The sequence below is a fragment of the Paenibacillus litoralis genome (assembly GCF_046244365.1).
Classification (GTDB): Bacteria; Bacillota; Bacilli; order Paenibacillales; family NBRC-103111; genus Paenibacillus_V.
Window position 1 is genome coordinate 4,803,868 of record NZ_CP176395.1, and the last position, 57,510, is coordinate 4,861,377.

The window sequence follows — 57,510 nt, forward strand, 5'->3', positions numbered from 1 at the left end:
AATAATCTCGGTATGCGAACGCTACGGACTAACAAGCATTACGAATAGTCCCTTGGCCATGGGTCTGCTAAGCGGCAAATTCAATCCGGAATCCAAATTAGCAGAAACGGATGTGAGAGGAAGCCGCCATGAATGGGTCACCTATTTCAAAAATGGAAAGCCCGTATCTTCCTATCTGGAAAAGCTGGAGGCGGTCAAGGAAATTTTGACCAGCAATGAACGAACCTTGGTCCAAGGCGCACTGGCATGGATATGGGGAAGAAGCGATGTTACGATTCCGATTCCCGGCTTCAAAACGAGAAAACAGGTGGAGGAATTAACGCTAGCGATTGCCTCCGGGCCTTTAACGCCGGCACAAATGGAGGAAATTGAGAAGATATTACGTTCCTTTTGAACACACGCATCAGAAATGGTGTTCAGCGAAAACGCACCCGGAATAAGAGCATGCCCAATCGGCAGCTTTCGTAAGATAAGCATGAAACTGACTTGCTGCAAGTAAGGGCGGCAGCCTAGAAGGACAAAATTAAGTACTAGACTGCCGCTGTTTTCTTGAACGTTCGTGTCCCGCTAGCGGAACACAAAAAAAATCCGCGCAGCGCGCGGATCAATGTTTGCTTAAAACGGCGTCTTTATTTGTATTGCCGGTCATACGCCTTTTGCATGGTGCTGACATACTTGTTAAATCCTAAATTTTCGATGTTTTTCTTGTAGCTGTCCCAATCTTTGTCGATATCTTTTTTACCCGTAACAAACTCCATGATGCTTTTTTCGACGAAATTGACAAGTTGTGTTTTAGGTTCCGCAATGGCTTCCGCTTCATCCGTTTTATAGAAGATCGGCGGCGGAATGATGCTTGCTCCGACTGGCTTGTAGTGATTAACTGCGGCATCCCACAGGATCTGCTCCTGGTTGAACGATCCGTCGTTCGTCACCGCTAGCGTACCTTTGTCGTCCGCGGAGGCATAAAGAATGCCGGTCGTCGCCCAGAATTTATCCGTCGGTGTGCCCCACTGGTAGGTTTGTTTCCATAAAGCCTGCTGTCCGTTTAGTCCTTTCACTCCCTGTTCCGGTTTGACCCACGTATCTCCCTCCGGACCGTAGAAGAAGTTTCTCCAGTCCAGATCATGGGAATAGTCGCTTGCCAATGCGTCGCCAAGCCGGAAGGCCACTTCCGGATCAGCGGCATATTTGGTAATGACGAACGAAGGGGATCCGAATGGTTCGTACCATGGGGTGATTGATTTGCCGTTTGCTCCCTTCAGCGGCGGCACCACGACAAAGTCATCCCGCGCCCCCTTGGCGCCGATATCGATGACGGAGCTGAGCGCCCCGTCGGCAAAAGCGCCTACCCGGTTGCCATCCGGTCCGCCGATCAATACCTTCGCTTGACTCGCCTTCAAGGAAAACGCTTCTTTATCTATTAGGCCTTCATCATATAATTTCTTCAGATACTTCAAACCGTCGCGCCATCCGTCCTGCATATAGGAAGCTTTGATTTGATTGTTGTCCATATACAGCCATCCGTAGCCTTTACCGGTGCTAGGCACAAACGGATTCATCAAAAATCCCGTCAGTTCTCCGTTCCAGCCGTCAATCGTCGCAATTAAAGGGATTTCGTCTTGCTTTCCGTTACCGTTCAAATCCTTGGCTTGCTTAAACGCAGTAAACACTTTGTAAAGTTCGTCAGGTGTTGTAGGCATCTTCTGGCCGGCTGCATCCAGCCATTTCTTATTGATCCAAAATCGCTGGGAATACATACAGTGCATGCATTCGGCCACATAGGGGAGCGCGTAGATTTTGCCGTCCGGAGCAGTAATTTGCTTGAGCAGACTAGGGTATTTGGCGATCAGCTTTTTGTAATTGACGCCGTCCTTTTGGATGTAATCATTTAAAGGCAGAAACAGTCCCTGCTGGCCGTAAGTGGCGATTTGGTCGGTTGACAGACCGGACTTCATAAACACATCCGGCAGCTTCGATCCGCTGGCCAGCATAAGATTAAGCTTTTGCTTAGCCTCTTCCGCGCCTTCCGGTCCGAGAACGAATTTCACTTGAATGTTCGTTTTCTTTTCCAGCCATTTCGTAGCCACATTGTTATCCCACTCTGTGATCCAGGAGATCTTTGGCGTATACATACTGATTTCTTGCGTCTTCGTTACAATCGGAAACTCCCCGGGCGCTGTCATGTTGGAAGACTTAGCCGTCGGATTCGCCGACGCTGCTTTCGGCTCGGTCGACTTGCCGGCAGGATCCCCTTTCCCGCTGTCGTTCCCGCTTGTGCAAGCTGCGAGCAGCAGACAGAACACTACGGAGACGATGACCGCCAAGCGGGTACTTCTCCTTTTCCGCATTGCAAACCCTCCCTGGAATAAAGCGTATATGATGAACGGCTTTAGCCGGCTCATCCTTTTATTGCGCCGATCATGACGCCTTTAACGAAGTACCGCTGGATGAACGGATAGATCACAAGCAGCGGTACGGAGGATACGATGATCAAAGAATATTTCAACAGTTCGCTAAGTCCGATCTTGGCGGAAAGCGTGTCAATATCGACGTTTTGCATCATCGACATATTAATGCTGTTAGCCACAAGGATATCCCGTAAAACCAGCGTCAAAGGCCATAAGGATTCCCGGTTGATATACATTAGCGCATCGAAATAAGAGTTCCAGATCGATACCGAGTAAAACAGCGCCAGAACGGCTATGATCGGTTTGGACAAAGGCAGAAGTACGGATATCAGATAGCGCATATCGCTGCATCCGTCGATCTGGGCCGCCTCTAGCAGCTCCGACGGGGTGCTCTGAAAGTAGGTCCTTGCAATAATGACATTAAATATCGACATCGCTTGCGGCAGGATGAGCGCCCAGCGTGTATCGAGAATCCCCAAATTTTTCACGAGTATATATGTCGGTATAATCCCGCCGCCGAAGAACATAGTGAAAGCAAAGATCATCATGATCAGGTTTCTCGGTTTAAAATCGCGCCTTGCCAGCGGATAGGCCGCCGCAATCGTCAGAAAGACACTGACAATCGTACCGGCAACGGTATAGAACAACGTGTTCGCGTAGCCTGTCATAATGCTGTCGTTCGAAAAAACCGCCTTGTAACCGGCAAGGGATACGTCGACTGGGAATAACCAAACTTTGCCGCTCACAACGGCATTCGGCGAACTGAACGATGCGCTCACTACATAAACAAGCGGATAAATAATAACGAGCAGAATCAGTAACAAAAACAAATCGTTAGCCAGATAGAACAATCGATCCTGTCTGGATATTCGCCGGTTATAGACGCTCATAGGCTCCTCCTTAGCACGAAAATCAGGCAAATGATTACCATAGGCTGGTATTTCCGAACCGTTTCGCGAGTCCGTTGACGAAGCACAAGATCAAGAAATTGATGATCGAGTTGAAAAAGCCGATAGCTGTCGAGTAAGAATAGTTAGGGAAACTGCTCAGAAAACTGAGCTTATACAGATAGGTAGATATGACTTCGGAGGTTGCAAGGTTGGTTGGGTTCTGCATAAGATATACTTTTTCAAAACCAACGCTCATGATGTAACCCGTATTAAGAATTAACAAGATGACTGCGACCGGGATAAGTACGGGAAGATCGACGTAGAGTACACGCTTGAACCTGCTGGCGCCATCCATTATCGCCGCTTCATGCTGTTCCCAATCCACGTTCGAAAGAACAGATATATACAGAATCGTGTTCCACCCCATATTCTGCCACACCTCGGACCACACGTAGAGATGACGAAACCATTGTTCGGATCCCATGAACAAGATCGGATTGCCGCCTAAAGAGCTAATTAATTGGTTTACGGTTCCGAATTTGGGAGACAGAAATTGATAAAGCATGCCGACGAGTACGACTACCGATATGAAATGGGGAGCGTAAGTGATCATTTGTACGGTCTTTTTGAAGGTGGAGCGCAGGGTAATGTTGAAGGCGAGCGCCAAAATGATCGGAATCGGAAAACCGATCGCTAGCCCATAGATCGTCAAATACAGCGTATTCCGTATAACAGTCCCGAACGAAGGTGAAGTAAAGAAGTGTTCGAAATGTTTGAAGCCGACCCATGGACTGCCGACAATTCCTTTCGTGGCGATGAAATCCTTAAAGGCGATTTGCAATCCGTAAATGGGAATGTAATGGAACACCACGATATAGGCAAGCGGTAATAATATGAGCAAGTACAGTTGATAACGGGAAGTTAGTTCCTTCTTCATTCGTTTAAAAACCGATACGTCTCTGTGAATCCGCGCATTCGTCTCCAAGTTCCTCTCCATGCAAACCTCCCTTTCGAGGTATGAAATGAGCCGCTGCTTTTGCTAAAATTCTTGTGTACCTCCGATTAGTAAGCGCTTACACACATCTGCTTCGTCAAGCGGATTCAAATGCCTCCTCCCCCGATTTTTAACGAGTTTTAGAAAACGGATCCTTACAGGATGTATGATCATATTTAATTTCATTGTTTATTATTTAGTTTACTTAGATTCTATAGGTGATATGTCAATGCTCCGTAATAATATTTGCATCATGTTCGATCGAATGTTACGTGCAATGATAAAAAGCCGGCTCCCTGTGACTTTCACAGTAGGGACCGGCTGCTGCATCCGATAGCTTTAGCTGCATACTCCGCATGCCTCAGAGCCAATGATTTTGCGCCAATTCATTATGATCAAACATGCCTATATCAACAAAATTCCTGTAAGAACGGTATATATGTTCTCTCATTACCTTCTCGGCCTCGTCGGGATCGCCGTTCTTCAGCACCTCGATTAATTCCAAATGTTCGGCTACTTCCTGGTCTTTGCTGTATTTTCTTTGCAGAATCCGATTAACCAGTTGGATCCTAAATGAAATGAATTCGTACATCGACAATAGAATCGAGTGCTTGGAAAGCTTATAAATATAGTGATGAATGTAGCTGGAATCCTGGGATAACAACTCGACGGAATCATCGGTTATTTTGGCTTTCATTTCTCCATAAAACTGTTCCAAGTGTTTGATGTCTTTGATCGATACATTTTGTACAGCCAGCCGAATGGCCATTCCCTCCAACACGGCACGATACGAATAAATTTCAAAAACGTCCTTCGCACTCAACGTTCGGACCAACGCCCCCCTGTTGGGCACCACGTCTACCACCTGCTCGCCGACCAATTGATGGATCGCTTCGCGAATCGGTGTTTGGCTGATTCCGAGCTCCCTGACCAGCTGGCTTTCTACGATGCGATCGCCGGGATTTAATTCGCCGTTGATAATTTTGTTCTTAATGAGCGATACAATATCCGCACGTAAGCTTTGATTATCCGCTGAATTACGCCTTAGCTCCATTCTCGCATGCTCCTTTATGGATATAATGGTTAATTATAACATTTGATTTAATATACATGTTTTATATACCATTTTAGAACCTTCAATTGAATCCCTGCATGCAGGCTTTTCGCGCGACAAATTTTAACAAAAACAACCATCAGGGAATATCGCCTGATGGTTATAAAAGAACAGAACGGCACCGCATGTTTAGGATTAATAAGTGCTTCTGCTTGTCGTTACCGGGCACCAACGCGCCTTTCTCAAATAGGGCAGCAAGACGTCCAAGGCTTCGTCCGTTCTGATTCTAGCCAGCGCTTCGGAAGCTGTTGCGGGCACATAACGATAAGGATCGGCCAGCGCTTTCTCAAGCGCCGGGACCGCATCTGCCGCTTCCTTCCCGACTCTTGCCAGAGCCAGTGCAGCGGTAAATCGGGTAAAGTTGTCCGGATCATGCAATAGAGCTTGGCACAAAGCCGGAACAACCAGGGAAGCCGGATGCCGGATTAAGCCCAAAGCTTCTACCGTATGCTGCCGTACGAAAGCCGTTTGGTCTTGCAACTGCTCGATTAGAGCCGGCACCGCTTCTCCGGCGGCTTCGCCGAGTTCGCCTAACGCGAAAGCCATATAGCCGCGGGTCTGATCATGCGCGGTTTCGGCTTTCAACGCTTCAACTAATGAGGGTACAGCCTCTTCTCCAATCACAATCAAGCCGTGAGAAGCATTGCAAGCAACCGAATGCACCGGGGAGTGCACCGCTTCCATCAGGGCAGGAATCGCACCGGCTCCGATCGCAGCCAATTCATAAGCGGCGTTCAAAGATACGATCTCGTTTTCTCCCTTCAGCGCTTCAGCCAACTGGCGGATACGCTCACTCTCTTGCTCCGCAGTTTGCGACAGCACATCTTTCTCCGTCTTTCCTTCTTTCGAACTTCCTGACAACCAGTTCCATTCATGCTCCCACATCAAACGATGCTCGTTCACTTGTTGTAGCGGGTCGACGGAAAGAAAATGGCTGCTCTTGTTGTTCCAAGTCGGGGATTGGGGGGCCTCCATCCGAAAGAACTGAAATTTCAACATATACCGATCGATGTCCGATTGATTTTGGGTTGCCGTATGCCAGAGATCGTAAGCAATCAGTGCCATGCTCCCGGCTTTGCCAGTCACTTTCTTCGTAATGGCTCTATCCTCTCCGGGTTTGGAATAATAATTATGGGTTCCCGGCATGAGAGCCGAAGGTCCCATATCTTCGGTAACATCTTGTGTGTAATAGAAGATAATGACGGACCACGGATGATGATTCCGTATTTTTTCATTTAGCCAATAATTGTCTTTATGCCATCCGACCTGCCCGCCGCCCGACTTGGTCAGATGGCCGTGCCGATGCGCGCTCATGATGTATTCCGGTCCCAGAATGCTGGTCAAAGCCCCGGATACGACAGGGTGTTCGAAGAAGCGTCCGATTTCCGGAATCCGCGGCAGCAGATTATTTCCGGGATTTCCTTCATCTTTGTATACTTCGTTCAATTTTTGCATAACGGTCCGATGGAATTCAGCAGGAAAATCGGTATTTAAATTCAGATATCCGTTCGTAATGAATGCTGCCATTTGTTCATCCGTCAGTAAGATCTTTTCCGCTGTCATGTGATGGATGCCTCCCCAAAATCATGATTCGGTTCCTCGTTCTTTTTACTCCGACGATCCACATGTTGCACGCCATTTCAGACGATACGATTATCATGGCATCAGCTAATTTGCGGCTGCATGGAACCGCTGTCAATACCGGTCTTGATTCATTTCTTTGCGATCAGCACTCCTTTCTTCGGATGCAGGATGAGATGATGGTTTCCATCATTTTGGATTATATATATTTTTGTAGTATTAAATATAATATCGAAGACGGACCAATATGTTTTTTCGGGAAAAATTATCCGCATTTCGCTCAGCAAGTAATATCCGACTCTGACATCGACCGATAGCAAGAATCTTATAGCTTGAAAAAAGCCGCTTATTAAACGAAATTAAAAGGCTGCCGATCGTCTCGGCAGCCTTTTCTCCATATGCTCTCAGCTGGCAGGTATATAAATATCAATTTGCCCGTCTTCGCTTTCTAATGTATGAATATCATTCCAATATTCAATATCAATGGGACGAACGCCATACGTGTTGTTAATAAAATCATAAGTAGTACCAATATGTGATTCCTCCCCTTTGTGGACAATTTTAACATAACGTCCGGAAGATACGGTATGCGTGATCATGCCATTAGGAATTTCACCGTACGAGGTCACTTCGAAGGCGATCACATGTTGATACGGCACATGGGGAGTCCATTGGCCCTCCTGAGGATAGATTTGGATTAAATACATCCCTGTCCCTTTCCTGTTTGGTATTTCATCCCTCTGTTTCTCCAAGTCCTCGCGTAAGGTTCCTACAATCTTCGATTCCAAAACATGGTTGAGACTTTCAGTTATTGAAAAACCAACCAACTTGATCGCTTCTCTTTCCAAAATATCGACTTGATAACTTGTCATTTTTTATATCCCTCCCCGTTATATGGGAAACATGCCCATATACAGATTAGCGAATATACGTTCGCTTGTAAAGATTTGTTTTCGTTATATCCGCTCAACACCATTGGCCTATGTTGCAACGAAGGCTGCCGATCGTGAGCTGAAACGGTTTGGGATGGAAACCGGATTTTACCGGTCGACAGGAGACAGCGCTTTAAGACCAAGTTTATTTAAGTAGATCAGCCGCCATTCAATCTCATCTATCACTTGACTAGAAATCTTCATTTCGTGCTCGTCGAGCGAAGCAGGTAACGTTTGAATAAACCGTAATAATTCTGTTATCGGCAATCTCGATACCTCTACGATCGACTGACCTTGAATCGTTATAGCTAAACGCTCAGGGTTCAGTTTGCTGCCGTTACAGTTCGGGCATATGACTTGTCCGGAGAAAAAATCGATCGCCCTTAGGTTTCCTTTGCTGCTTGTACCCGCATCACGCATATACCGCAAATCGGAAACACATCCGCGGTAAAAACTTTTCAATTGCTTATTTTTGTGAACGTATGAAACCGGTTCCTTATCGTATCCGAAAAGCAAAATATCAATAAACCGTTTATCTTGCTCGGCAAGCGGTCTTTCAAAATCAATTCCGATCATCTTGGCCAATTCCTTGATCATCGATACAGGACCGCAATCCGTGCCCGCCCATAAAAGCACGGCTCCATGTTTAAGCGACAGCTCGGGTGCGATCATGCGACGGGGATCGATATCGATCACAGCCCCGGTCCCGTTACATACAGAGCAAGCCCCATTTAGACTGTTCTCGATAAAATCCTTAGATGTCCAAGACCTGTTGTCCCTACTTTCTCCAATCCTTGCATAAAGCAATCGAAGATATTCCGATACTTCCGTAATTGTACCTACAAGGGCACCTGTTCTTTTGGCCTTAACCTTTTTTGGTGGGATTTGTATACGTTCCAAATTGTTAGCCCCTCTCCATGCAACATTTTCAAAAGAATCACAATAAATAAATCCATTTAAATGGTATATTTGTCCAATTAACTTCATTGTAATTGTCCTTATACGTACAGTCTATCTTTTATTTCCTCAGTCTACTAGTTGGCGAGATCATCATACACCGGCATTTCTTTCGGGCGCATATAAATAAAAAAAACCGCGATTTACGCGGCGGTTGACGAGCCTCCATCTATTTGGCAAGCTGCTCCTAAACGGATTCTCGACGGTTTTGCTTTATTCAAAATTTATCTTGCAATGCATCGATAAATTCCGGCGCATCAATTTCAATTATTAATGCTTGATATGCTTATTAATAAAGTGTAGAAGGGTTTGTCCAAGAGACGTAAGGATGACTCCTTTACTATCGCACTTTTTGCAGGGTATTCCTTCCGCCTCCCCGCTCCCCTTGCATTCAGGGCAGGTTATCTCCAAATCATCCATTGCTATCATACTGTGAATCAACTCCTTTATTTTATCTTACCATTTCTTTGTAAATAGGCAGGGGCGTTTATAGCTTCGCAACCGCCTGGCTCACCAGCGAAGACAGTTGTTCGGCATCGAACGATTGCCCTTGCCGCAGTTTCAGGGTCTTTCTTTCCGGAGGACCGTCGAATCCATCCGGAAGCGAGAGCTCGCTAGTATGAAAGATCGTAAAGCTTACCGCGTCTTTCGACGTTGATAGGACGGCAGCGTATTTTCCGTTTTTCAAAAAATGGGGTTTCTTGTATTGAATGCGCTCAAGCACATCCGGTATGGTCCGCTGAACAACTTCACGAAGTTTAACGGACAATTCTCTCTGCCATGGTTCTTTTAACGCATCGATAAACTCGGCTACTTCTTGACTCATATTAGATTCTTCCCCCTCTGTTGGTTATCGTTTGTAACATGTTGAGTTGGTCCTGCAAATCGGCCTCCATTGCCTGTAATCTAGGATCTCGTAAAGAACCCGAATAATCTTCGAGCCTTCGCAATTCAATTTCGCACTCGCCGCGGCCCGCCGAAACCGGCATCCGGAGCGCCCAATTCAGAGCCTCGACCTCCGTCTCCACTTCGATCAAAGTATATTCCGCTATGAGCTCTTGATCTGCCGGAAAAGGTCCGGGCCGCAACTCAGGTTCTCCGCCATGCGCTGGATACGATATTCTTATCCCGGTTGAACTGGGCTGAAGCGCCTCCGCTGCAAGAAGTGCGCCGGCCTTGGCCAATGACTTCTTGTACGCAATCCTTTCTTCGTTGTGTTCCCGGCTGTGATTTACTCCGGTTTCCGAATACCCCGTCGCCTTAACAATCAACATAAATCGCATGTTTTCCCTCCTTGTAGGTGGAAGATTTAGAGAGCCGGATAAGCTGCCTTAACACTTCCCTTACCCTTACGACGAAGGAGAAACCCATTAATCGACAAGCGGGTTAAATAATTACTCGGATGTTCTAGATTCGCAATCAGCCGCACGGTTTAACAAAAGAGTCCGTTCACGTTCATTCCTCGTCATGGAAGCGGCACGTTCAAATTCCATTCGAGCTTCATCGGTCCGTCCCAGCTTCACCAGAAGATCGCCGCGAACGCTGGGCAGCAGGTGGTATCCCTTCAAGGAAGGCTCAGCATTCAGCTCGTCGACAATCTGCAATCCGAAGGACGGTCCAAAGGCCATGGATATGGCGACCGCCCGGTTTAGTTCGACGATCGGCGAAGGCGATACTCTCGAAAGCGCTTCGTAAAGGGCGGCAATTCGGGTCCAATCCGTTTCGGTTACAGTCGGCGCCTGCGCATGGCAAGCGGAAATCGCCGCTTGCAGCGAGTATGGGCCGAGCGAGCGACCTTGCTTGCGGCTGCGCTCCAATGCCGCCAAGCCGCGGCGAATCAGCAGTTGATCCCACTGCGCCCGGTTTTGATCCATGAGAAGAACGGGTTCCCCCTTCGAGTTAACCCGAGTTTTCAACCGCGAAGATTGAATTTCCATTAAGGCGACCAGTCCGTGGACCTCAGGTTCACGGGGGCAAATCTCGGCGATTATACGTCCCAGCCTAAGCGCTTCCTGACACAAGAGCGGACGGATCCAGTGTTCTCCGGAGGTTGCCGAATATCCTTCGTTAAACATAAGGTATATCACCTCGAGTACCGCAGTCAGTCGATCTTTGAGTTCCTCCGCTGCAGGCATCTCAAAAGGAACCCGCTCTGTATGAAGGGTTTTCTTGGCCCGGACAATTCGCTGAGCAATCGTCGATTCGGCGACGAGGAATGAACGCGCGATTTCATCCGTAGTAAGTCCGCATAACAAACGAAGCGTCAATGCAACTCTGGCATCCTGCGACAACACGGGATGGCAGGTCATAAAGATCAGACGAAGGAGATCGTCGCCAATCTCCCCGTCCAAATTTTGATCCATAGCGTCTACTGTGTATAGATCCGTGCTGTGGGCGATCTCTACGTACTTCTGATCTCGCAATTTGGTCCTTCGCATAAGATCGATCGCGCGCCGTTTTGCCGTGGTCATCAGCCAGGCACCCGGATTATCCGGAATGCCGGTATCCGGCCAACGATCAAGAGCAATGACCATCGCGTCCTGGGCAAGATCCTCCGCGAGACCCACGTCCCGCACCATTCGAGTTAAACCTGCGATAATCTTGGCCGACTCCATCCGCCATATCGCATCTACGGTTCGCTGTGTTCGAATTACATTCACGCTTTATTCTGCTCCCGGGCCTGCTGGCGAATCGCTGCCTCTTTCGCGAGCGAATCCGGATTATCCATTAACTCTTCCATTTCGAACACCTGTCTAAGCTCAATTTCGCCCTGCCCGAATCCATGAGGATCCGGCATACGAAGAGCCCACTCCACGGCTTCTTCCCTGGATTTCACTTCAATCAGCGTATATCCCGCGATCATTTCTTTGGCCTCCGTAAAGGGTCCGTCGACAACTTTCGGTTTTCCACCTGGTTCCGGATACGAAATTCGAATTCCGCTTGAGCTTGGCTGCAGTCCGTCGGCAGCAAGCAAAACACCGGCTTTTACCAATTCCTCGTTATACTTCTGCATGGCCTCAATAAGCTCTTGGCTCGGCATAACCCCCGCCTCAGAATCTGTCGTAGCTTTCACTATCATCATAAATCTCATAGTGTGTACCTCCTATTTTTTATGAAGCTGTATACCGGTCCATAACCGAACAAGTTTACGCTTCTATCATCACGACGATTTAATCTTGTATGGATCGACAGCCTGTATTCATTTTAGTAAAAAAAAGGGGCAATTGCCTGTTAAGTTGACTCTTTATAAGTTGAACCAATGAATGGGGAGTTCATTGTATTCCGAAAGGGATTGCCTTGCCGCTTCAAACATCTTGTTTTGCGTTTCTTTCATTGCATGGGCCTTCGGATAGTTGAAACGCAAAGCCAAAACTCGCTGCAAGGCAATTCCCTTTCTCCATTTCATTTTGTCCCTTGTCTTTAGTTCAACATATATAGCATCACTCTTCAACCGGCTATTTTAAGTTTGATGTCCAGACCCAAGACAAGTCAAGTATAAGTTGCGTTCTTCGCGTGGTGAACCTAAACGTGATTGGTAATCCATCCTCTCTTATTTTCCGCCCGCAAAGAATGCCGTAAGCTCCGATGAGATGATTTTGGTGTCGAGTTTTTTGGTATGGCCAAGTCCTTTTTTGCTTATCAATTGCGCGTTAGGGAGTACGTTAGCAAGTGCCTGTACACCATGACGAAGCGCAACCGGGCTCTCCGTGCCTTCGAGCACCAATGTTGGCATCGTGACTGTGCTCCATGTATCGGCAGGGAGCGGCTTTCCGTCCATAAATCCGGCCAACAATGCCGCATCGTATGGGAGTGTGTGAGCAACAGCCATGAGATTAGACCATACGCCAGGCATTAAACGCATCAAGCCGACAATGAATGAAGGTGCCCCCATCCCCTGCGTCATAAAGTACTTGACGGCCTCTGCCCTTCGATTTGAGACAATGAGTTCGGTAACGTGCGTGACGAAATTCTTCGGCGGCTTGCGGTCCAAAGCTTCAACCACGAACGGAGGTTCATGCAGAGCCAATTTCGTGATGTTTGCCCCCCTAGCTGCCGCCTGAAGGGCAAGTACCGCTCCGGATGACAAACCCCATACGTACGCCGAGCCGCCGGCTTCATCGATCATCGCCTGAAGATCTTCAAACTCGCGCTCTATGGCATAAGGCTGCGTATCTTCGCTATCGCCGCGACCGCGGCGATCGTAGTTGTACACTGTGAAGTGCTGCGACAATTCATTCGCCAACTGCACCTGGCCGGGAAAATTACGATAACTGAATGCCCCTGCTACAAGGATGAGTGCCGGTCCTTGACCCTTTTTATCGTAGGCGATCTTGGTGCCGTCTTTTGATGGAATGGCGTACATGGTATTTCTCCTTTTGTTGTAATGGATTTGGTCTCTATAGAAGCGACGAATAGAAATCGAATGAATCGACATGATGCAAATATTTCTTTTCGCAGCAATCCCCTCACATGTAGAAGTATCCGAAGAGAGAAGGTGCCGGATCATTGATTTTAATCGAAAAAGAAGCTGCCGTACGTTTCCTCGGCAGCCTCGGTAATTTTGGAGTGCGGATTTCCTTACTCCAAGCGCGAGATCAAAGTGTACAAATCTTGTGACCGGTCTTCGGCCGGTTTGAACGAAACGGTTTTCAGCCGAACCTTCGCTCCGCCGATGTTGAAATCGGCACTGATCAAAATAAAGAAATGGCGCGATTCTCCGGCACCGACATGAAATAACGTCTTGGCAATTTCCTGTACCTCGCCCTTGTCGTTGTATATTTCCAAGCGCAGCTCGATGTCGCTCTTGCTGAACGGCGTGTCGGTTGCGGCAAGCGTTCCTTCAAGCCCTACATGCATCGGTCCGCCTGATTCGTAGACAGGAAAAGGGTTCGGCGAGACGCCGACCTGAACGCGATGACCGCTGTCCGTCATGTCAAGCTCCCTCTCGTCCTTGATGCGAATCCAGCCGTCACCCGCCCACGTACGCACATGGATCCAGTCGCCCGCCCGCTCGAAGCTGTCGACCTGCTGCGGAGCGACAGCCCCTATTGACGGCGCGAAGTCGAACGGATACGTATGGATCGACGTCATCCTCGTCAGCTCGAACGATTTGTTCTCCGGTACGATCTCGGCGGGCATATGCAGCTGCGGGTTTACCCAAGCGGTGTCGCCCGACAGCATTTGCACATGATACCAGGTGGTATTGAAATGAGGGAAGGTCACCTTCTCAAAAGCTTGAATGGCCTGAGGCGCGATCATCCCGCCGATCGTCAAATAGGAAAGCGTATGATTGAACATCCCGCCGGGGCCGGAATCAATCGCGTCCGTTACCCCGTCGAACAACAGCGTATAGGTGTTCAGGGTAACCGTTTCGTCGGTCTTTTGCACATTCGGCAAGTATCGGTCCGGAATAATCCACTTCTTTCCGAGCCATGTATCGATGCGGACCGCACGGTACTGCCAATTCATCTGCTCGCCCGGATTGTATACGTAGGCGACGGCGTCCGCTTGAACCTTTTGCGGCGATATGCGGTAACGCGTCTTCGAAGGCTCGGACGGGTAATCGTACAGAATCGTATCCTCGTACAGCTGCACGTCGAACGGCTCCGTCCTCTTGAGAGAGCCTTGATAATCGAAGCTCGGCGCAATCCATTTCGGACCGAGCCATGTATTTACGGAAAACCACTTGCGCCCGCCGGCTTCCTTCGTTTCAAGTACCTCCATCGTTTGCGGACCGATAGCACCCTCTTCAGCTGATTGTTTGTTCGGCGCATTATACAGCGGCAAATCCTCCACAATGGTTACGTACGACGGAAGGGGCTCTGCGCCGGCAAGGCTTGCAGCGGATAAAGGCATCAGGGCACACAAGCCGCCTATGGCCAGCAATGCGGCATGACGGAACCTTTTAAACATCGGCAATCTCCTCTCCACGAATGCATTCACTCCTCCTTTAACGCTCTACGCCTTCCAAAAGTTTCTCCCTAGCCCTTGAATTTCCTCTATTGACCCTAACACTAATGGCAGGGATTAAACTGGAATCGAAAGCAATATTCCAAAAAGGTGGGAGACAAGATTGAGAAAGGTTTTATTCGTAAAGGCAAATAATCGTCCGGCTGAACAAGCAGTGAGCGTTAAATTGTATGAAGCTTTTTTGAAAAGTTATACGGGTTCCCATCCTGAAGATCAGGTGACAGAGCTTGATTTATTTCAAGCGCACTTGCCTTACTTGGATGCCGCTATGATTAACGGTGCATTCAAATTCAGTCAAGGCATGCCTCTCACTCCGGAAGAAAAGCAGGCAACCGATACGGCAACCCGCTACCTGGATCAATTTATGGACTCAGACAAGATCGTCTTCGGTTTTCCGCTTTGGAATCTTGGCGTTCCTGCAGTCTTGCATACGTATATCGATTATTTGAATCGTGCTGGAACTACCTTTACCTATACACCTGAAGGCCCAGTAGGATTGGCATCAGGTAAAAAGGTGGCGTTATTAAATGCTCGCGGAGGTTACTATTCCGAAGGAGAGGCAGCTTTATCAGAAATGGCGGTCAATTTTGTAGTAAGGAATATGCATCTATTCGGTATTCGAGATATAACGAAGGTCATTGCCGAAGGACATAACAAGTCTCCGAATCTTAGAAAAACAATAATCGAAGATGCCATTCAACGGGCTGCCGAAACGGCGAAAACGTTTTAAAAAATGATTGCAAAAGCACCTTCGACGGATGGAGGGTACTCATAAAGTTTGAGCAATACGGACAATGTTTTGAGTAACGGACTGAACGTCATCATCGGTAGTAATTGTAAAAAAATGGTCAGCTTCGCCTTCTGCCGGTGCCGTTACGTCGCCTTTATGAGACTCCGCCTGTTGGCGAATAAGGACTTCCTCAAAAGTAGAAGCACTCCTAAATACCGTTTTGCTGCGCTGACTTTTAGCAATTCGAGCTTGAAGAATATAATCCGGGATATCAAAATTGACTAAAATACGGATAAAGCCTTTGTCATGAAAGTGGTCAAGCAGATCCAAACGACTCTGACGAGCGCGATTTGAGTTGCAAAGTATGAGATGATACGGGGTCTGATGAACCGCATAATCTACGATGGTTTGCGTAATGGCGTACTTGATCGTATTCGGTCCTTGTTTAGGTAACAAGGTTTTGTAATAGGTATTGATGAATTCAGCATGGTTATCTTGATCGATTACAATTGAATTAGATAACTGTTGTTCTAAACCTTTTGCAAATGTTGTTTTCCCGCTATGGGTTTTACCGACTGTAATGATCACTAACCTTTTCATCCGCGCACACTCCATTCGTCATTCCGGTTTTAGCCAATTCGCAGTATGTGCATAAGCAATCGGGTTTGCCAGCAGTCCGTCATGGTTCGCTCCAGGGACGATGTGAACTTGTGCTTTGGTATACGTCCCAAGCAATCCTTCATAGCGATCTGCATAAAAGACCTCGTCCTCCGCTCCGACAAGTACAAGAGTCGGCTTTGTCAGCTTTGACAGATCACGCTTGTACTTCATCGGCGAGCGGGACATCAGCAGTCGAAAGCTGAGCTTGGAAGCCATCCCTTCATGCAACTCCTCGGGACGCTTGTAGAACTCCATGGCGGGGAGCCTGTGCAAGCCTCTGATTCCTATCGAATCCAGCATGCTGAGGAGGATCACCGCCCCCATACGCAGCTTGCGATGCCCATCCGCCGGGCGCTCAGTCGGGTTCCCCGGACCTAAGTGCGGTGCTAGCAGCAAGTACGAGTCGACGCAGTCGGCATATCGGCTCCCGGCAAAGCGTATGGCCGTTCCGCCACCTGCCGAGTGACCGGCCATTACGACTTGTCTAACGTGAATGAACTCGGTTTTAATATGCCGGATCAGATCCGCAAGATCATCCTCCAGCTGGCCGATATAGTCAATGTCGCCGAGTTTGGCGGCTTTTGGTCCATAGCCTCGAAGGTCAGGAGTGAAAACGTGGGCGAGCCCAGCTGATGAAACCTTTTCCGAGTAGGAGAATAGGTATTTGCTGTCTTCGGATATTCCATGAATAAGAATAATCGCCGTCGAAGTTTTAGCAGCGCTCGGATAGTATCGATAGTAAAGTTTATCCCCGTTGCGGGTCATGTATGGATGCAGCTCGGGTACGGGATACTGAGAAGGATTGACGTAAACCAGATGGATCTCCTCCTAAATTCTTATGATGCACGGACTAGAGGGGCTAAAGGTAACCTACTTCCTACTAATTCGACATGGTGTACGCCTCGTTTACTTATCGGTGTTGAACGGGTACAGCTTGCCTTTATGCTATCTGGAATAATTTCTTAATGGATACGAATATCGCCAACGGAGTACAGTGCGGCTTGACCGCTTATTTTTACCCGTTCACCCGAGAGTTTGCAAAATAATGTACCGCCGCGTTTAGAAACTTGTCTTGCTGTCATTTCGCGTTTATTCAGACGCCCTGCCCAGTAAGGGATGAAATTGCAATGCGCCGAACCGCATACGGGATCCTCATTTACATTTATTTTTGGAAAGAAGCTACGGGAAACGAAATCATACTGTTCGCTTTTAGCAGTAACCAATACGCCTAATCCGTCCGGCAAAGAAGACAGCTTGGTAAAATCAGGGTCAAGATGGATAACATCCGATTCCGATTCGAGTACAAACATTAAATCGCGACCCAGATAAGTTTCTTTGGGCTTCACACCAAGAGCATCGACCATTTGATCGGTTAGCGGATGTACTTCCGGCATTCTGCTGGGGAAATCCATTTCGTACAAATCCCCCTTTTTGACAACGATCAATTCTCCGCTGAGGGTTTGAAACCGGATGCTTTTCATAGCTTTCTCATAAAAAGTGGATATCACGTAAGCTGTTGCTAAAGTTGCATGTCCGCATAAGTCTATTTCGTTGCCTGGCGTAAACCATCTTAGTCGGTAAGAATCGCCTTCTTTAACGGCAAAGGCCGTTTCGGAGAGATTATTCTCTATGGCAATCTTTTGCATGATATCATCCGAAAGCCATTCATTCATGATGCAGACACCCGCAGGGTTACCTTCAAAAACCTTACTCGCAAACGCATCAACCACATAATATTTCATGGGTAACCGCCTTCCTTAATGATCGTTCCGGTTTCATTTTAGCAACGATGATTGTATGACTCAATCGGATTATTGTGTGCCATACAATAAACCGTATTTAATATAAGGAAGGCAACTCATCATCTTCTGTTTGTAACAATGTACGGATAATGGTAAGAGCTTCATGTAATTTCGAGGAATTACCCGGTGCCGTAATAGCTATTCTTACGGCGCTTTGTGGCGCCGCCGTTCCCACTGCGAAACGTTCCGATCCATACACTTGTACGCCCGCTTGGTATGCACGCCATTCAAAATCTTTCCCTGTCATCCTATCCGGGAGAATTAACCACCTAAACATGCACTCCGGTGCGCCTTTACTATCGTATTCACCAAGATACATGCTTACGATTGCATGCTGCTCTCTTGAATAAAGACGACGTTTTTCTAAAATAGTGTCCGCAACTCCGTCCGTGATGATTCTTGCAGCGAGCTCCGCCATCATAGGTGGCACCGATATATTGATATTATATATTGCAGCCGTTACTTTCTTCTTAAATGCCTCAGGCGTAACTACATAGGCAAGCCTTAAACCCGGCGATATCACTTTGGAAACACTGGAAATATAAATGACCTTATCAGGGGCAAAGGAAACGATAGGAGCCAAAGGCACTTCATGAAGCAGGCTATGGATTGCATCTTCGATAACAAGCAAGCCTTCTTTTTCGGCCACATCCGCAATCATTTTCCTTGTACCGACAGACATGGTATGCGTAGTTGGATTATGAAAGTCGGGAATGAGATACAGCCCTTTTATCTTTTCGTTTTTGCATGCATACAACAGCCCGTCCTGCGATATTTCATTATTCTCTTGCTGGATTGCCACTAACTGAATACCCAGCATTGCGGCTGCCGTCTTAATTCCGGGATATGTGACAGGGTCTGTCCCCATTTTATCACCGGGCTTAAACAATCCGGCAAGGATAGCCGTTATAGCGTTTTGTCCGCCGCTCGAATTATCCCATTCCTTTTAATAGGCTAACCGCTTTTTCAAGTATGCTCTTATCTCGCAATATCATGAATGCAGTTGAATAATGATTGCAATTTATCAATGAATCATTCATCAATTCTAATGCTTGATCAAGTGACATCCATTTCACCACCAACCCTAGCTGCAGCTCGTTTTCACTAAGCTTTGCATCGTTGGCTTTATGGTTTGATTTTGCTATGAAACAATAGGAGAGCTGCATAAAATCATTCTTTTTCTTATGTTCTTCAACATATCCCAGCACATGAGTAATTTCCGCTTCATAGCCGGTTTCCTCCATAATTTCACGTAAAAATGCTTCCTCCATGGTTTCGTTCTCTTCCACCCCTCCGCCAGGTAACTTATAGAGGTTGGATTTTGACATATACATCATGGCAACGTTCAACCTGCTATCGACTAAAACGCCTCTTGATCCGCAGCGAGAAACCGTGTCCAACAATTCCGGGTCACCGCCCAGAACATCATGATCCGTTATTCTTTTAAGCAATTGCATTGGATTGCACCCCGTCTTAAAAATAGATGAAACCTTCGTTACCGGTTAGCGACAGCACTCCGCCATAAGTTTGTTCATAGTGGAGCTAAATCATATGGCAGCTTCGCTCTTTTTGCGCGCTCAATTGTTCATAGAATTGACTTTCGCATAGTCATACGTACATTATATCTTACCATTCGATAACGCTACTTTTTTCTTGATCGAGTACCGATCTTGGATTTGTTAAGAATCATTCCGGAACGATTTGGGCATGTTAAGTATGGAGTTGCGCTTGCACGTAACTCGCTCAAATCACTAATAAATGGAGGGAAAAGGAATGGCTAAAAACAACGACCGCAATCGGAACGCGGATTCTGATCGTTTCTCGAATAACAATGCGGGCATTGATGCTGGAGAAGCTGTTGGAACCGCGGGTGGAGGTGCCGTAGGGGCTGTAGTAGGGTCCGCCTTGGGGCCTGTCGGTACGGTTGTAGGCGGCATCGTAGGCGCAGCGATAGGAAACAAGGTGGGCGAGGGTGCTGAAGATAACGACGGCGCCACGGACCGCACAGAATAACATCTGGTACAACTGGGTGCGGGTAACCCCCGCTCCCTTACTTTACAAAAGTCTACGCTGCCATCTTGGAGCAGTCGGATACTTATCGATGGCGAGCAGCCTCCGTTTATCCCCAGACAACTATTTTAACTTACCAGACTCATCGGCATATTCCCGCAGAATCCAAGCGCATGGACCTCAAATGAAAAGTGTCCGATCACACATGTTGGGCCAAGTGCTCTCTCCTCACTTGTGACAATTATAAATACAAGTCGATTCTAACAAACAAATCCGATCCATTATTATTATAGTTTCGCTTAAACAAATCTGCACGTTCACGGGAAAGACTGCCGATCGAAGAACACCGGCAGCCCTTATGACTAGATTGATTTCTACGTTGTTCTTCGTTGTCGTATCGTTCCGGTCCGGTCCCCTGTTTCGGTGAAAGCCAGGGTTACGATTACTCGCACTGTGTGTGTCCTGTTCCGTACGGTTCCTATACCCGCTACACTTGCTTCTGGACCGGCAACTCACACGCCTCGTTGCTCTCCGGGAATTCCGGCAGCGTATCATGAAGCAGCGCCCAATTCGATTGCAGTTCCTCATCGGTTAGCAAGCAATCGTCCAGCTCTGCTTCGATCCGCCCGCGGTCCATGTCGATGCCGATCATGACAAGCTCGATCATCCTGTCGCCCCATTCGGCGTTCCAACTGGAGCGAAGCAGCGGATCTTCCGTAAATGCGGCTTCCTGCTCCACCTCCGGCAGAGCGGCGACCCAGTAACCCGCCGGACCGAACTGAATGGAAGGACCCGCCTGCCCAAGCGAGCAGGCGATATCGTTGCGCGAAGCGACCCAAAGCAGCCCCTTGGCCCGTACGACCTCCTCCGGCCAGTTGTTAAAGAACGCCATCAACCGCGACGGATGCATGGGACGTCTCTTCCGGTACACGAATGAGCTAATGCCGTATTCCTCCGTCTCCGGCGTGTGCGCCTCCGTCTGCAGCTCCTTCATCCAGCCGGCCGAACGGCTTGCCTTTTCGTAATCGAACAACCCGGTATTCAATATCTGCTGCGGCTCGACACGCCCGTACGAAGTACGGATGATCTTCGCTGACGGCTGAAGCTTTCGGAGCACCGACTCCAATTCATCGAGCTGCTCTTCGGCTACAAGTTCGCTTTTATTCAGCAGCAGCACGTCGCAAAATTCAATCTGATCGATCAGCAGATCGGCAATTTCTCGAGTATCGTCGTCGCCAAGCGCTTGTTTGCGATCAAGCAGCGATTCCCCCGAAGCGAAGTCATGCCAGAACCGGAAAGCATCTACGACAGTCACCATACAGTCGAGCCGCGCCAGCCGGGAAAGATCAATCCCGTTCTCTTCATCGGCGTAGCTGAATGTCTGCGCCACCGGCACCGGCTCGCTTATCCCCGTCGACTCGATAAGTATGTAATCGAATCGCCCCTCCTCTGCCAACCGTTCTACCTCGCGCAGCAAATCCTCGCGAAGCGTGCAGCAGATGCAGCCGTTAGACATCTCGACTAGCTTTTCGTCCGTACGCGAAAGGTTCGTTCCCGCTTCGACCAGCCTAGCGTCGATATTGATTTCACTCATGTCGTTTACAATGACGGCAACCTTCATGCCGCTGCGGTTGTTCAGCACATGGTTCAAAACCGTTGTCTTGCCCGAACCCAAATACCCGCTCAGTACGGTTACCGGTATTTTTGAATCGTTCAGCATATTGTTCCGCTCCTTTAGGTTGATTCGTTCTTTATCGTAATTTTTACGATTTAACCACAATCGTTAGTTTAGACTCGTTTTTTCGCCGTGTCAACTGTTTTTAGTTATTATTACGATTTACGTTCGTTCAGGGAGATCCCCGTCAATAACCGGTTGTTCTTTGTTCCTACTGCTTGTTGAAACGTTTTCCGAAATGTATAATTTTCTTTGTTATACGGGCTTGGCCTAAGTCTTCGTTGTTTCATATACTATAACCCAAAGGAGGGACGCCATGACATTCGGTGCCCGCATAATCAAGACGGGAATTGCCGTTACCCTGTCATTGTACATAAGCGCATGGCTGAATTTTACTCCCCCCGTAATCGCCGCCGTTGCAGCGATATTTGCGATGCAGCCCTCGATATACCGGTCTTGGCGCTATTTTCTCGAACAGCTTCAGACCACTACGTTAGGTGCCGTCATTGCGATGCTGGCCGGCATGTTTCTCTCGAACGATCCGGTCGCCATTGGCGTTGTCTGCATTCTTGTGATCATGCTTTGTATCAAGCTTAAAATGGCCGAGACGATCGGACTGACTCTGGTTACGGTCGTCGCGGTGATGGAGGCAACCGGTCAATGGGATTTTGCGCTGAATCGGTTTCTGCTTAGCATGATCGGCATCGTTTCGGCTTTCGTGATCAATATCTTGTTCCTGCCGCCTAAACCTAAGGAACAGTTTAACGACCAGATTCATACAGCTTTTACTCAGCTGTCTCTGCTGCTCCGAACGGCGGTATCCGACGAGATCAAAGAAAAAGTGTTCCGCGAAGAGAAGCAAGTCCTGCAGGACCGTATCAATTCGCTCCGGGAGAAGTATAAGCTGCTGGAGGAGGAACTGAAAAAGCTGAAGCGGGCCAAATACCGGGAAACGCGGCAGCTTGTCGTCTATAAGCAGATGCTGTACACGTTGCAGAAAGGCTACGAGGTGCTGGAAGCGGTACATGAGCACTATTTTCAAGCGGATCGGACGGCCGACATGAACAAAAGCTACGACCGGCATTTGGAGAAGCTCATCAAGTTCCATGAACATGTACTTCTAAAGTTCGACGATAAGGTGAAGCCCAACAGTTGGGAATCCGCTTCGATCGAGGAAGTGAACGAAATTTTCATGAAGCATGCTGCGGATTGTTACGGCGAGGGACGGGAAGGTTCGCTGCGGCTTTTTATTGTGGCGTCGGCCATATGCGAATATGGGTACCAGATGGCTCGTTTAGACCGTTTGGTAAACCATGTGGACCCCGATGGCGATGAAAAAGCGGGGTAATACTATGTTCACTGAATGAATTGATGGAACCCACTAAAGTGGGAAAAGGACGTATAAAATTGCAAACCAATTTTAACGTCCTTTCATTTACGTATCGAAGTAAACGTCTATTTCGCATCGTGAAAAATAATGCCCAAGCTGTATCTTGTACCTGCCGTTACCGTGTTTACACCGTGTCGAAGCGTTGTTTTGTAATAGCCGCGCGTTCCCGATACGGGACGATGATTGGTCGGAAAAATCAGGCCTTCTCCTTGCTGTAGCGTGATAACATGACCTCGGCTTTGCGCCCGCGGCCTTTGCTCTACCAAAAGAAATTCCCCGCCTCTGAAATCTTCTTCTCTTTGATTAAGAGCGAATACGACCTGAAAGGGAAAGAATACTTTCCCGTACAAATCCTGATGCAGACAGTTGTATCCCCCCGCTTCATATTTCAGGATCAAAGGGGTTGGACGGTTCTGCCCTTCCTGATGGCATTGCTCTAGGAATTCCGCCAATGTTGCCGGATAAGAAACTTTTTGGCTCAAATGTTCGAACCAGCGATTCGCTGTTGCGGCAAGTTCCGGATACAAACCTTCGCGCAGCTGCTGGATCAAAGATGGCAGGGGATCGCTGAAATATTTGTACTCCCCAATCCCGAAGCGGTATCGGGCCATGTCAACGGTCGTTCGAAAGCGCCCCTCTTCCTCGTAAGCGCTTATGATTTCCTTACACTCCGTTATGCCTAACAACCCAGGTAGCTTGGCATAACCGTGCTCATCCAGCGATTGCCGGATGACATTCCAATCCAGGTCAGCTAAGCCTTCCGCCAGATTTATTGCCATGCTATCCCCTCCTCCATGCGCGCTTCGTCACGTTTAAGTAATTTCCCTTATACGTACACGAACAGTATAACCCCCTTAATCTACTTTTGTACGCACTCCCGAATGTAAGAGCAAGATAACGAAAGGATAAATATCGGTTGCTGGGTACAATTAAAAATGGGAAAGTGGAGAGTTGAAAATGTTAAGACGAGCTACCTTCGTATAAGAAGAATTGCTTGCGGAATAACGAGCCAGAAGCCGGACACCGGCATACAAAATACTCCAATCAAGCTAAGTGCCAGCAGATAGACGCCGACGAATTTCGGTACGTCCATACCCTTTACCCGTATAAGCCAGCTAATGAAACGGGCAACCATAAACAAAAGAACACCAAACAACAAAAACCAGAAAGCGGCAGCTCGATCGGCATGCAGTTGGGGTTCAACTGCATTTATAAGACCATCATTTGCGATATCCATGATCTGATTCCAGTAAATCACAATCCCGACTGCCGTATGTAACGCAGCTGTCCAAGCAAGCATCGTTCCGCTATGGAGTTTTACTTTCATCTTTAGCGTTTCTCCTCTGCCGATTTACGAGTCATTTCGTAAACGATTACTCGATTATACCCGATGCGGGCTTCTGGAACACGGCCTCTTCGGAAAAAATCATGTGCTCGCTCAAGGTGAAAGAAGGGAAATACATGGGAGGGGTTTACGTTTCCGTTAACCCTTTCTCGTAGGCATACCTGGCCAGCTGCACGCGATTTTCCAGATGAAGCTTCTGCAAAATGTTTTTTAAATGGTTTTTTACCGTATGCTCGGAGATATCGAGCTGAATCGCGAATATCCTTGTTGGGTAGCCCTTTGGCTACCCAATTTAAGATTTCCTTCTCTCGAGCCGTGAGCGGCGTCCGTTCCGGCACCGTCTTTTCCTTTTGCGCAAACTCCTGAAGAATGCGAAATGCCAATTCCCGGGACATCGGCGCCTCGTCCACGGCAATGGCACGCAAATATTCATGCCATGCGTCGGGACGCAGATTTTTAAGCAAATAGCCTTGAGCCCCCTTTTTCAAAGCCTCGAACAAGTGTGCGATATCGTCGGAAACCGTCACCATCACAATCTTGATATACGGATATTTCAGCTTGATAATGCGCGTAGCTTCCAAACCGTCTAGTTCCGGCATCTGAATATCCATTAGAATAAGATCCGGCATCCACATATCGGTCAGTTGAATGGCCTCCTTCCCATTTCGACCTTCCGCCACAATCTCAAATTGAGGATTGGTGCCGAGAATCGTACGGATCCCTTCTCGCCCGTGTTCACTATCGTCCACAATCAATATTCGAAACCTTGGATTCATCGATAGGCAGCCTCCTTTCGAATCACAAGAACCGTTCAAGCGCCCAAAATAAGCTCGGAGAAGGCTCTTTGCAGGCTGTACTCACCATACGCTTCTCGGAATGATTCCACGGACCCTTCCCGTGCGACCCGGCCTCCCTTAATAAACGCGACATGATCCGCAACCGCTTCCGCAACTTGAAGCTGGTGTGTGGAGAAAATGACGGCATGACCTTCCTGCTTCACCCGATTCACCAGCGTGACGAACGAATCCATCCAATAAGGATCGAGCCCGTTCGTAGGTTCGTCCATGACCAGCAGCGGCGGCTTGCCCATAAGCGCCTGCGCAAAGAGCAACCGCTGGCGCATTCCCTTGGAGAACGCGGACACCGATTTCCTTCTGACCTCTGTTAAACCGACGGATTCAAGCGCCTCTAGGACGGCAGCTCGCGGTACCTTGCGAAGGGAAGCCCAGAACGACAATGTCTCTTCCGCAGACAGTCCTTGTCCGAACAAGTAATCGTACCGGCATGTATCCGAGCTGTTCGGAATATCCCTTTCGATCCTCGTCCCATTTCAAGCCGTTCACACGAATTTCACCCAGTGTCGGCTGAGTAATGCCTACAATCATGCGCAAAATCGTACTTTTGCCTGCTCCGTTCCCCCCGCAAAGCGCGAGCACGTGTCCGGGCTTAAGCTCTAAATTAATTTGCTCGACAATCTTTTGCTTACGAATCGTTTTCTCAACATTGATAAGTTGGAGCACTGCTTCAGCCACGTGAACGCCCTCTCTCCCAAAATACGAATGCGGAGCTAATCGCTCCAGCTATCCACAAAAGACAAACGCCAAAGAACAGCCATGTTCCTGAAGGCTGCGTTACCCAACGAACCCATGCATAATACTCCGGTCCAAGCGCCGAGCCGCCTCCGAGTTTGATTACAACGAATAGCCGAACGAGCTCCGCAGGATTCAAGAAAGTAAGACCGATCAGGACCGGCTTGATCCAGAGATAAGGCACGATACCAAGAATTGAAATAAGCAAGGCCGGCCAACCGATAACGGCAAAAAACCAGATAGCGACTCCAATCGTTAATGCCTGCCAGCGGTTTTTGGCAATCGTGCCAATACCGAGAGCGACTGCCAGAAACAATAGAACGAGGCCAATGGAAAATACAACAAACAAAATAAATATATGCCATTCGAATCCCTTACCGAAGGCTGATCCGACAGCACCGGTCAATCCGAAGCCAAACGCGATAATCGATAGCAAGACGGCCGCTAGTCCTACATATTTACCCAGAATGAAATGCATGGTGCTGAGAGGATAGGTGGACAATAACTGCCAGCTTCCTTCTTCTTTCTCCGCCGTCAAGGAAAATGAGCCGAGAAGAAGCGTCATTAAAGGAAGCAGATATAAAGTCAGATTTAACATGGACGATGTCATACTGGAATAGCCCTGCACGGCATTTTGGCTGTTAATCAGCAGCAACGCAAGACTAAAGAGCGAAAATAGGGCAAGAAACGAATAGGCCCAAATATTCCTGAATCCTATTCGCAATTCTCGAAGCGCAACATGAACGACATTCATCTTTACGGTTTCCCTTTCATATCCATTCCTGTGCCGGTATGCGCATCGGCGCTTGAATGGGACTTTTCATCGTGGCCGGACATGTCCATAGGTTTCATCATATCGGTGTTTTGTTTCCAGGAATGGTTTTTTAAATCGGAAGCTGTCAACAGCTTCCCTTTCTTTTGCTCGTCGATGAATGCCTGCGCGGACTTTTGGTCCTTAAACGAGTAAATGCCATAGGCCATCGGAGATTTCAGCGAAGGGTCGTAGACATATGCAGCATCGTCATAATCGATCCACTCTTTGTTGTTAAAATCACGTACAAAAGATGCTCCGATGCTTACCGTCCCGTTCTTCTGCTTCCATTCATTCATGCAGCCCAAATCGTCGAATTTATACGTTTTTCCTTCCTTCGTGGTCAATTGGACGGCGAATGCATCATCCTTAACCTGCATATTGCAGATTTCGCATTTGTCGGTCTCTTCATTAATCGCTACCGGCTTGTAGGTTTTCTCTCCGCAGCCGGATATTAGCGCTATAAGCAAGGATAGGATCGTGAATATAAGCAGACTCTTCTTCATCTTCGTTTAACCCCCGTAACGGTAATGGTAGTTATAGATATTGCCAGTAAAAGAAAGCTGATCGCAGTGACGCCGACAACGGAATTTGACGAAGGAGAAAGCTCATCTTCTTCCTTGTCGGGGCTCATCAGAGGAGCGTTATCTGTCGTCCACTCCTCTTTGCCGGCTGACATCATGCTTTCAAGAAACACCATGCCCGGCGATTGAAAAAACAATTGATAGGCTGGCGTATCCGACGTCAGACTTTGAAAAAACGGATTGATCGCATATGCGATATCGCTCATCCCGTCTTTGTCCGTATCGATGCCGCGGAAGGAATCCCAGAAATTCCCGTAAAGCTCGTTGTCTACGCTATCTGCCGATTCCGCATCGATGACATTCCCGATAAATCGATTTGCCGTAAAACGGTTTCCTTCCGACTCCAGGAGCTGGATACCTACAAAGTTTTGAAAAACGTCGTTATTCCACAACTCATTCTTGTTAGATTGTTCGATGTATAAACCAACCCGATTCCCTTCTACTTTGTTGTCATAAATACGTGAAGTTTGGACATCGAACAGCAGCAATCCTTGAGAGTTTACGCTTTCGCTCTGCTTCATAAAGGAGTTGCCCGAGACCTCCGCGTCTTTCACCCCCATTACCATGGCCCCTGTAATGTTAAACATACCGGTATTTCCGCGTACGATCGTTTCTTCCGTATACATGCAATGGACGCCGTATCTTGAATTTTTGATGCGATTTCGTTCAACCGCCGATTTGTGGCTGCTCTCCAAATAAATGCCGTCGTTCATTCCCGTTATATCATTTTGCAGGATCGTGTTTTCGTGGGAATGATAGAGATCGATGCCGTTCCGCTTCTCGGATAATTTGACCGGCGGAAGATCCGGGCGCTCCAACCATTCGATCCGGCAATCTATAATTTCGTTTCGATCCGCGTCTCGAAGCAGAATACCGAATGAACGGGTATAAATGATCAGTTTTTCGAGCACGACCTCGTTGGCGGAAACAAATACGGCCGAAGATTCTTCCTCCGCATTTTGAGTAATGGTTAATCCTTCTAGCTTTACGCCATCCGCCGTAATACTGACCGCAGGATTCTTGCTCGTATTGACGATCCGGGTTTCTTGCTCTGCCAGAAGATGTAAGGGTTTATTTATAATAAGCGTCCCTTCATAAATTCCGGCCGGAAGTCTGACGGTTTGTCCAGCTTTCGTTTGATCGATCAGATCCTGCAGTTTATCAATAGGCGACATAGCTAGCGCTTGTGCATGGGAAGTTGCAGCCGTCATATACAAAACGAGCGTAAAAATTACGAACATACCCGTTATTATGGAAAGCTTCAGTTGCTTCATGTCACTTCAAACTGCTTTTTCTTCGTGATGTGCAGCTCCCCTCGATATACATGGACGTATACGGTGTAGGTCCCTTGTTTATCGAATGTTTTTTCTACTGTAAATCCACCTTTACCGTCAGGCTCGGCACTTATAAGATCAGGCAAGCTGTTGCTGGTTTTCCGAATGTCCAACTGCACCTTCGCCCCCTCTTGCTTAATCAAACCGGTTACTTGCACGGTGATTTTCGCTTGCTGCTTGGCCAAGATAGGTGTTGGCTCCGTAACCATCTCAACCATGACCTTGGACGGATCCTGACCTTGTGATTCCGCTCCGTTGGAACAGGCCGATAGCGTCAACAACAACAAGCTGCATAAAAGAAATGGAATGCATTTACTTTTCATCGTCCTCCTCCTTCCGCTTTGAATACCTCCCTTATTCTATCCTTTTCCATTTGCGGTGATATGACTCGAAGGGGCTACTCCTGTTAACAATATGTGAACCCTTGTTTAAGTTGAAAGGCGGCATTCAGCCGGAACCGGAGAAAGCTGCGGGTAACTGCTGTAAGACAGCAAAAACTCCTGTACAGGCCGTCTATCTACGGCTTGCCCAGGAGTTATTAGGTTTACGCAGCCCCATATGGTCGCGCCGGACCGGCGGAACGCTCAAGCTGTGATCGAAAGTCCGAATTCGGCCATTTATTTATTCCACGTTATACTTGTTTCGCTCCTCGGGAACTTTCAATGGAACGATCAGCTCATGCTCGACTTTTCCGTCTTTGGCGCTGTGAATGAATAGGATTAACATCATATTGGGCTGCGATGCTTTCTCATAACTGAAAAAAGATGCTCTCCCTTGGGGAAAGCATCCTGAATTCCATTTACCAAATGTTTGGGTTGATTAAGCTCGAGCCTTACTTTCCTTGCGGCTTCAGATAAGTGAGCACCATGTCCGTCATATGTTCCAAAACGGAAGCCGGTTCGACTCCCTGGTCCAGGTGCAGCACCTTTCCTCTTACAATCATACGCTGCAAGGTAGCGTTAACGACATTACTTAACGTAAAGGTCAAAATGTGAATATCGATATCGCTGCGAATCGATCTGTCCGATATCCCTTCATCAAGCAGCGCGTAAAAGGGATGGGTACCGCTTCTTAGGAAGGATATATAACGCTCTTCAAGTTCTGCATTCGCATAATTTTCCCGATAAAAAGCATCGAACATGGCAATAAACCGAACATAGTTGGCATGTTGTTCCGAAGCGCTTATCATATGCACCAGCAGGTGCCGGACTTTTTCAAAAGCATTGTTTCCTTTAGGGGAAAGGAGATTGACATCCTGCCAAAAAGCGCGCAGAATATTGATTTGCACTTCAAAAATAATGTCATCAAGGGAACGGAAATATTTATATAAAGTCACTTTACTTATGCCGCAAAACTCAACGATATCTTTGAGCGTTACCGCGGACAAGCCCCGTTCGACAAACAACTGCTGCGCGCCTTGAATAATATCTTCACGCCGCTTATTCCTATGCTGCTCCAACTGCTCCTTCCATTTGGGGTCCACGAAGATCCTCCCTCCTTATACGTAATGCGTATTTCGTCATTTTAGCATGGTATGGAATCATGAACCAAGTCGGCTTACTTGAATGAAAGATTAATGTTTTGTAAAGGTCTCTAGCATGCGGTGAAATTACCGCTATTCCCGATTCGCATTGCGACAGTCTGGAGGAAATAAAAAAACCGCGTTTTACGCGGGTTTCATCCGTTAATGACGAATATTCGGTTACATCATTGGACTGTTTGCTCATAAGCCAAAGCTTCTTCCGTTATACGTCGAATATCGATGGACGACACAATCCTTTCGTTTACCATATCGGGCAAGATGTGATCCAGGAAATAGTCAACGCAATATAATTTGATGTTTTTGATCTTGATTAACGCATTTCGATACATGACAATGAATTCTTTCTCCGTGTTTCCCCTTTGAAGCTCAGCAAACGCCTCATACACTTGATCCATCTTATCGGCAACTTCCAAGATCAGCCCTTCAATGGTATCATCTTTACCTTCGCGCAGTTGATTATGAAAAATAGTTTTGTATTCCTGGGGAATATGCTCCTCGATAAAGTTATACACCATCCCCTCTTCTACCTTTTGTATTAACAATCGGAGCTCCGGCGAAGCATGCTTCACCGGCGTTTTAATATCCCCGATGAAAATTTCGCCATAATCGTGACTGCTCGTGATCTCGTACAGTTTTTTCCAATCTATGCGCGCGCCATTTTTTTCTTCAATGTCTGCCAGCGTCTTTGCGTATTGAACGACTTTCCAGGAATGCTCCGCAACGCTATGTTCTTCAAACTTGAACTTTCCTGGGCATCGAATGATTCTTTCCAACTCATTTAAAGACCTGAAATAAGCATGGATTCCCATAAATCAATCCCCCAAACTCTTTTTTGAGCGGCAACTGCGGCTATCAATCTATAATAGAGAACCCTCGTCATTCGACTTACTGGCAGTATACCAATGGCATGTAAAATCTAAGTCGTTTTTGATCCGCTATATTGTTAAATATGTAATATTGTATGTCTAACAAGCTGAAAAGCATCCTTAATTGTCCAGTGTAGGATATCCTGATTTCAGGAAAATATGCACCTGAACGGGCTCGAGTTCTTTCACTGACGCTGCTTGCATGACACCTCTTCTTTTATGGTCCGAATTAGAAATGGGCGTATGCGCCATGCGCCGCATTGTGCAAACGAGATAATCCATTATTCCTTCACGGTATCAAAATCAAAAACCAATTTTTCGCCTCGGCTGTCCATTTCTCCCTGAACGCAAAAAAATAGGGCTGCAGCAGCCCTATTCTTCGATTGAGCATTCTTTATTGGAGGACTAGTTCCAGTCAGGATTAGCCTTCTTCATTTACAGCTGATCATCCATGATACGCCGTATTTATCTTCCAGTTGTCCGAACATGCCGCCCCAGAATACCGGCTCGAGCGGTTGCATCACTTTGCCGCCCGCCGCAAGGTTATCGAATGCTTTCCGCCCTTCGTCTCCGGATTCGAACTCCAGATTCAGGCTGAAGCTGTTGCCGCGCGTAAGAAGACCTATGGAATCGGCCATGAAAAAGGTTATTCCTCCGGCCATCAGGCACATGTGCATGACCTTGTCCTTGATCGCATCATTCGGTTCCGGAGCCTGTCCATACGTCATAACGGACTGAATTTTCCCTCCCAGCGCTTCGACATAGAACTCCGCTTGAGCTCTGGAATCTTCCGAGAATAAGAAAGGTTTAAGCGTAGCCATCTTCCATCATCCTTTCAAACAGGTATTGGTGTTCTTCATACCCATTATCGCATTTCAGAATAGGTGGAATTTCTTATGGATTGCTGTGATTAAGGGCTTACTTTTTTTGGGCCAGGTCCGCCAGCTTCGTTTGTTGGAGATGCCGCTCCATTTTCTCTTCCGCTTCCTTCATTACGGCTTGAATCGTACATTCGTCGCCGTGGACAAAATCACATTCGAATAAGGAGGCGGAACCCTCAATGGCGTGGATAATATCCAAAAACGTAATCTCGTCTTTTTTGCGGGAGAGGCGATAGCCTCCATTCGCGCCGGAAACCGATTCGATCATCCCTGCTTTTACGAGCCTCGTTAATATTTTGGAAAGATAAGTGGGTGAAACGCCCTGCGATTCCGCCAATTGTTGAACGCCTACCGGCTTAACCGGAGAAGCGTCGACGAGCAGGAGCATGGTATGCAGAGCATAATTCGTCGCTTTTGTAAATTTCATGATAGCACCCCGATCACAGACTTGTTGTGTCTATAATATCTTCACGTTCGCTAACATGTCAAGTTTCGGTTACAAGCGGGAAGACAGTGTTATCAAGCTGAAGCCTGCGGCGAGGGGTGCAAAATGTTTGGCGCGGTCACCGTAACGTACCTTTACAAATCGGTTCACCGTTTGCTTGCCATCGTGCGGTTCACCGTTTAGGAAATTTTAATTTTATAACGATCGATAAGAAAGCAAGCGTCGCAAACAGAATTCCGCACCAGACCAGTTGATGCATGCCCAAGCGAGATATAAACCAGCCTCCGATAGAAGCCCCAATAGTAATCCCTAGATTGGAAAAAGAAACAAACAAACTGTTGCCGAATTCGGGAGCTTCTTTCGCCTCGGTCATTAACCATGTTTGACTGACTATGAGTCCTCCGGCATGCACAACCCCCCATAGGATTACAAGAACAACCATCGGAATAAAAGAAGCACCCAGATAGGAAGCGAATAAGTAAACGGCTGCATAGAGCAGAGGAAACAAGAGGACGGTCTTGGTCATGCTTTTATGCAAAAAGCTTCCGAAAAGAAAATTTCCAACAATCATCATAATGCCAAAAGCCATCAACATGATACTGATCCATGACCCGTTCATTTGTGTCACTTGTCCAAGATATTCAGTGAAGTAGCTATACACAGAGAACATGGCTGCAAAGATAAAAATGACCGTCGCGATCGTTAACCACAACTGAGGTTTGCGCAGGATGCCCAGCTGCTTGCCATAAGACATCTTCTCCTTAACAGGCATGGAAGGAAGCCAAGCCAGTATCCCTGCAAAGGCAATCATGCTGACGGCCGCTCCAAACAGGAACGCGGCTTCAAGCGAAATTTTTTCCGCGAGATAAGAAGTCAACGGCACGCCAAAAGCAAACCCGACCGTGATCCCGGCGAAAACTTTGGTGACCGCTTTGCCGCTTTTTTCAGGAGGAACAAGTTTGGCTGCAGTCACAAGGGCGACCGAGAAGAAGACGGGATGAAGAATGGCAGGTAAAATGCGGAAAACCAGCATCACTTCGAACTTGGTTGTATAGGCATACACCAGATTTGAAATCGCAAAAATAAGCACAGCGGATACTAAAATGACTTTACGATTAATGCCGGAGGCGAGCAATGTCAGGAATGGACCTGAAACGGCAACGACGAAAGAAAATATACTGACAAGCCATCCGGCTTGTGAAGTTGAAATATTGAATTTTTGAGTTACTTGGGGAAGCACGCCGATTATCCCCATTTCCGTGGTAATAATGCCGAATACGCCTAAAGCAAGGATAATAATAAGCAAACGATTACGCTTTTCCATTTGAAATGCAGGCCTCCACACATATTCATATATACAGATTTATAGATATATTTTTACAAAAAAAAGATCTCCTCTCCGTCTAAAGTTCGGTTTGAATGTACTCGGAAAATGCCAATAGGGTCGCTTCGTTCCGACGATAGTACGTCCACTTCCCTATGCGCTCGGATTCCAATAAACCAGCTTTCTGCATCGTTAACAAATAGCTCGAAATAACGGACTGCGCCAGCCCCGCTTTGGCTTGAATATCTCCTACGCATACACCGATTCCAAAATGAAGGCCTTGCTGCAAATAAGGTTTCTCATCAAAGAATTGCTCAGGATTTTTTAACCAAAGCATAATTTGACAGCGGGTCTCGTTGGATAAAGCTTTATAAATCAAGATAGGTTCCATACCCCTCATTATATCTACATTTATAGATTTGTAAATACAAAGATATTCAATCTTCCATTAATCATATTTGGACATCATTTCCGCGAACAACCGTTTCATATGACCGATCAGTTCCGGAGGATGCTTCACCGTCGCCTCATTGCCCAATCCGACGAAAAATCTGGCATAAAAAGCGAGGTCGCTCTGAGGAATCGGACCTTCCAGCCACCCGGTGCCGTCCTCGCGGGAATGCAAATAGGACTGCAGCCATAATACAGCCTCGCACATTTGGACGCCTCTTGGGCTTAGTTCCGCATAAAGCCCGGCCGTGTCCTTATCCGTTTGGATAAACGACTCTTTATTTCCAAGATGGACATGCCGCAGATCCATAGGTTCCGTACCGCCCGCATCGTATGCCGCCGAATGAATGCGATCGCAACGAAAGATGCGAATCCCTTTACGAAGAAAGCAATAAGCCGGACAAAACCATAAGCCGTTATTGGCATAAATGCCGATCGGTTGTATGGTTCGGCTCGCCTCATTTCCCCGCGACTCGTAGTCGATGAGCAGCACCTTTTGATGAACGGCTGCTTCTAGTAGGATCGATAAATAAGGGGATTCCTGCTGCCTTGTCGGCGTCACGAAGTCCACCCGATTTTTCATCTGATCAATGCGATCGCGAACGTCCCCGGACATATGCAAATAAAATTTGTCCAATGCGGAAGCCGATTCCGCTTCAAAGGGCAGAGAGGAGTAATGACGAAGGGCATACACCGCAAAAAACATGGCGACAGCCTCTTCTTCGGAAAATGCGATGGGCGGCAAAATTCTTTCCTTCAGCACCTGATAACCGCCGTGAGGACCAACCTCCGAATAGAGCGGAACCCCAAGCTCGCTTAATTCCTGCAGGTCCCTAAGCATCGTTCTGACGGATACGCCGAACTCCTGGGCAAGCTCTTTCACCGTAAATTTCCGTTTTCGGTTGACCGTCATCATCAATTCCAACAAACGTTTCGATTTCGACATCATCTGGCTCTCCTATTTTTATTTCATGACAAGTATTGTCACTATTATCCGCTACAATGAGGTTCAAGATCAAATAAAAGAAGAAAATGGTGAAGCAAATGAACAAAATGATCATGTTATTTTTTCTTGTCATGTTCGTGATCGGCACAGATACGTTTCTGATTTCTCCGCTGATTCCGACACTGCAAAGCTTGTTCGATGTGCCTACCGAAACGGCAGGTTGGATGATGGGCGCCTACACCTTGGGTTCGGCGGTATTTGCGCTGATCGCCGGCCCTTTATCCGACGGATGGGATCGAAAAAAAGTGCTGCTGACCGGCCTTACTTGCTTTGCAGTGTCAACCGGCTTATGCGGCTTCGCCGTCAACTTTTGGACCATGTGCTTGTTCCGTTTTTTGGCGGGAGTCAGCGCGGCGTTTACGGCACCCCAAGTATGGGCAGCCATTCCTACCCTGTTTCCTCCGGCCAAAATCAGCAAAGTGCTGGGCGTCGCCTATGCAGGACTCGCGGTTTCGCAAGCGCTGGGCGTGCCGATCGGAAGCCTTTTGGCAGCAGATAACTGGTCTCTCCCCTTCTGGACCATCGGCCTGTTCTCCCTGCTGCTAGCGGTTGCAGTCTATTTCTTCGTGCCCGGCATGAGGCCGCATCAACAGCAAGGAGCTAAGCCGTCTATCGTTAGAAGATACGTTCCCCTGCTGACTAGCGGCAGAGCGAGAGGCATCTTTCTCGCTTACTTTTTTGTCCATCTAGGGAGCAGTGCGGCCTTCGCTTTCCTAGGAAAATGGATGACGGACCGCTTTGCCCTTACTATCGAGGAGGCCGGGTATGTAATCATTTTTTTGGGGCTCGGCAATTTGGTCGGCAGCTTGTGCAGTCCTTATGTGATTCAAGCATTAAATCCGTTTCGGACTTTGGCGGCCGGGATGCTCCTCGTTATTGCGGCTTACATTGCATTGCCTCATGTATCATCGGTTTCTATAGTCAAAGGTACTACCTTTATCATTTTCGCTATCCTCGGCATTCTGTTTCCGCTTATGGTAGGGCTGCTGAACGGTTTAAATCCGACCATCCGCGGCACCATTTCAAGTCTGGCCACATCAACCATGAATGCGGCGACAACATTCGGAGCATGGACGGCCGGCATGCTTTATGCGGCGTTTAACGGATATTCGGCCGTAGGTATTTTTACGGGGGTCTGCCTGGCATGCTCGCTGTTCGTATTTATCTCGAGTGGGGTTGTGTCGACGCAAGCGAAAAAGGCAGAAGCAAAAAGCGATCCTGTCGCTTAATGGAGACCTGATACATTGCGAATCTCGGTCTCCCAATCAAATCGGAACAAGGGCCTTCAATAGGCCCTTCTCCTTGTGTGCGATGAACAACCGCAGCTTCTTTATTTTCATTCGCTTACTATTCGCGCTGCCATGATTGCTCTGAATAAGGTTATTGCATGCTTTGATCATCCGTCCCCGGCGATCCTTTTCTAACCATATACAGCCATTTTTTCTTGCCGAATATTTTAGCGGTTATATAGCTGTTAAATTCCTTGTCTACAATAAATCCTTGTCGTTTATAAAGCTCGAAAGCTCTTGAATTATCCTTTGCAACATATAAAGTCAAGATATGATTACCCGGCAACGTTTTGGCAAGCTTATCTCCATATTCAAGCAACAGGCTTCCGACACCCATTCCTCTAGCATCGGCGGATACGGCTATATGTTCAATATAGCATTCATTTCCAGTTACATGTTTCTTAAGCATTTCCATTCCAAATAGTAGCTTTAGTGTTACGGATAAGCCATACTTTTTGACTAGTCGATATAGACGGTTCGTCCTCTTGATTCGTTTTTGATTTTTCCATTTTAGCAGCATTATGCCGATGCATCTTTGATTGAACTCGTCAACCATATAGCCCTCAAACGGCTCGTTTTGAACAAGATCCGAATCGATAAGAAAGTCGATCAGTTTTTCTCTGGGTAAAGGGGCTAATGCACTGAACTTATCTTCGAATGAGCCGGCAAGTATAGTTGCTACCTCTCTTAAGTCTTGACAGTGAAACGGCCTCAAAACAATTTGCCCTTCACTCACTTTATAACCTCCTCCCCTCCTGTATGCCTCAGCAAAATTTTCTCATGAGGAGCTCGACCGGACCTCTGTTCATCCATTTTCTCCACAACCACGAAAAAAGGATGGCGATTAGAAAATAGCCGATACCATAAACGACGGCAAAAGAGAGTTTACCATTTTCCAAATAGCCCACCGCAGCAAGAAAACCCAATCCGATGAAGACATGTCCGATATAATGGGATAACGACAGCTGTCCGGTATTGATGATTGCCTGAGTCAGTAAGGAATCGCTAAATTTGTCAACAACAAAAAGACTGATCGCTATAATGGCCAAAGCCGAGCAAGTTGCGGAGAGCACATAAAGCATGGTCGGCGGCATCGGCTTCGTTGTAAAAAAATAGTTAGCGGCTTCGTCGTCCAATACGGAAGAGGACCATTTGATCAAGCCATAGGAGATCGCCTCGAGAACAACCGTCCCCGATATCGAATAGTACAGTACCTTCGTTCGATTTTCCCGACTCAGCCAACGTTTTCTGCCCATCCACATGCCGATCAGGAAAAAGCACACCCATGGAAAGATCGGATGGAATCCGTTTAAGAACAGATTACGGCCAAATCCATCGATCGTCCAAAAGCCCGAATACTCGTGAAAGCTCGGGTCCCACCCCTTGCTATAGTCGAACACGATTAACAACAACTGCGATGCTGCTAGGATAACGGAGAACAGCCCAAGTATTTTGTTGTCGGATACGGTGATCAAAGCAGAGGCTACAAGCATGAACACCGCGTAATAATGCAAAATATCGGCACTCCAGCCCGTTAAAAGCAAAACCATGCCTGCTGCAAACAGGAAAGCCGCTCTCCGGTACAAGCTGTTCCGAGTTTGACGAATGAGCTCCCTGTTCCTCGAGCTTCCTGCTTTCGCAGTCATCAACGACACTCCGACGCCCGCCAGCACGACGAATAAAGCGGAGGCTCTCCCCTCAAACAAACCCGCAATTGCTTTTAACCATGCTGCTCCGCCGTTCTCAGCTTGCATCGCAAGCTTATAGTTTACGATGATCATGCCAAAGATCGCACAAGCTCTCGCAAAATCGAGGGCAGTTATACGCTGCGTCGATTGACTCATTTTGCGGAATCCCCTTTCAGTAGGGATTTGACCGTTTTAGTCCATATATCCTCATAGTCGTATTCAAACCCGTAGCTCATAAAATTATCCATGCTATCCATAATCATAGTAAGCATTTGCGCTTTGATAAGCGTATCCTTTTCCTCAATTGCCCCAATCGAGGCTCCGTAACGCAGCAGTTCATCAAATCCGGCTGTAAATCCGCTTAAGATTTCAAGCAATTTCTGGGAATACTTGGGGTTCCGATAGCCGAGCGCTTGATACTGATTCATGATGCGGGAATAAGCGTCGTCTTCTTTCTGCTTTCCAATCATGCTCAAGCCATCCGAAATAAGCTTCCCTTCGAAATGATCTTTCGTGTAATCCTTGGGATCGAAAAAATTGGAAAACGCTATGCTTTTGCAGATCTCGTCGAACAGCACATCAATAATCGCTTCTTTCGACAAAAAGTGGTAATATAACGCAGGCTTTGATATCCCCACCTCTTTCGCTATCATCACCATGCTCGTTTTCTCAAAGCCGTGTTCCGCAAATAATCGGTACCCCGTTTCCAAAATAACGCTATACGTCGAAGCCGTATTCATCATTTCTAGCCCCCTAAATTTACTTACCGGTCGGTAAGTAAATAGTAAATGATTTTGCTCTTTTTTGCAATGCGTTCAACATCGACATAATAAAAACGCCCCTAGAATTTCATTGGATATAAGTTTCTCTCCAATTTATATTCTAGGGGCGCCTCATACATTTTCTATGCGATTGTTAATGGGAAGCCGAATATTCCTCCAGCTCGGCTGCCGGGTCTAATTTTTCTTTGCTCATAGCCAGTGCTGCAAGCAGAGCGATGACAGACGGGATAATCGCCCAAGCAAAGGTATGAACGATAGACGAGGAGAGCGCCTCTGTAATCTTATCAAGAACTTGAGCGGGAATTTTATCCCGCGTTTCTGGCGTCAAAATTTTACGCGGATCGCTTAAATCGACGCCTTCCGGCCCTTGACCGCCGCTGCCGAATACGGAAGCCAATTTATTCATAAACGTATGACTCTGAATAATCCCGAACACCGTAATTCCAAGCGCCATCCCAAGCGACCGCATAAAGTTAAGCGTCGAGCTTGCTGAGCCCCGTTGTCTGGCCGTGAAGCCATGAATCGCTGCATTGCTCAGAACGGAGAACGATGCGCCAATGCCGAGACCGACAAGTATCATGAAGATCGTGACCATGAAGCGCGATGAATCGGTCGTTAACGTGGTAAGCAGAGCAATGCCGACAACAAGCAGCGCTAATGTCGGAATCATGATCGAGCGATATTTGAACTTTGCGAGCAAAGAACCGCCGCCCGCCGCGGTAACGACGGATCCGACCATCATCGGAAGCAGAACAAGTCCCGAATTCGTTGCCGAGCCGCCAAGAACGCCTTGGATGAAGATCGGGATGTAGATAGAGGCAGTAATAAAAGCAGCGCCGCTAAATAAAGCCATTACATTGCTTGTTGCGTAGAGACGGTTCTTAAACATACCGAAGGTAATAATCGGTTCTTCCGCACGGCGCTCGATGAAAACAAAACAAATGACTAGCACCGCAAAAGCTGCGAACAATCCGAGAATCGTGCTGGAATCCCAAGCGTATTGCTTGCCGCCGAGCTCAAGCGCGAACATCAGGCAAACGATTGAAGCGACTAACGTAAATGCGCCAAGATAATCGATTTTTTGCTTGGAATGCTCGACCGACTCTTTGTAAAAGAAAGCAATCATAATGAATGAAATGAACCCTAGCGGTAAGTTGATGTAGAAAATCCATGACCAATTGATATAGTCCGTAATATAAGCCCCGAGAAGCGGTCCAAAAATACTGGAGAGACCGAATACGGCGCCGAACAAACCGCCCATCTTGCCGCGCTTGTCCGCAGGAACCACATCGAACATGATCGTGAATGCGATTGGCATCAAAGCGCCGCCGCCGATCCCTTGAATAGCGCGATAAATGCTCAGCTCGATGATCGAGTCTGCCGTACCGCATAAAGCGGAGCCTCCCATGAACACGATAATACCGAAGATAAAGAACCGCTTGCGGCCATACATATCCGATAATTTACCGAAAATCGGCATACCCGCCATCTCCGCCACCAAATAAGCGGAGGTCACCCACATTAATTTGTCAAAGCCGCCGAGCTCCCCTACAATTGTACCGATTGCTGTCGCTACGATGGTGTTATCCATCGACGCCATAAGTATAGCCAGCAGCAGACCGGCAACGATAACGCCCATATTTTTTCCCTTTGCCATTGCCATTGCCTCTTGTTCCCTCCGTATGGTTTAATCCTACATGATCCGCCAAGATCTCAGTGTTTAGCGGCCATAGCACTTCGGCCAGCATTCGCTTCAAAAACATACCCGTGTAAGAAGTCCGCACTCCGGCTACCTGCTCGGGTGTGCCTTCGGCTAGACGTTTACCGCCTGCATGAAGGCCTGAGTGCCCTACCCCCTTTGCAATTTCGTCATGATTTCGATAAAATAAATTTGATTAATCACACGTTAATCTAGTATCTTTTACATTAAGTATCTCGATAAACGAGATATATTACATCTTAAAAGGAGCGGTATCTTTTGTCAAGCGATCGGCAAGATCAACCAACGGAACTACAGGAAACATTCACCTTGCGTATGCGAGGGCTGGGAGCCCGAACCGTACTCTATCAGCAAAATGTAGCCGCCTCACTAGGGTTATACAATAATGATTTTTTATCCATAGATATCCTTCACGAAAAAGGTCCAATCACCGCCGGCGAGCTGTCCAAACTAACCGGGCTTGCAACAGGTAGCGTTACTGCATTGATTGACCGGCTTGAAAAGAACGGTTTTGTTCGCAGGCAAAATGATCCTAACGACCGCCGCAAAGTAATTATTGTCCCTTTGTATGAAAATAAAGAAGAGGTCAGCAATACGTACCTTCCGCTTCACGCCGCCATGATTAAGCTGGCTTCCTCCTATAAAGTCGAGGAGCTTGAGCTCATTACACAGTTTTTGGACAAAGCAAGTTCGGTCCTGGAAGAGCAGATTCATCACCTCAACTCCGCATCGCGAAGCAAATCTTCTTCCTGAACCTCATGCCGCCAATCAAAAAGGACGATATTCAAAAAAGACTGCCGGGATAGATCCGGGCAGTCAGAGGCAGTGCATATCTCCTATTTATCTGGGCGTTAACCTGCGGTAGTGATCCAAGGAAACCCGGCCGAGCAGCTCGCTGCCTGTGCGAAAACGATGCAGCTCCTCTACGATGAAATCGCAGAGCTCCCGTTTCATCAAGCCGTGGAAACCGCCGATGTGCGGCAGGCACAGAACGTTCGGCAAAGTCAGCAGTTCATGATCCGCAGGCAGCGGCTCCTGGTCGTACACGTCAAGAGCGGCATAGATGCGGCCTTTGCGGAGTTCCTCCAAGAGCGCCGCTTCCTTCACGATCGGGCCGCGGGCCGTATTGACGAAGAGCGCGCCATCCCGCAGCCGCCGCAGCTGCTCCTCCCCGATCATCCCCTGCGTACGGGGCGTCCAAGTATTATGCAGCGAGACAATATCGCTGCGCTCGAACAGCTCATTCAATCCGCAGAGCTCGATGCCTAACGCATCCGCTTCCTTCTGCGAGCAATAACCGGAGTACAGCAGGATTTGGGCGTGAAACGGCTGCAGCATCCGAATCACCTGCTTGGAAATTTCGCCGAAGCCGACAAGACCGATCACTCTGCGCGTCACGCCGAGAACCGCTTCGCGGTTATTGCCGCTCCAGCGTCCCTGCTTAAGTCTGGCACTATAGCCCGCGAAGTCCCACGCTCCTGCGAACATCAGGCCGAAAGCGCACTCTGCGGTCGAATGCGACAGCACTTTATTGGCCGAGGTGACGGCAATAGACGAGGTGAACACGTCCTCGCTGACAATGGAAGCTACGCTGCCGGCTCCGTGACCGATAAATTTCAGCTTTTCGGCACGCGCGAGTACCTCCGGAGTGAAAAAGGGAGAGCTCCAGGATGTGATACAAGCATCGTACCCCCCTATTCGATCGGTCAATTGCTCGCTGGTAAACCTTTCGTTCAAGGGGATAAAATCAACCTCCGAGAAACTCGTCAACTTGCTCAGCACCGGCTCCTGCCAAAACATGTCTCGCAGGCCGGCGTCGGCGATCGTCACTAACGTTTTCATAGGCTATCCTCATTTCTTAACAGATTCAAAGATCAAATGCATAAAGTCCGCATAGGCCGGAAAAACGACCGCAGGCTCCATGCCGGGAACCTGCAGCTCCTTCCGCCACTTGGTTTCCCACTCCAACGAATAATAACCCGTATAACCCGCTTGTTCCAGCATGCCGACAATCGAAGCGATGGGAATCTCCCCTTCGCCAACCTTCGTATATATCCAATTCTGCTCCATCTTGTCTTCGGCGGGAACGCCGTCCTTTATATGGACATGGACACATTGCGAGCCTAGCAGCGCTATTGTATCGGCAGGCGATTCCCCCTCTTCCAGAGGATGGATCAGATCATAGATGACCGCGCAGTTCGGACGATCTACGTCATCCAGCAGCTTGCGCAGCGAACGGCCCGTGGAAAAATCATTATGCGTTTCGATCCAAACCTGCACGCCGGCTGCAGCCGCAACGTCGCATGCTTGCCGGATGTGGTCTATTAGCTCGACATAGGGGATAGCCGGAACCTGTTCGTCTCGGCGGTTTCTGAAATAGCCGAGGAATACCCGCACGCCGCTAGCCCTTAAATCTTGCGCCAAGGAGACAACCTTACGAAAATGCCCAAGCTGCTCGGCATCCCCCTCGCTGCCTGTCAAACAAACGCCGGAGCCTATATCGATAACGCGTAGCCCCGCTTCCTCCACTTTTCTCAGAGCAGCGCTACGCTCGTCCTTCGTCATCTCGACGGAGATCCCCCAGACGTCTCCTTCCCTTAGTTCCAAACCGTGAAATCCGCATTGCTTCGCCATATCCGCCATCTCGTCCAAAGACCAGCCGTCACACGGGATCGTGCTGAAGGCTAAACGCTGCATGCCGCTCTCCTCCCCTTCCATAACGCTAACTTCGATGCATTCCCATTATGGCAGGCCGGTATCGCGAGCGCTTTCCTTTTTCCGCGATTTCTTTGTACATTTACGCGAATCCGTGTGCCTGCTCCCTACTCGAACCGATTCCGGTAGCTGCCCGGCGTCATGCCGACAATTCTTTTAAAGATCGTGATAAACGACTGAAGATCCTTATACCCGACGGATTCCGCAATTCTGCTGATTTTATGCGGCGAATCGCGCAGCTGCTCGCAGCTTTTGCGGATGCGCAAGCTTTGCAGATAGCGATGAAAAGTTTGACTTGTATGCCGGTTGAATAACCGCTGCAGGTGCCGTTCGCTCCACTGAAATTTCTCCGTCAGATGAGATAACGACAGCTCGGCGGCGTAATGCTGCTCCATATATAGAAGGACCTGGAGAAACCTGTCCGGTTGTGCGGGTTCGGCCGGCAGCCTTGCCGGCTGCTCTTTATTTTTCAGACGGTAAACCGTAACGAGCAGCTGAAGCAGGAGACTGTTCAGATAAGTCGAAGACCCGCTTTGCGGGAAAGAAAATTCTTGATACAGCGCAAGAAACAGCTTCTCAATCGCAGCATCGACATCGACGACCGAATCATATTCGTGCGTTTCTTCTTTCAGCCGCTGCAAAAACGCCGCGATAGGCGGGTCCGTTACGCCGGGAAGCAAATTTTCGAGAAGCTGCGGCGTAAAGATACAGTTATAGACAATTAACGGTTCGTTCGAGTCATCGGCGGACGATGGACGAAACACATGAGAAACCCCGATCGGGACGACATAAAGCTGCCCTCGCGCTGCCCGATGAACTTTATTTTCGATATAATGGAACCCTTTGCCCTCGCCGACATAAGCCAGCTCGATAAACTCATGCGAGTGACGGGATAACCGGAAGGTTTCCGTTACCCGGTTTACGTACAGCATTTGATGCTTTGGAAAAAAACGATCCGCTTTAAGCGTATGCTTCGGATGCTGCATGGCGTAATCTCCCTTTTGACATAGATGTCCGTTTTACCTATGTTAGATGTCCTATGTACCAATAGAAAAGAAATCGGTGGTTCCTTATGATTATAATCGCAATTATTAATACGGTAAATCGGACATCAAAATCAGAGAGGTGAGCTTCATGGCTTTCGTAACCAAACTGCGATGCGAGTACAAGGAAAATCCAATCGGCATCGATATCCGGCATCCGAGAATCAGCTGGCAAATTCAATCGGATACGCGATCATGGCTGCAAGCGGCCTATCAAATACAAATTTCGCAGGATCTCTCCTTCGAAACCCTTCTCTGGGACTCGGCCAAGGTGCAAACGGATCAATCCGTTCATGTCGGGCTGGCAGCCATGGATTGGCGGAAAGGTGAGCGCTACCACTATCGAGTCAAGGTTTGGAGCGATCGCGGAGTCGAAACCGAATGGTCGAAGCCCGCTTTCTGGGAAATGGGATTGCTCGACTCCAAAGATTGGCAAGCCGAGTGGATCGGCGCTCCGGCAGGATCATGGGGCGCGGAGTCTTGTCCGCTGCTGCGCCGCGCTTTCCGGGTGAATAGCCCGGTGAAACGCGCCCGCATTTATGCGACAGGCCTGGGACTTTATGAAATGCACCTGAACGGCCGCAGAGTAGGTGACTCTTATTTCACGCCCGGTTGGACCAGTTACAAGCATCGGCTCCAATATCAAACCTACGACGTAACGGAGCAGATGGTTATAGGCGACAACGCTCTCGGCGCCGTACTCGGAAACGGATGGTACAAGGGCAAATTAACCGGTCAGCATAAGCCGAACGTGTATGGAGAACGGACCGCTTTCCTGATGCAGCTGCACTTGGAATATGAAAATGGCGCGGAAGAGGTCATCGTCACCGACAGCGGTTGGAAGACGGCGGAAAGCCCCATCCTCATGTCGGAGCTTTATGAAGGAGAAACGTACGATGCCCGATTGGAGAGGATCGATTGGAGCACGCCCGGCTACGACGATGCGGAATGGCTAGCCGCCGATACGCTGCCGTACGCTAAAGAAACCCTGCTCGCTCAAGAAAATGAACCGGTGCGCAAAATCGAAGAGATTTTCCCCGTCGCCCTTCTGAAGACGCCATCCGGCGAAACGGTCGTCGATATGGGCCAAAATATGGTCGGATGGGTAAGATTTCAGGTACAAGGCCGTTCCGGTCAGGAAGTGACCCTGCAGCATGCCGAAGTGCTGGACCGGGACGGCAACTTTTATACGGATAATTTGCGAAAGGCCAAACAGACCGTCCGCTATGTGCTGAAAGGCGGACAGCCCGAAACCTATGAGCCCCGTTTCACCTTCCAAGGGTTTCGATATGTGAAACTGACCGGGTTTGGCGAAGACATTCAGCTTGCGCAATTCACCGGCATCGTCCTTCATTCCGACATGGAGCGGACTGGCGATTTTCAATGCTCGGATCCGCTCGTAAATCAGCTGCAGCATAATATCCTTTGGGGGCAAAAAGGCAATTTCCTCGATGTGCCCACCGATTGTCCGCAGCGCGATGAGCGTCTGGGTTGGACGGGCGATGCGCAAATGTTTATCCGCACCTCCGCGCATCTCATGAATGTAGCTCCATTTTTCACCAAATGGCTCCATGACTTAGCTGCAGATCAGCTTTCGAACGGAGGCGTCCCATTCGTCATTCCGCATGTGCTCGGTGAGAACAGCCACTCATCGGCCGCTTGGGGCGATGCGGCAGTCATCTGTCCGTGGGTGATTTACCAGTGCTATGGCGACAAGCGAATTCTGGAGCAGCAGTACGGGAGCATGAAAGCATGGGTCGAATATATACGCAACCAAGGCGAGAACGCCTGCCTATGGAATACGGGCTTCCATTTTGGCGATTGGTTAGGCCTGGACTCCAAGCCGGACAGCTATATCGGCGCTACCGACCGCGACTTTATCGCAACCGCCTATTATGCCTATTCGGTCTCCTTGCTCGCCAAAACAGCTAAAGTACTGCAGATAACTTCAGATTTCGAACGTTATACGCTGCTACATGCTCAAATAAGGGATGCTTTTCAGCAAGAGTTCGTCACGCCGAGAGGCAGGTTGTCGGTTTCTACGCAGACGGCAAACGTATTGGCGCTCCTGTTCGGACTAGTGGATGGTAAAGCCGAGGAACGTGCGGTGCAAAAGCTGCTGGAGCTTCTGGAAGAAAGCAAGTTCCATCTGACGACCGGGTTTGTCGGTACCCCTTATCTGAATCTCGCGTTAAGTCAAGCCGGCCATACGGAAGCGGCCTATAAGCTTTTGTTTCAAACGGATTATCCGTCTTGGCTGTACCCGATTACCAAAGGGGCTACCACGATCTGGGAGCATTGGGACGGAATCAAGGAGGACGGAAGCTTCTGGAGCGAGCATATGAATTCCTTTAATCACTATGCATATGGCGCCGTTGGCGAGTGGTTGTACCGCTGTGTTGCCGGTATTGATGCAGATGAAGAAGCGCCGGGGTACAAGCATGTTCACATGAAACCGCAGCCGGGCGAAGGTTTGACCTGGGCGGAAGCCACGCTGGAATCGATGTATGGTCGGATCCATGCCGCATGGCGGCGGTCTGACGATCATTCGATGGAAATCAGGATTCGCATTCCGCCGAATACGACGGCCTCCGTGCATCTTCCGAACGCCAAAGCGGCCATGGTTCGAGAGAATGGAACGACGCTTGAACTGGCCGATGGAATTCATGTAATTAAACCAACCGTATCGGGTGTATCTCTGACGCTTGGATCAGGAACTTATTGTTTCGCTTATTGAGTTCAGAGGGACCGATTGATATAGATAACCTCCGAAGACAAGCCATCCCGTTTCCACTTATGCTTTGATCAATTTCGCGAATCCGTGTACCATTATCCGTAGAGACGAAAAACTTACGATAATGGCGGAGGACATAATGGATGTCTGATTATCCGATCTATGCTTACCGGGAAGTGCTCGACGAGGCGTTTCCTTTTAAAATCGAGGTCCGCAGGCCGCATTCGATGAACCGTTCCCTGCACGCGCACGAGCATTTGCAGTTGTGCTACCTAATATCCGGCAGTTGTCTGCACTGGGCCGCGGGCCGGCAGTATGTGCTGACGAAGGGGGATCTCTTCTCGATCCCGCCCTTTCACGAGCATCGGCTGGAACCCCGCGATTCGATGGATTTCGTCATGATTCAGGTGGATTTTATGCCCCATGCGATTCATGACAGCTTTCAGGATCTGGCGCATATTCAGACGTTTGTCGATTTCGCCTTTATCAGACCCCTTATATCCGAAGCCGATCTGGTGCCCAAAATGACGCTCCCTCCTCCCACGCAATCCGTGGTCGAGAACTTGCTGAACGTTATTCTTGCCGAATGGGAAGAACAAGAAGAAGGCTACCGGCTCGCGATCAAGGCCGAGCTTCTTAAGCTTCTCGTCATTGCCTGCAGACAGTATAAGCGGTATTCACATACTCAAAGCCACCATGAGCGCCAAAAAGTAGCGCATCACCGGGATGCTTTTTATAAGGCCATCGCATACATAGAGGCGCATTACGATGAGGAGCTCCATCTGGAAGAGGTAGCGTCCAAAGCGTTGATGGCGCCCTCCTATTTCAGCTATATGTTGAAGCTGGTGAAAGGGAAATCGTATATCGAGCTATTATCCGCCACTCGCATTCAAGCATCTATGGAGCTGCTGGCAGGAACCGACCTCAACGTGACCGAGATCGCTTCCCGCGTGGGCTATAACCATGTAAGCCATTTTAATAAAACGTTTAAAAAGCATACGGGATTAACGCCTGGAGACTATCGCAAGCATCGCATGTAACGGTAATCCGGGAACCTCAAAAAGACCGTTTTCCACTAAGCTCAGAAAGCGCATAGTGAAAAACGGTCTTTTAACGCCCGGCGAAGACTGCCGATCAAGCCGGCCGCCTTCTGTCGCTGTAACGCTTCTTGATCAGGTACCGCAAAAGGTTTGGTAAGGACTCGTCGATGGAGCCGGCAGCGCGGAATACTCTTCTTGTTCAGGCGCGTGCGCGTAGGGATTCGAAAGCACGTCAAGCAGCCGTTCCATCACGCTGTAGTCTTCTTGCTCCACCGCGGCTTCCAGCGCTTCTTCTACCCGGTGATTACGCGGGATAAGAGCAGGATTGCTGTTCCGCATCAGCTGTTGCGAAGAGGCTTTGGTTTCCTGCTGCCTGCCGAGTCTCGCCTGCCACCGCTCTTGCCACTGAGCAAATTCCGCGGTACCGGACAGATCCGTATTTTCCGGCTTATCGAAGGTCAGTGCGCGGAAGGTGTTTGTGTAGTCCGCACGATGCCTCTGCATCATTCCGAGCAGGTCTTCGACAAGGGTTTCGTCCTGCTGCTCCTCGTTATACAACCCCAATTTGGCCCTCATTCCCGCGAGCCAATTGCGGTGAAACAACTCGGAAAATTCGGAAATCGCATGCTGGGCCAATTTGACCGCTTCCTCCTCGTCGGCATGCAGCAGCGGCAATAAGGTTTCGGCAAATCTCGCGAGATTCCACGCGGCAATATGCGGCTGATTGCCATAGGCATAGCGGCCTTGCATGTCAATGGAACTGAATACCGTTGCCGGGTCATAGGTATCCATGAAAGCGCATGGACCATAATCAATGGTTTCTCCGCTGATCGCCATGTTATCGGTGTTCATCACCCCGTGAATAAAGCCGACGAGCTGCCATTTGGCGATCAGCGACGCTTGACGCTTAATCACTTCCTGTAATAATACAAGATAGCGATTCTCCTCGTCGCCAACTTCCGGATAATGCCTTTGCAAGGTGTAATCGGACAAGGACTTGAGATCCTGAACAGAGCCCCAATTGGCAACGTATTGAAAAGTGCCGACGCGCAGATGACTGGCAGCCACGCGGGTCAAAATAGCTCCAGGTTGCACCGTTTCGCGGTATAACGGCTCGCCGGTCGACACAACCGCCAGGCTGCGAGTGGTAGCAATACCAAGCGCATGCATGGCTTCGCTGATGATGTATTCGCGCAGCATCGGTCCAAGTGCCGCCCGGCCGTCTCCTCGGCGCGAGTATGGCGTTCTCCCCGAGCCCTTAAGCTGAATATCAACCCTCTCGCCCGAGGGGGTGATCTGTTCGCCGAGCAGCAAAGCCCGGCCGTCCCCTAACATGGTAAAATGCCCGAATTGATGCCCGGCATAAGCTTGAGCCAGCGGCTCCGCCCCTTCGGGAATCCGGTTGCCGGCAAGCGTCTGAACGCCGTCATTGCTTTGCAGCGCTTGAGCGTTCAACCCTAGGGATGCTGCGAACGGTTCATTCAAGATGACCAACTTCGGAGAGCTTACAGGGGTTGGGTTGAGCCCGGTAAACATGGATGCTGGCAGACGCGCGTAACTGTTATCGAAATGCCATCCCGGTTCTATGAACGCTTTAGAATTAGTCATCGTATCCCCTTTTCCTGCTGCCTTCATGCAGCAAACTATTTCTATTATAACCCGCCATTGCATAAATCTACCCGCAGTCCCCTATCTCAATCTAACGTAAATTTCTTTTGTTTTCATCAAGTTGCGGAGAGTACGATTGAATTCCGGATACGGCTAGCTGCTTCTATACCAATGCAAAGCCTTTGTTTCCAATTGTTTAACGAACGCATCTTTCCCGTCCATATAAGCCGCAATATCTTTAGGGAATTGTTTGGCAAGGTTTTCTTTTAGATTTCCATACTGTTTTGCTTCCTCGTCATGCGTTCGGAGGTAGTCTCTTACAGCCAAATGGCGAACAATATCTTCCTCGTTATCCGCCTGGAACACATGGACTTGATGTGTTCGATTCTCTCCGCCTTTTCTGAAATATCTTCTTCCTTTCATGCCGAACTCACCCATGCATTCGTAGCCAAGCGCTGCCATTTGTTTATTAAAAGCATCTATTCTTTCAATATCTTTGACTACCGGCATCATATCGATGACCGGTTTGGCGTGCAGTCCGGGAACGGAAGTGCTGCCAATATGATGAATGTCCACTAACTCGTCGCCAAAAATAGTCGAGATTTCCCGTGATTCTTCCATGAACATTCGACTCCATTTATCGTTATATTCCGTAACTACAACCTTCATTTCATTAACCCCCTTAAATATTGATAGTGACCCGCAAGCTAATGCTTCACCAAAAAGCTATTATACCAAAAATATCCGTCCATAACGCAGATCATAATCCGAACCGCGAGACATTCAGTAGTCTTTCAGCAAATACTCATGATTCCTTCAACTTGCTTTCAGAACGGATTCAGTTTGAGGGGATATACTTCGAATCATTACATAACCGAACGCGGAAAAGGAGCTGACACATGGCTATCGAGGTATTCAACCGTTACGAAAACAAATATTTGCTGGATGATGCGGCCTTTCACCGGATTTACAACAGGCTGCTCGACTATATGGTGCTCGACGCATACAACAAGGTGCATCCGTTCTACTCCATCAGCAACATTTATTTCGATACCCAGGACGACGCTCTAATTCGAAAAAGCCTCTCCAAGCCGAAGTACAAAGAAAAACTTCGTCTGCGAGCATACGGCGTACCGGAAGCGGACGCGAACGTGTATCTGGAACTGAAAAAAAAGGTGTTCGGCTTGGTTAATAAAAGACGGACGGCACTTCGGCTCGATGAAGCCTATGCTTTCGTTCGAACGGGCGTCGAGCCCGATTTCAAGCCTTATATGAACAAGCAAGTGATTCATGAGATTCATTACTTCCTGCAGCGATACGAGCTGGTGCCGAAGGTGTACTTGGCTTATGAACGGAAAGCCCTGTTCGGTATCGATAATCGCGATCTGAGGATTACATTCGATACGAACATCCGATCCAGGCGATACGACTTAAAGCTGGAGAGCGGCGATCATGGCGATTCCTTGCTGGAACCCGGACGATGGTTGATGGAAGTGAAGGCCGAGCAAACGATCCCTATGTGGCTCTCGAAAATGCTATCGGAACATCGGATGTTTCGGGCCAGCTTTTCCAAATACGGCAATGAATACAAGAAATATTTAGGACACGTCAAAACCAGGCAAGGGGACACGCAATATGCTTGAGTCCATTTTGAATTCGACTGGAACAACGACGGATTTAACGTTATCCCATGCAGTACTTACCATCCTGATCTCCATCTCATTAGGGTTGATCATCAGCTTCACTTATATGAAGACGAGCCTTCGTAGCGGCTACTCGCCGAACTTCACGCTGACCATGGTTATCCTGCCCGCAATCGTAGCCGTCATTATCCTCTTAATCGGGAGCAACATCGCAAGGGCCTTCAGCTTGGCGGGCGCCTTTTCCATCATTCGATTTCGAAGCGCGCCCGGCGACCCTAAAGATATCGCCTACGTCCTGCTCACGATGGCGGCCGGACTGGCCGTCGGCGTAGGATCCTTCGGTTATGCCGTATTGTTTACAATATGTCTTTGTCTGCTGATGTTTATTTTGAGCATGACCAGGTTCGGAGTGAAGAAAGCGACTCAGCTTATGCTCAAGGTCACGATTCCCGAGGATTTGGGCTATGAAGAAGCATTCGACGAGGTGTTCAAGAAATTCCGTATTGCCTACGAGCTCAAGAAGGTCAGAACGACCGAATTAGGCAGCCTTTATGAATTGGTTTACCTGGTTACGATGGATCACGTCACGAATCAAAAAGAATTCCTGGACGCGATTCGAGTCCGAAACGGCAATCTGGAAATCGCCTTAACCATGAGTCCCATGACGACGGAATAGTAGACCATTTTGGAAAGGAAGATACCGATGAAACATGATCGAACGAAAGTAGGAGCCGCTTTCCTGTGCTTGGCGGCCTTCTTGTCCGCTTGCAACGGCAATGCCTCCGTTACTCCCTCCTCTTCTCCAACCGCTTTGGAGGCTGTGTCTACGTCAGCCGCAAAAACGGCTAATGGAACCGGCGTACCCGAGAAAGCGACTTACAAGGAAAACGATCGAATGACGGATTGGACGAAGGAGAACCCGGTCGAGATTCGATTGAATGGAACGTCTGCGAGCATTGACGGATCTGGAGCCAAAGTAAAAGACAAATCCGTTGTCATTACGGCTCCAGGTACTTATGTCCTAAGCGGAACATGGGATGACGGCCAAATCGTGGTCAACGTGGCGGAGACGGAAACGGTAAGACTCGTTCTGAACGGAGTGGACATTCACAGCAGCGGCAGCGCCCCGATCTACGTCAAGGAAGCGGACAAAGCGATCCTTACTTTGCAAGAAGGTTCGAAAAACAGGATCTCGGATGGCGAAAAGAAAGCTTCAGCGGAAGCTTCCGACGACGAACCGACTGCCGCCGTCTTCAGCAAAGCGGATCTTACCGTGAATGGAACCGGGACCCTGATCGTTCACGGCAACGCTAACGACGGTATGACAAGTAAAGACGATTTGAAAATCACAGGCGGCAGCATCGAGGTATATGCGGCGGACGACGGTGTCATTGGCCGGGACCTGGTAGCCGTAAAAGACGGGAACCTCTCCGTCGAAGCGGGCGGAGACGGGATCAAAACGACGAACGATACCGAATCTTCGAAAGGGAACATCGCCATCGAAGGCGGCACGTTCCGCATCAAAGCCGGAAGCGACGGCATGCAATCCGCTGCTGCCATAAGGATTGACGGCGGCTCCTATACGATTGTTTCCGGCGGAGGCAGCGCTAACGGTAAGGTGAGGACAGGCAACGATCAACAAGGCCCGCGCGGAAGTCAAAATAACGCTCAACAATCGACTAAGACGGATTCGCCAAGCGCAAAAGCGCTGAAAGCGACAACAACCGTTGCGGTGTCGGCCGGAACCTTCTCGATCGACTCCAGCGACGATGCCGTGCACAGCAACGGATCGATTGTCCTGTCAGGCGGCGAAATGAAGATTGTCTCCGGTGACGACGGGCTCCACGCAGACGCTTCAATCGAAATCGCGGGAGGAACCATCGATATCGCCAAGAGCTACGAAGGGATCGAAAGCTCGGAAATCACGATCGCGGACGGCATCATTCGCGTCGTCTCCAGCGACGACGGCGTGAATGTTTCAGGGGGCAACGACGGATCCTCCCTAGGAGGACGGCCGGGACAAAACCAATTCGCCGCCTCGGCAAACAGCAAGCTCTCGATCCATGGCGGCACCATAACAGTGGATGCGAATGGCGACGGATTGGATGCGAACGGCTCGATCGTTATGACCGGCGGCACCGTACTCGTAAGCGGTCCGACCGCCAATAACAACGGAGCATTGGACTATGACGGCACCTTCAACATGAGCGGAGGCTCTCTTGTCGCGGCAGGAAGTGCCGGCATGGCGATGACACCGTCCGAGGAATCCGGACAATCGTCTATTCTCATGACCTATTCCCAAACGCAAGCGGCAGGCACCGCGGTTCGTCTGAAAGACGGCGACGGGAACGTCGTTGCCGATGTCACGCCTGCAAAAGCTTTTCAAACGATCGTTATCAGTTCACCGGATTTGAAAAAAGGCAAGACCTATGTCCTCTACTCCGGCGAAACGAAAATAGTCGAGTTCACCATAAGTAACTCGGTGACTTGGTTGAATGAGTCGGGGGTCACGACCGCCCGCAGCGCGGGACCCGGCGGCCGGGGCAGCAACTCCGGAATGGGCGGAGGCCGAAGCAGACCCTAGAGCCGCGCAGAACAACATTATTCAAGAAAGGCGGCGGAATGATTTTGAAAACCAAGCGTCCTCTCCGGCGAAAACGATTCATCCTTACGACGGTGACGTTATGCACCCTTCTCGCGGGCGGCGTCTTATACCGGCTAGCCGATCGTTATTTGATCGAACATGTCGAGGTTGTCGTGACCGCTCTGGAAACGGCTGCCAAGTCAACTGCCGCATCCGAACCAAATCAAGCCGATACGAGCGCATCCAGTGTGAAATCCGACGATTGGAACTACAGCAGCGATGATCTAACCATCTCGATCAAACAAGTTTCTACCGGCTCCGGCAGCGATCGGATTACGTATTACGCAGCCGACGTCAAGACGTCGGACGCTTCCTTGCTGCAGTCCGCTTTTGCCAAAAATAAGTTCGGGCGCAATATCGTCGAAGCTACCTCCGGCATCGCCGCCGACCATCAAGCCATCTTTGCGATCAATGGCGACTATTACGGTTTTCGTGGCGACGGCGTCATCATTCGTAACGGCACGCTGTATCGGAACGAACCGGCCCGGGACGCGGTCGCTTTCTACAAGGATGGAACTATGGCCTCCTACGATGAACAAAAGGTCTCGGCCCAAACGCTGCTGGACGACGGCGTCCTCCATACGCTCTCGTTCGGTCCGGCGTTAATCAAGAACGGCCAACTCGCGCAAGACTTCAACAACGTCAAGATCGATACGAACTTCGGCAATCGTTCCATTTCGAACGCGAACCCCCGCACTGGCATCGGGATGATCGCGCCGAACCATTACGTATTCGTCGTCGTGGACGGCAGACAGAGCGACAGCCGTGGTATGACGCTGAACGAGTTCGCTCAACTGTTTGCCGATCTCGGGGCCAAGGAAGCGTACAATCTGGATGGCGGCGGTTCATCGACGATGTATTTTAAGGGCCGCGTCGTGAATAATCCGCAGGGCAAACAAGAGGAGCGCGGCGTAAGCGATATCCTTTATCTTGGGGAGGGATAACCCATCGTGACCGTATTGATTCCTTCTTATGAACCCGATAACCGATTGATCGGGCTGATCGAACGACTCCGGGCCATGACGGATGCCCCAATCGTCGTCGTAGACGACGGCAGCGGCGAGAAGTTCCGCGGGATTTTCGAAGCCGTTAAAGCCGCGGGCTGCACCGTGCTTACCCATATTTCGAATAGGGGCAAGGGGCGAGCTTTGAAGACGGGCTTTCAATATATTATGGAACATGGATCGACACCGGGCGTCGTTTGCGCGGATAGCGACGGACAACATGCGCCGAAGGACATCGTCGCCGTCGGCCAGGCGATTGATGCCCGCGAGGCTACCATTGTTCTGGGCAGCCGAAGGTTTACGGGGAAAGTGCCGCTACGAAGCCGCGTCGGCAACCGTCTTACCAGCAAAATTTACGATGCTGCGACTGGTATCGGCATTGGGGACACGCAGACCGGGCTTCGCGGATACCCGAGCCATATGCTTGCTTGGTTATGTCAAGTACCGGGCGAACGGTTTGAATACGAGATGAACCTTCTGCTCCAAGCTCCCGCTCAAGGCTATGGCATTGCGGAGTTGCCGATCGATACGATTTATTTGAACGAGAATCGTTCTTCCCATTTTCGGCCGATTGCAGACTCGCTCAACGTTTACCTGCCCATCCTGAAATTTTGCGCATCTTCCGTCATCTCGGGCGTTCTGGACTTCGTACTCCTCTTGCTCCTTCAAGTCATAACCGCGAATCTGCTTGTTTCCGTCATCGGTGCAAGACTCGGGAGTTCAGCCGCGAATTACGCCATCAACCGGCGCTTCGTCTTTGCTCGTCCGAAGAAGGGATCGGTCGTAAAGTCGGCGGCACGTTATTACTCGCTCGCAGCCGCGATTCTCGCGCTCAATTATGGCCTTCTATCCCTTCTTCATACTATGCTCGAGATTCCCCTAGTACCGGCTAAGCTGGCGACCGAATGTTTATTGTTTCTATTCAGTTATTGGTGTCAGCGGAGGTTTGTTTATTCGTTTTCCTAGTGCTGCGGCGGTCATAAGCATCGGCGGTACTCCGTTAATCGGCCCGTTTACACAAGGATAAACGCCTGCCGGCGTCTAATGACGCCGTGCGATTACCGGTGAAATATAAGCGCTTATTGTGTGAAACATATAAATTCTTAAATTTTGACAAAGACTGCCGGCATGCCGGCAGTCTTCGATTTTGTTTTGGGTATAAACCCGTCCATCGCCAAAGCGAACCTGTTACCGGCTTTGAAAAGCAACTTTTAATCCAAGTCCGATAAATATGGTTCCTACGATCTTACCGCTCCACCGGCCCAGCCAAGAGATCCGTATGATCAGCCTTTTCAGCCGATGTACGCTCACGGCAATTACCGTCGTGTAGATCACGCCCAGAAGCACAAAGAGTAAGCCTAGGACTAAAAACTGAAAAAACGAAGCCCCCTGGTCCGGATGTACGAACTGCGGCAAAAACGCCAAAAAGAATAGGGCTGTTTTCGGGTTTAACACTTCTACGATAATGGCCTGACCGTAACTGCTTAAAGCCGTCATCGGGGAAACCTTCGGCAATTGAGGGTCTGCAGGCTTTTCTATAATCGCGCGGATACCCAAATACAACAAGTAAGCCGCCCCCGCGAACTTCACAAAGTTGAACGCGAGTGAGGATGTCATCAATATGGCGGAAAGTCCCGCTGCAGCAAATAACGTATGAATGAAATCTCCGGTCGCAATACCCAGCCCGACCACAACGCCCGCTTTTTTGCCGCCTTGAACGGTACGAGTGACGGTCAGAAGTACCGCCGGGCCCGGAATCAAAAACAGTCCGACTACGATAACAACGAAGGATATCATGGTGGATAAAGTGAACATGTTGCCTCCCCTCGAATGGCGTCAATACTTTTGAATTCTAATCCAAGTATTATATCAGTATGGAGTGATACGAGTCTATACCGGAACCGCCGGCGCCGTAATGCCTTACGTCCTTTGAAGCAACCGTACGATTTCACCGTCGATCGTTTCATCGCTGACCTTTTTAAACCCCAAGGATTCATACAAGTTTCCGGCAACTTGGTTTTCGGGTCTGTGTCCGATCATGATTCTTTGGCAGTTCATGGAACCCATAAGTGCAATTAGTTTTGCCATCGCATCTTTCCCGTAGCCTTTGCCTTGATGCTTTGCATCAATCATCAAAGCAGGAATCCAATAGTTCCCGTCTTGATCGGGCTTATTACAAAAAACAATGAAACCGACTAATTCATCGTCCGAATAAACTGCGCGCAGTTCAAAATCATCAACGCATTTCGATTCGGCAATCCAGTAAACGACAGGCACCGGAAAAACATTACGTTGTTCTGATTTGACTT

General features: G+C 48.8%; 58 protein-coding genes and 2 pseudogenes (2 of these 60 cut by a window edge). 13 read left to right on the plus strand and 47 right to left on the minus strand.

Annotation, left to right across the window (positions count from 1 at the left end):
* Positions 1–394: the 3' portion of an aldo/keto reductase gene (locus ACKGJP_RS19955; RefSeq protein ID WP_409340569.1), read on the plus strand. The gene continues 359 nt to the left of window position 1, outside the view; the window shows 394 of its 753 coding nt (coding positions 360–753); its start codon lies beyond the left edge, outside the window; its stop codon occupies positions 392–394.
* 235 nt (positions 395–629) lie between these two features.
* Here ACKGJP_RS19955 and ACKGJP_RS19960 read toward each other — a convergent pair whose 3' ends face one another.
* The 14 genes from ACKGJP_RS19960 to ACKGJP_RS20025 form a co-directional block, all read right to left on the minus strand.
* Complete coding sequence (locus tag ACKGJP_RS19960) at positions 630–2,348, minus strand: hypothetical protein (protein WP_409340570.1); 1,719 nt, start codon at positions 2,346–2,348, stop codon at positions 630–632.
* Between the two features lie 50 nt (positions 2,349–2,398).
* Positions 2,399–3,298 carry a carbohydrate ABC transporter permease gene (locus ACKGJP_RS19965; protein WP_409340571.1) on the minus strand — a complete coding sequence of 300 codons (900 nt, stop codon included), beginning with the start codon at positions 3,296–3,298 and terminating at the stop codon, positions 2,399–2,401.
* A gap of 34 nt (positions 3,299–3,332) precedes the next feature.
* Positions 3,333–4,295, minus strand: coding sequence for an ABC transporter permease (locus ACKGJP_RS19970; protein ID WP_409340572.1), 963 nt, complete (start codon positions 4,293–4,295; stop codon positions 3,333–3,335).
* 358 nt (positions 4,296–4,653) lie between these two features.
* The gene (locus tag ACKGJP_RS19975; protein WP_409340573.1) at positions 4,654–5,346 is read right to left on the minus strand and encodes a GntR family transcriptional regulator; all 693 of its coding nucleotides are present in this window, start codon (positions 5,344–5,346) and stop codon (positions 4,654–4,656) included.
* 195 nt (positions 5,347–5,541) lie between these two features.
* Positions 5,542–6,969 carry a HEAT repeat domain-containing protein gene (locus ACKGJP_RS19980; protein WP_409340574.1) on the minus strand — a complete coding sequence of 476 codons (1,428 nt, stop codon included), beginning with the start codon at positions 6,967–6,969 and terminating at the stop codon, positions 5,542–5,544.
* A 422-nt stretch (positions 6,970–7,391) separates the two neighbouring features.
* On the minus strand, positions 7,392–7,859 hold the full coding sequence (locus tag ACKGJP_RS19985) for a GyrI-like domain-containing protein (protein ID WP_409340575.1): 468 nt from the start codon (positions 7,857–7,859) through the stop codon (positions 7,392–7,394).
* A gap of 168 nt (positions 7,860–8,027) precedes the next feature.
* Entirely contained in the window at positions 8,028–8,906 is an 879-nt protein-coding gene (locus ACKGJP_RS19990; RefSeq protein ID WP_409340576.1) for a hypothetical protein, read from the minus strand.
* Between the two features lie 240 nt (positions 8,907–9,146).
* Positions 9,147–9,305, minus strand: coding sequence for a tryptophan RNA-binding attenuation protein (locus ACKGJP_RS19995; protein ID WP_409340577.1), 159 nt, complete (start codon positions 9,303–9,305; stop codon positions 9,147–9,149).
* 58 nt (positions 9,306–9,363) lie between these two features.
* Positions 9,364–9,702, minus strand: coding sequence for a DUF1801 domain-containing protein (locus ACKGJP_RS20000; protein WP_409340578.1), 339 nt, complete (start codon positions 9,700–9,702; stop codon positions 9,364–9,366).
* Position 9,703: 1 nt separating this feature from the next.
* A complete protein-coding gene (locus tag ACKGJP_RS20005; protein WP_409340579.1) occupies positions 9,704–10,159 on the minus strand; it encodes a YciI family protein in 456 nt (151 codons plus the stop codon).
* Between the two features lie 111 nt (positions 10,160–10,270).
* Entirely contained in the window at positions 10,271–11,491 is a 1,221-nt protein-coding gene (locus ACKGJP_RS20010) for an RNA polymerase sigma factor (protein ID WP_409347203.1), read from the minus strand.
* Between the two features lie 41 nt (positions 11,492–11,532).
* The gene (locus tag ACKGJP_RS20015) at positions 11,533–11,967 is read right to left on the minus strand and encodes a YciI family protein (protein WP_409340580.1); all 435 of its coding nucleotides are present in this window, start codon (positions 11,965–11,967) and stop codon (positions 11,533–11,535) included.
* A gap of 459 nt (positions 11,968–12,426) precedes the next feature.
* Positions 12,427–13,239 (minus strand): alpha/beta fold hydrolase, encoded by an 813-nt coding sequence (locus ACKGJP_RS20020; RefSeq protein WP_409340581.1) that lies wholly within the window; start codon positions 13,237–13,239, stop codon positions 12,427–12,429.
* A gap of 215 nt (positions 13,240–13,454) precedes the next feature.
* A complete protein-coding gene (locus tag ACKGJP_RS20025) occupies positions 13,455–14,789 on the minus strand; it encodes a hypothetical protein (protein ID WP_409340582.1) in 1,335 nt (444 codons plus the stop codon).
* 160 nt (positions 14,790–14,949) lie between these two features.
* On the opposite strand from ACKGJP_RS20025, the gene ACKGJP_RS20030 reads away from it, so the two are divergent.
* The gene (locus ACKGJP_RS20030; protein ID WP_409340583.1) at positions 14,950–15,576 is read left to right on the plus strand and encodes an FMN-dependent NADH-azoreductase; all 627 of its coding nucleotides are present in this window, start codon (positions 14,950–14,952) and stop codon (positions 15,574–15,576) included.
* A gap of 39 nt (positions 15,577–15,615) precedes the next feature.
* Here ACKGJP_RS20030 and ACKGJP_RS20035 read toward each other — a convergent pair whose 3' ends face one another.
* The 5 genes and pseudogenes from ACKGJP_RS20035 to ACKGJP_RS20055 form a co-directional block, all read right to left on the minus strand.
* A complete protein-coding gene (locus tag ACKGJP_RS20035; RefSeq protein WP_409340584.1) occupies positions 15,616–16,176 on the minus strand; it encodes an AAA family ATPase in 561 nt (186 codons plus the stop codon).
* A gap of 18 nt (positions 16,177–16,194) precedes the next feature.
* The gene (locus tag ACKGJP_RS20040; RefSeq protein WP_409340585.1) at positions 16,195–17,001 is read right to left on the minus strand and encodes an alpha/beta hydrolase; all 807 of its coding nucleotides are present in this window, start codon (positions 16,999–17,001) and stop codon (positions 16,195–16,197) included.
* A gap of 197 nt (positions 17,002–17,198) precedes the next feature.
* Positions 17,199–17,978, minus strand: coding sequence for a PhzF family phenazine biosynthesis protein (locus ACKGJP_RS20045; RefSeq protein WP_409340586.1), 780 nt, complete (start codon positions 17,976–17,978; stop codon positions 17,199–17,201).
* A gap of 97 nt (positions 17,979–18,075) precedes the next feature.
* Positions 18,076–18,957 (minus strand): annotated as a pseudogene (locus tag ACKGJP_RS20050) (PLP-dependent aminotransferase family protein); the annotation flags it as partial.
* Between the two features lie 13 nt (positions 18,958–18,970).
* Positions 18,971–19,495 (minus strand): NUDIX hydrolase, encoded by a 525-nt coding sequence (locus ACKGJP_RS20055; protein ID WP_409340587.1) that lies wholly within the window; start codon positions 19,493–19,495, stop codon positions 18,971–18,973.
* A 316-nt stretch (positions 19,496–19,811) separates the two neighbouring features.
* Between ACKGJP_RS20055 and ACKGJP_RS20060 the strand changes: the two genes are divergently transcribed.
* Entirely contained in the window at positions 19,812–20,051 is a 240-nt protein-coding gene (locus ACKGJP_RS20060) for a glycine zipper domain-containing protein (RefSeq protein ID WP_409340588.1), read from the plus strand.
* Positions 20,052–20,535: 484 nt separating this feature from the next.
* Here the strand turns inward: ACKGJP_RS20060 and ACKGJP_RS20065 are convergent, their stop codons facing one another.
* On the minus strand, positions 20,536–21,768 hold the full coding sequence (locus tag ACKGJP_RS20065) for a GTP-binding protein (protein WP_409340589.1): 1,233 nt from the start codon (positions 21,766–21,768) through the stop codon (positions 20,536–20,538).
* 271 nt (positions 21,769–22,039) lie between these two features.
* Here ACKGJP_RS20065 and ACKGJP_RS20070 point away from each other — a divergent pair, with 271 nt between their 5' ends.
* Complete coding sequence (locus ACKGJP_RS20070) at positions 22,040–23,071, plus strand: FUSC family protein (protein ID WP_409340590.1); 1,032 nt, start codon at positions 22,040–22,042, stop codon at positions 23,069–23,071.
* A 107-nt stretch (positions 23,072–23,178) separates the two neighbouring features.
* Here ACKGJP_RS20070 and ACKGJP_RS20075 read toward each other — a convergent pair whose 3' ends face one another.
* From ACKGJP_RS20075 to ACKGJP_RS20150, 16 genes and pseudogenes are all read right to left on the minus strand, one after another.
* Positions 23,179–23,892, minus strand: coding sequence for a 2OG-Fe(II) oxygenase (locus tag ACKGJP_RS20075; protein ID WP_409340591.1), 714 nt, complete (start codon positions 23,890–23,892; stop codon positions 23,179–23,181).
* A gap of 191 nt (positions 23,893–24,083) precedes the next feature.
* Positions 24,084–24,440, minus strand: a complete 357-nt coding sequence (locus ACKGJP_RS20080; protein ID WP_409340592.1) for a DUF6463 family protein — start codon at positions 24,438–24,440, stop codon at positions 24,084–24,086.
* A gap of 145 nt (positions 24,441–24,585) precedes the next feature.
* Positions 24,586–25,234, minus strand: a pseudogene (locus ACKGJP_RS20085) (response regulator).
* 35 nt (positions 25,235–25,269) lie between these two features.
* Positions 25,270–25,728 carry an AAA family ATPase gene (locus ACKGJP_RS20090; RefSeq protein WP_409340593.1) on the minus strand — a complete coding sequence of 153 codons (459 nt, stop codon included), beginning with the start codon at positions 25,726–25,728 and terminating at the stop codon, positions 25,270–25,272.
* Entirely contained in the window at positions 25,637–25,990 is a 354-nt protein-coding gene (locus ACKGJP_RS20095) for an ATP-binding cassette domain-containing protein (RefSeq protein ID WP_409340594.1), read from the minus strand. Before ACKGJP_RS20095 ends, ACKGJP_RS20090 begins: the two co-directional genes overlap by 92 nt.
* Entirely contained in the window at positions 25,983–26,801 is an 819-nt protein-coding gene (locus ACKGJP_RS20100) for an ABC transporter permease (RefSeq protein ID WP_409340595.1), read from the minus strand. Before ACKGJP_RS20100 ends, ACKGJP_RS20095 begins: the two co-directional genes overlap by 8 nt.
* 2 nt (positions 26,802–26,803) lie before the next feature.
* On the minus strand, positions 26,804–27,364 hold the full coding sequence (locus ACKGJP_RS20105; protein WP_409340596.1) for a nitrous oxide reductase accessory protein NosL: 561 nt from the start codon (positions 27,362–27,364) through the stop codon (positions 26,804–26,806).
* Positions 27,361–28,716, minus strand: a complete 1,356-nt coding sequence (locus tag ACKGJP_RS20110; RefSeq protein ID WP_409340597.1) for a nitrous oxide reductase family maturation protein NosD — start codon at positions 28,714–28,716, stop codon at positions 27,361–27,363. The genes ACKGJP_RS20105 and ACKGJP_RS20110 overlap by 4 nt, the downstream gene beginning before the upstream one ends.
* Positions 28,713–29,099, minus strand: coding sequence for a hypothetical protein (locus tag ACKGJP_RS20115; RefSeq protein ID WP_409340598.1), 387 nt, complete (start codon positions 29,097–29,099; stop codon positions 28,713–28,715). Before ACKGJP_RS20115 ends, ACKGJP_RS20110 begins: the two co-directional genes overlap by 4 nt.
* Before the next feature lie 509 nt (positions 29,100–29,608).
* Positions 29,609–30,259: a TetR/AcrR family transcriptional regulator gene (locus ACKGJP_RS20120; protein ID WP_409340599.1), complete on the minus strand. Its 651-nt coding sequence runs from the start codon at positions 30,257–30,259 to the stop codon at positions 29,609–29,611.
* Between the two features lie 224 nt (positions 30,260–30,483).
* Positions 30,484–31,128, minus strand: coding sequence for a YfbR-like 5'-deoxynucleotidase (locus ACKGJP_RS20125; RefSeq protein ID WP_409340600.1), 645 nt, complete (start codon positions 31,126–31,128; stop codon positions 30,484–30,486).
* Positions 31,129–31,616: 488 nt separating this feature from the next.
* The gene (locus ACKGJP_RS20130; protein WP_409340601.1) at positions 31,617–32,006 is read right to left on the minus strand and encodes a VOC family protein; all 390 of its coding nucleotides are present in this window, start codon (positions 32,004–32,006) and stop codon (positions 31,617–31,619) included.
* Between the two features lie 97 nt (positions 32,007–32,103).
* Positions 32,104–32,493, minus strand: a complete 390-nt coding sequence (locus ACKGJP_RS20135) for an Rrf2 family transcriptional regulator (RefSeq protein ID WP_409340602.1) — start codon at positions 32,491–32,493, stop codon at positions 32,104–32,106.
* Positions 32,494–32,683: 190 nt separating this feature from the next.
* A complete protein-coding gene (locus ACKGJP_RS20140) occupies positions 32,684–33,835 on the minus strand; it encodes an MFS transporter (protein ID WP_409340603.1) in 1,152 nt (383 codons plus the stop codon).
* A gap of 79 nt (positions 33,836–33,914) precedes the next feature.
* Positions 33,915–34,226, minus strand: a complete 312-nt coding sequence (locus tag ACKGJP_RS20145) for an ArsR/SmtB family transcription factor (RefSeq protein ID WP_409340604.1) — start codon at positions 34,224–34,226, stop codon at positions 33,915–33,917.
* Positions 34,227–34,283: 57 nt separating this feature from the next.
* Entirely contained in the window at positions 34,284–35,231 is a 948-nt protein-coding gene (locus ACKGJP_RS20150) for a helix-turn-helix transcriptional regulator (protein ID WP_409347204.1), read from the minus strand.
* Positions 35,232–35,329: 98 nt separating this feature from the next.
* Between ACKGJP_RS20150 and ACKGJP_RS20155 the strand changes: the two genes are divergently transcribed.
* Positions 35,330–36,520, plus strand: coding sequence for an MFS transporter (locus ACKGJP_RS20155; RefSeq protein ID WP_409340605.1), 1,191 nt, complete (start codon positions 35,330–35,332; stop codon positions 36,518–36,520).
* Between the two features lie 151 nt (positions 36,521–36,671).
* Here the strand turns inward: ACKGJP_RS20155 and ACKGJP_RS20160 are convergent, their stop codons facing one another.
* The 4 genes from ACKGJP_RS20160 to ACKGJP_RS20175 form a co-directional block, all read right to left on the minus strand.
* Complete coding sequence (locus tag ACKGJP_RS20160) at positions 36,672–37,316, minus strand: GNAT family N-acetyltransferase (RefSeq protein ID WP_409340606.1); 645 nt, start codon at positions 37,314–37,316, stop codon at positions 36,672–36,674.
* 28 nt (positions 37,317–37,344) lie between these two features.
* Positions 37,345–38,424: a DUF418 domain-containing protein gene (locus ACKGJP_RS20165; protein WP_409340607.1), complete on the minus strand. Its 1,080-nt coding sequence runs from the start codon at positions 38,422–38,424 to the stop codon at positions 37,345–37,347.
* The gene (locus ACKGJP_RS20170) at positions 38,421–39,011 is read right to left on the minus strand and encodes a TetR/AcrR family transcriptional regulator (RefSeq protein WP_409340608.1); all 591 of its coding nucleotides are present in this window, start codon (positions 39,009–39,011) and stop codon (positions 38,421–38,423) included. Before ACKGJP_RS20170 ends, ACKGJP_RS20165 begins: the two co-directional genes overlap by 4 nt.
* Positions 39,012–39,183: 172 nt before the next feature.
* Positions 39,184–40,707, minus strand: a complete 1,524-nt coding sequence (locus ACKGJP_RS20175) for an MDR family MFS transporter (RefSeq protein WP_409340609.1) — start codon at positions 40,705–40,707, stop codon at positions 39,184–39,186.
* A gap of 378 nt (positions 40,708–41,085) precedes the next feature.
* Here ACKGJP_RS20175 and ACKGJP_RS20180 point away from each other — a divergent pair, with 378 nt between their 5' ends.
* The gene (locus ACKGJP_RS20180; protein ID WP_409347205.1) at positions 41,086–41,523 is read left to right on the plus strand and encodes a MarR family winged helix-turn-helix transcriptional regulator; all 438 of its coding nucleotides are present in this window, start codon (positions 41,086–41,088) and stop codon (positions 41,521–41,523) included.
* Positions 41,524–41,610: 87 nt separating this feature from the next.
* Here the strand turns inward: ACKGJP_RS20180 and ACKGJP_RS20185 are convergent, their stop codons facing one another.
* The 3 genes from ACKGJP_RS20185 to ACKGJP_RS20195 form a co-directional block, all read right to left on the minus strand.
* Positions 41,611–42,612 carry a hydroxyacid dehydrogenase gene (locus ACKGJP_RS20185; RefSeq protein WP_409340610.1) on the minus strand — a complete coding sequence of 334 codons (1,002 nt, stop codon included), beginning with the start codon at positions 42,610–42,612 and terminating at the stop codon, positions 41,611–41,613.
* A 9-nt stretch (positions 42,613–42,621) separates the two neighbouring features.
* Positions 42,622–43,467 (minus strand): sugar phosphate isomerase/epimerase family protein, encoded by an 846-nt coding sequence (locus ACKGJP_RS20190; RefSeq protein WP_409340611.1) that lies wholly within the window; start codon positions 43,465–43,467, stop codon positions 42,622–42,624.
* 125 nt (positions 43,468–43,592) lie between these two features.
* On the minus strand, positions 43,593–44,471 hold the full coding sequence (locus tag ACKGJP_RS20195) for a helix-turn-helix domain-containing protein (RefSeq protein WP_409340612.1): 879 nt from the start codon (positions 44,469–44,471) through the stop codon (positions 43,593–43,595).
* 148 nt (positions 44,472–44,619) lie between these two features.
* On the opposite strand from ACKGJP_RS20195, the gene ACKGJP_RS20200 reads away from it, so the two are divergent.
* Both ACKGJP_RS20200 and ACKGJP_RS20205 read left to right on the plus strand, forming a co-directional pair.
* Complete coding sequence (locus ACKGJP_RS20200) at positions 44,620–47,265, plus strand: family 78 glycoside hydrolase catalytic domain (RefSeq protein WP_409340613.1); 2,646 nt, start codon at positions 44,620–44,622, stop codon at positions 47,263–47,265.
* Between the two features lie 140 nt (positions 47,266–47,405).
* Positions 47,406–48,302 (plus strand): AraC family transcriptional regulator, encoded by an 897-nt coding sequence (locus ACKGJP_RS20205; RefSeq protein WP_409340614.1) that lies wholly within the window; start codon positions 47,406–47,408, stop codon positions 48,300–48,302.
* A 132-nt stretch (positions 48,303–48,434) separates the two neighbouring features.
* On the opposite strand, the gene ACKGJP_RS20210 is transcribed toward ACKGJP_RS20205, so the two are convergent.
* Together ACKGJP_RS20210 and ACKGJP_RS20215 are read right to left on the minus strand one after the other, a co-directional pair.
* A complete protein-coding gene (locus ACKGJP_RS20210) occupies positions 48,435–49,910 on the minus strand; it encodes a protein adenylyltransferase SelO (protein WP_409340615.1) in 1,476 nt (491 codons plus the stop codon).
* A gap of 153 nt (positions 49,911–50,063) precedes the next feature.
* Positions 50,064–50,579, minus strand: coding sequence for a GrpB family protein (locus ACKGJP_RS20215; RefSeq protein WP_409340616.1), 516 nt, complete (start codon positions 50,577–50,579; stop codon positions 50,064–50,066).
* A 230-nt stretch (positions 50,580–50,809) separates the two neighbouring features.
* On the opposite strand from ACKGJP_RS20215, the gene ACKGJP_RS20220 reads away from it, so the two are divergent.
* The 5 genes from ACKGJP_RS20220 to ACKGJP_RS20240 are packed head-to-tail and all read left to right on the plus strand — an operon-like array spanning position 50,810 to position 56,167.
* On the plus strand, positions 50,810–51,553 hold the full coding sequence (locus ACKGJP_RS20220) for a polyphosphate polymerase domain-containing protein (protein ID WP_409340617.1): 744 nt from the start codon (positions 50,810–50,812) through the stop codon (positions 51,551–51,553).
* Complete coding sequence (locus ACKGJP_RS20225; RefSeq protein ID WP_409340618.1) at positions 51,546–52,229, plus strand: DUF4956 domain-containing protein; 684 nt, start codon at positions 51,546–51,548, stop codon at positions 52,227–52,229. The genes ACKGJP_RS20220 and ACKGJP_RS20225 overlap by 8 nt, the downstream gene beginning before the upstream one ends.
* A 27-nt stretch (positions 52,230–52,256) precedes the next feature.
* On the plus strand, positions 52,257–54,137 hold the full coding sequence (locus ACKGJP_RS20230; protein WP_409340619.1) for a carbohydrate-binding domain-containing protein: 1,881 nt from the start codon (positions 52,257–52,259) through the stop codon (positions 54,135–54,137).
* 44 nt (positions 54,138–54,181) lie between these two features.
* Entirely contained in the window at positions 54,182–55,141 is a 960-nt protein-coding gene (locus ACKGJP_RS20235; RefSeq protein WP_409340620.1) for a phosphodiester glycosidase family protein, read from the plus strand.
* A gap of 6 nt (positions 55,142–55,147) precedes the next feature.
* Positions 55,148–56,167: a GtrA family protein gene (locus ACKGJP_RS20240; protein WP_409340621.1), complete on the plus strand. Its 1,020-nt coding sequence runs from the start codon at positions 55,148–55,150 to the stop codon at positions 56,165–56,167.
* Positions 56,168–56,389: 222 nt separating this feature from the next.
* Here ACKGJP_RS20240 and ACKGJP_RS20245 read toward each other — a convergent pair whose 3' ends face one another.
* Positions 56,390–57,016, minus strand: coding sequence for a LysE family translocator (locus ACKGJP_RS20245; protein WP_409340622.1), 627 nt, complete (start codon positions 57,014–57,016; stop codon positions 56,390–56,392).
* Positions 57,017–57,121: 105 nt separating this feature from the next.
* Positions 57,122–57,510: the 3' portion of a GNAT family N-acetyltransferase gene (locus tag ACKGJP_RS20250; protein WP_409340623.1), read on the minus strand. The gene runs 58 nt beyond the window's last position; the window shows 389 of its 447 coding nt (coding positions 59–447); the start codon falls outside the window, past its right edge; its stop codon occupies positions 57,122–57,124.

Excerpts from the sequence above, each read along its gene's own strand:
- ACKGJP_RS19960 (WP_409340570.1), bottom strand. The coding sequence starts at position 2,348 with ATGCGGAAAAGGAGAAGTACCCGCTTGGCGGTCATCGTCTCCGTAGTG.
- ACKGJP_RS19965 (WP_409340571.1), bottom strand. The coding sequence starts at position 3,298 with ATGAGCGTCTATAACCGGCGAATATCCAGACAGGATCGATTGTTCTAT.
- ACKGJP_RS19970 (WP_409340572.1), bottom strand. The coding sequence starts at position 4,295 with ATGGAGAGGAACTTGGAGACGAATGCGCGGATTCACAGAGACGTATCG.
- ACKGJP_RS19975 (WP_409340573.1), bottom strand. The coding sequence starts at position 5,346 with ATGGAGCTAAGGCGTAATTCAGCGGATAATCAAAGCTTACGTGCGGAT.
- ACKGJP_RS19980 (WP_409340574.1), bottom strand. The coding sequence starts at position 6,969 with ATGACAGCGGAAAAGATCTTACTGACGGATGAACAAATGGCAGCATTC.
- ACKGJP_RS19985 (WP_409340575.1), bottom strand. The coding sequence starts at position 7,859 with ATGACAAGTTATCAAGTCGATATTTTGGAAAGAGAAGCGATCAAGTTG.
- ACKGJP_RS19990 (WP_409340576.1), bottom strand. The coding sequence starts at position 8,906 with ATGAAGTTAATTGGACAAATATACCATTTAAATGGATTTATTTATTGT.
- ACKGJP_RS19995 (WP_409340577.1), bottom strand. The coding sequence starts at position 9,305 with ATGATAGCAATGGATGATTTGGAGATAACCTGCCCTGAATGCAAGGGG.
- ACKGJP_RS20000 (WP_409340578.1), bottom strand. The coding sequence starts at position 9,702 with ATGAGTCAAGAAGTAGCCGAGTTTATCGATGCGTTAAAAGAACCATGG.
- ACKGJP_RS20005 (WP_409340579.1), bottom strand. The coding sequence starts at position 10,159 with ATGCGATTTATGTTGATTGTTAAGGCGACGGGGTATTCGGAAACCGGA.
- ACKGJP_RS20010 (WP_409347203.1), bottom strand. The coding sequence starts at position 11,491 with ATGGAGTCGGCCAAGATTATCGCAGGTTTAACTCGAATGGTGCGGGAC.
- ACKGJP_RS20015 (WP_409340580.1), bottom strand. The coding sequence starts at position 11,967 with ATGAGATTTATGATGATAGTGAAAGCTACGACAGATTCTGAGGCGGGG.
- ACKGJP_RS20020 (WP_409340581.1), bottom strand. The coding sequence starts at position 13,239 with ATGTACGCCATTCCATCAAAAGACGGCACCAAGATCGCCTACGATAAA.
- ACKGJP_RS20025 (WP_409340582.1), bottom strand. The coding sequence starts at position 14,789 with ATGTTTAAAAGGTTCCGTCATGCCGCATTGCTGGCCATAGGCGGCTTG.
- ACKGJP_RS20035 (WP_409340584.1), bottom strand. The coding sequence starts at position 16,176 with ATGAAAAGGTTAGTGATCATTACAGTCGGTAAAACCCATAGCGGGAAA.
- ACKGJP_RS20040 (WP_409340585.1), bottom strand. The coding sequence starts at position 17,001 with ATGACCCGCAACGGGGATAAACTTTACTATCGATACTATCCGAGCGCT.
- ACKGJP_RS20045 (WP_409340586.1), bottom strand. The coding sequence starts at position 17,978 with ATGAAATATTATGTGGTTGATGCGTTTGCGAGTAAGGTTTTTGAAGGT.
- ACKGJP_RS20055 (WP_409340587.1), bottom strand. The coding sequence starts at position 19,495 with ATGCAATTGCTTAAAAGAATAACGGATCATGATGTTCTGGGCGGTGAC.
- ACKGJP_RS20060 (WP_409340588.1), top strand. The coding sequence starts at position 19,812 with ATGGCTAAAAACAACGACCGCAATCGGAACGCGGATTCTGATCGTTTC.
- ACKGJP_RS20065 (WP_409340589.1), bottom strand. The coding sequence starts at position 21,768 with ATGCTGAACGATTCAAAAATACCGGTAACCGTACTGAGCGGGTATTTG.
- ACKGJP_RS20070 (WP_409340590.1), top strand. The coding sequence starts at position 22,040 with ATGACATTCGGTGCCCGCATAATCAAGACGGGAATTGCCGTTACCCTG.
- ACKGJP_RS20075 (WP_409340591.1), bottom strand. The coding sequence starts at position 23,892 with ATGGCAATAAATCTGGCGGAAGGCTTAGCTGACCTGGATTGGAATGTC.
- ACKGJP_RS20080 (WP_409340592.1), bottom strand. The coding sequence starts at position 24,440 with ATGAAAGTAAAACTCCATAGCGGAACGATGCTTGCTTGGACAGCTGCG.
- ACKGJP_RS20100 (WP_409340595.1), bottom strand. The coding sequence starts at position 26,801 with ATGAATGTCGTTCATGTTGCGCTTCGAGAATTGCGAATAGGATTCAGG.
- ACKGJP_RS20105 (WP_409340596.1), bottom strand. The coding sequence starts at position 27,364 with ATGAAGAAGAGTCTGCTTATATTCACGATCCTATCCTTGCTTATAGCG.
- ACKGJP_RS20110 (WP_409340597.1), bottom strand. The coding sequence starts at position 28,716 with ATGAAGCAACTGAAGCTTTCCATAATAACGGGTATGTTCGTAATTTTT.
- ACKGJP_RS20115 (WP_409340598.1), bottom strand. The coding sequence starts at position 29,099 with ATGAAAAGTAAATGCATTCCATTTCTTTTATGCAGCTTGTTGTTGTTG.
- ACKGJP_RS20125 (WP_409340600.1), bottom strand. The coding sequence starts at position 31,128 with ATGGGAATCCATGCTTATTTCAGGTCTTTAAATGAGTTGGAAAGAATC.
- ACKGJP_RS20130 (WP_409340601.1), bottom strand. The coding sequence starts at position 32,006 with ATGGCTACGCTTAAACCTTTCTTATTCTCGGAAGATTCCAGAGCTCAA.
- ACKGJP_RS20135 (WP_409340602.1), bottom strand. The coding sequence starts at position 32,493 with ATGAAATTTACAAAAGCGACGAATTATGCTCTGCATACCATGCTCCTG.
- ACKGJP_RS20140 (WP_409340603.1), bottom strand. The coding sequence starts at position 33,835 with ATGGAAAAGCGTAATCGTTTGCTTATTATTATCCTTGCTTTAGGCGTA.
- ACKGJP_RS20145 (WP_409340604.1), bottom strand. The coding sequence starts at position 34,226 with ATGGAACCTATCTTGATTTATAAAGCTTTATCCAACGAGACCCGCTGT.
- ACKGJP_RS20150 (WP_409347204.1), bottom strand. The coding sequence starts at position 35,231 with ATGTCGAAATCGAAACGTTTGTTGGAATTGATGATGACGGTCAACCGA.
- ACKGJP_RS20155 (WP_409340605.1), top strand. The coding sequence starts at position 35,330 with ATGAACAAAATGATCATGTTATTTTTTCTTGTCATGTTCGTGATCGGC.
- ACKGJP_RS20165 (WP_409340607.1), bottom strand. The coding sequence starts at position 38,424 with ATGAGTCAATCGACGCAGCGTATAACTGCCCTCGATTTTGCGAGAGCT.
- ACKGJP_RS20170 (WP_409340608.1), bottom strand. The coding sequence starts at position 39,011 with ATGATGAATACGGCTTCGACGTATAGCGTTATTTTGGAAACGGGGTAC.
- ACKGJP_RS20175 (WP_409340609.1), bottom strand. The coding sequence starts at position 40,707 with ATGGCAAAGGGAAAAAATATGGGCGTTATCGTTGCCGGTCTGCTGCTG.
- ACKGJP_RS20180 (WP_409347205.1), top strand. The coding sequence starts at position 41,086 with ATGCGAGGGCTGGGAGCCCGAACCGTACTCTATCAGCAAAATGTAGCC.
- ACKGJP_RS20185 (WP_409340610.1), bottom strand. The coding sequence starts at position 42,612 with ATGAAAACGTTAGTGACGATCGCCGACGCCGGCCTGCGAGACATGTTT.
- ACKGJP_RS20190 (WP_409340611.1), bottom strand. The coding sequence starts at position 43,467 with ATGCAGCGTTTAGCCTTCAGCACGATCCCGTGTGACGGCTGGTCTTTG.
- ACKGJP_RS20195 (WP_409340612.1), bottom strand. The coding sequence starts at position 44,471 with ATGCAGCATCCGAAGCATACGCTTAAAGCGGATCGTTTTTTTCCAAAG.
- ACKGJP_RS20200 (WP_409340613.1), top strand. The coding sequence starts at position 44,620 with ATGGCTTTCGTAACCAAACTGCGATGCGAGTACAAGGAAAATCCAATC.
- ACKGJP_RS20205 (WP_409340614.1), top strand. The coding sequence starts at position 47,406 with ATGTCTGATTATCCGATCTATGCTTACCGGGAAGTGCTCGACGAGGCG.
- ACKGJP_RS20210 (WP_409340615.1), bottom strand. The coding sequence starts at position 49,910 with ATGACTAATTCTAAAGCGTTCATAGAACCGGGATGGCATTTCGATAAC.
- ACKGJP_RS20215 (WP_409340616.1), bottom strand. The coding sequence starts at position 50,579 with ATGAAGGTTGTAGTTACGGAATATAACGATAAATGGAGTCGAATGTTC.
- ACKGJP_RS20220 (WP_409340617.1), top strand. The coding sequence starts at position 50,810 with ATGGCTATCGAGGTATTCAACCGTTACGAAAACAAATATTTGCTGGAT.
- ACKGJP_RS20225 (WP_409340618.1), top strand. The coding sequence starts at position 51,546 with ATGCTTGAGTCCATTTTGAATTCGACTGGAACAACGACGGATTTAACG.
- ACKGJP_RS20230 (WP_409340619.1), top strand. The coding sequence starts at position 52,257 with ATGAAACATGATCGAACGAAAGTAGGAGCCGCTTTCCTGTGCTTGGCG.
- ACKGJP_RS20245 (WP_409340622.1), bottom strand. The coding sequence starts at position 57,016 with ATGTTCACTTTATCCACCATGATATCCTTCGTTGTTATCGTAGTCGGA.